At 71.1% G+C, this 57,493-nt stretch carries 47 protein-coding genes and 1 tRNA gene (1 of these 48 cut by a window edge); 32 read left to right on the forward strand and 16 right to left on the reverse strand.

Annotation, left to right across the window (positions count from 1 at the left end; all coding sequences use genetic code 11):
• Positions 1 to 527, reverse strand: a 527-nt coding sequence (locus CQ044_RS12350) for a MarR family winged helix-turn-helix transcriptional regulator (RefSeq protein ID WP_105688747.1), incomplete at its 3' end; no start/stop codon positions are given.
• A 102-nt stretch (positions 528 to 629) separates the two neighbouring features.
• Complete coding sequence (locus CQ044_RS12355; protein WP_105688748.1) at positions 630 to 2,138, reverse strand: aldehyde dehydrogenase family protein; 1,509 nt, start codon at positions 2,136 to 2,138, stop codon at positions 630 to 632.
• A gap of 207 nt (positions 2,139 to 2,345) precedes the next feature.
• Between CQ044_RS12355 and CQ044_RS12360 the strand changes: the two genes are divergently transcribed.
• From CQ044_RS12360 to CQ044_RS12395, 8 genes are all read left to right on the forward strand, one after another.
• Complete coding sequence (locus CQ044_RS12360; protein WP_105688749.1) at positions 2,346 to 3,221, forward strand: transketolase; 876 nt, start codon at positions 2,346 to 2,348, stop codon at positions 3,219 to 3,221.
• Complete coding sequence (locus CQ044_RS12365) at positions 3,221 to 4,183, forward strand: transketolase family protein (RefSeq protein ID WP_105688750.1); 963 nt, start codon at positions 3,221 to 3,223, stop codon at positions 4,181 to 4,183. The genes CQ044_RS12360 and CQ044_RS12365 overlap by 1 nt, the downstream gene beginning before the upstream one ends.
• A gap of 31 nt (positions 4,184 to 4,214) precedes the next feature.
• Entirely contained in the window at positions 4,215 to 5,279 is a 1,065-nt protein-coding gene (locus tag CQ044_RS12370; protein WP_105688751.1) for an alcohol dehydrogenase catalytic domain-containing protein, read from the forward strand.
• On the forward strand, positions 5,276 to 6,778 hold the full coding sequence (locus CQ044_RS12375; RefSeq protein WP_105688752.1) for a sugar ABC transporter ATP-binding protein: 1,503 nt from the start codon (positions 5,276 to 5,278) through the stop codon (positions 6,776 to 6,778). The genes CQ044_RS12370 and CQ044_RS12375 overlap by 4 nt, the downstream gene beginning before the upstream one ends.
• 1 nt (position 6,779) lies before the next feature.
• Entirely contained in the window at positions 6,780 to 7,766 is a 987-nt protein-coding gene (locus CQ044_RS12380; protein WP_052680238.1) for an ABC transporter permease, read from the forward strand.
• Between the two features lie 76 nt (positions 7,767 to 7,842).
• Positions 7,843 to 8,835 carry a sugar ABC transporter substrate-binding protein gene (locus CQ044_RS12385; protein WP_181158307.1) on the forward strand — a complete coding sequence of 331 codons (993 nt, stop codon included), beginning with the start codon at positions 7,843 to 7,845 and terminating at the stop codon, positions 8,833 to 8,835.
• 103 nt (positions 8,836 to 8,938) lie between these two features.
• Positions 8,939 to 9,721: an SDR family NAD(P)-dependent oxidoreductase gene (locus tag CQ044_RS12390; protein ID WP_105688754.1), complete on the forward strand. Its 783-nt coding sequence runs from the start codon at positions 8,939 to 8,941 to the stop codon at positions 9,719 to 9,721.
• A gap of 1 nt (position 9,722) precedes the next feature.
• On the forward strand, positions 9,723 to 10,631 hold the full coding sequence (locus tag CQ044_RS12395) for a sugar phosphate isomerase/epimerase (RefSeq protein WP_105688755.1): 909 nt from the start codon (positions 9,723 to 9,725) through the stop codon (positions 10,629 to 10,631).
• A 21-nt stretch (positions 10,632 to 10,652) separates the two neighbouring features.
• Here CQ044_RS12395 and CQ044_RS12400 read toward each other — a convergent pair whose 3' ends face one another.
• Positions 10,653 to 11,765, reverse strand: coding sequence for a 5-methyltetrahydropteroyltriglutamate--homocysteine S-methyltransferase (locus CQ044_RS12400; RefSeq protein ID WP_105688756.1), 1,113 nt, complete (start codon positions 11,763 to 11,765; stop codon positions 10,653 to 10,655).
• Positions 11,766 to 11,943: 178 nt separating this feature from the next.
• Between CQ044_RS12400 and CQ044_RS12405 the strand changes: the two genes are divergently transcribed.
• The gene (locus CQ044_RS12405) at positions 11,944 to 12,354 is read left to right on the forward strand and encodes a DUF4383 domain-containing protein (RefSeq protein ID WP_045272615.1); all 411 of its coding nucleotides are present in this window, start codon (positions 11,944 to 11,946) and stop codon (positions 12,352 to 12,354) included.
• Positions 12,355 to 12,361: 7 nt separating this feature from the next.
• Entirely contained in the window at positions 12,362 to 12,889 is a 528-nt protein-coding gene (locus tag CQ044_RS12410; RefSeq protein ID WP_105688757.1) for a hypothetical protein, read from the forward strand.
• Between the two features lie 71 nt (positions 12,890 to 12,960).
• Here CQ044_RS12410 and CQ044_RS12415 read toward each other — a convergent pair whose 3' ends face one another.
• Both CQ044_RS12415 and CQ044_RS12420 read right to left on the reverse strand, forming a co-directional pair.
• Positions 12,961 to 13,884, reverse strand: coding sequence for a M23 family metallopeptidase (locus CQ044_RS12415; protein ID WP_258133291.1), 924 nt, complete (start codon positions 13,882 to 13,884; stop codon positions 12,961 to 12,963).
• A gap of 249 nt (positions 13,885 to 14,133) precedes the next feature.
• Positions 14,134 to 16,674, reverse strand: a complete 2,541-nt coding sequence (locus tag CQ044_RS12420; protein WP_105688758.1) for a bifunctional lysylphosphatidylglycerol flippase/synthetase MprF — start codon at positions 16,672 to 16,674, stop codon at positions 14,134 to 14,136.
• Between the two features lie 105 nt (positions 16,675 to 16,779).
• On the opposite strand from CQ044_RS12420, the gene rarD reads away from it, so the two are divergent.
• Both rarD and CQ044_RS12430 read left to right on the forward strand, forming a co-directional pair.
• The gene (rarD, locus tag CQ044_RS12425) at positions 16,780 to 17,697 is read left to right on the forward strand and encodes an EamA family transporter RarD (protein ID WP_219844963.1); all 918 of its coding nucleotides are present in this window, start codon (positions 16,780 to 16,782) and stop codon (positions 17,695 to 17,697) included.
• Positions 17,698 to 17,792: 95 nt separating this feature from the next.
• Entirely contained in the window at positions 17,793 to 18,041 is a 249-nt protein-coding gene (locus tag CQ044_RS12430; RefSeq protein WP_082076758.1) for a hypothetical protein, read from the forward strand.
• 13 nt (positions 18,042 to 18,054) lie between these two features.
• Here CQ044_RS12430 and CQ044_RS12435 read toward each other — a convergent pair whose 3' ends face one another.
• On the reverse strand, positions 18,055 to 18,531 hold the full coding sequence (locus CQ044_RS12435) for an Lrp/AsnC family transcriptional regulator (protein WP_258133292.1): 477 nt from the start codon (positions 18,529 to 18,531) through the stop codon (positions 18,055 to 18,057).
• Positions 18,532 to 18,644: 113 nt separating this feature from the next.
• Between CQ044_RS12435 and CQ044_RS12440 the strand changes: the two genes are divergently transcribed.
• The 9 genes from CQ044_RS12440 to CQ044_RS12480 all read left to right on the forward strand — a co-directional run bounded on the left by CQ044_RS12440 (position 18,645) and on the right by CQ044_RS12480 (position 32,531).
• Positions 18,645 to 19,850: a PLP-dependent aspartate aminotransferase family protein gene (locus CQ044_RS12440; protein WP_105688829.1), complete on the forward strand. Its 1,206-nt coding sequence runs from the start codon at positions 18,645 to 18,647 to the stop codon at positions 19,848 to 19,850.
• An 84-nt stretch (positions 19,851 to 19,934) separates the two neighbouring features.
• Positions 19,935 to 21,200 carry an MFS transporter gene (locus tag CQ044_RS12445; protein ID WP_105688760.1) on the forward strand — a complete coding sequence of 422 codons (1,266 nt, stop codon included), beginning with the start codon at positions 19,935 to 19,937 and terminating at the stop codon, positions 21,198 to 21,200.
• A gap of 151 nt (positions 21,201 to 21,351) precedes the next feature.
• Positions 21,352 to 23,703, forward strand: coding sequence for a hypothetical protein (locus tag CQ044_RS12450; RefSeq protein WP_146116788.1), 2,352 nt, complete (start codon positions 21,352 to 21,354; stop codon positions 23,701 to 23,703).
• On the forward strand, positions 23,700 to 26,360 hold the full coding sequence (locus CQ044_RS12455; RefSeq protein WP_105688762.1) for an FtsX-like permease family protein: 2,661 nt from the start codon (positions 23,700 to 23,702) through the stop codon (positions 26,358 to 26,360). The genes CQ044_RS12450 and CQ044_RS12455 overlap by 4 nt, the downstream gene beginning before the upstream one ends.
• A gap of 87 nt (positions 26,361 to 26,447) precedes the next feature.
• Positions 26,448 to 27,383: an ABC transporter ATP-binding protein gene (locus CQ044_RS12460; protein ID WP_105688830.1), complete on the forward strand. Its 936-nt coding sequence runs from the start codon at positions 26,448 to 26,450 to the stop codon at positions 27,381 to 27,383.
• On the forward strand, positions 27,380 to 28,084 hold the full coding sequence (locus tag CQ044_RS12465) for an ABC transporter ATP-binding protein (RefSeq protein WP_105688763.1): 705 nt from the start codon (positions 27,380 to 27,382) through the stop codon (positions 28,082 to 28,084). Before CQ044_RS12460 ends, CQ044_RS12465 begins: the two co-directional genes overlap by 4 nt.
• 79 nt (positions 28,085 to 28,163) lie before the next feature.
• A complete protein-coding gene (locus tag CQ044_RS12470) occupies positions 28,164 to 28,751 on the forward strand; it encodes a helix-turn-helix domain-containing protein (RefSeq protein ID WP_105688764.1) in 588 nt (195 codons plus the stop codon).
• Entirely contained in the window at positions 28,748 to 30,046 is a 1,299-nt protein-coding gene (locus tag CQ044_RS12475; RefSeq protein ID WP_105688765.1) for an MFS transporter, read from the forward strand. Before CQ044_RS12470 ends, CQ044_RS12475 begins: the two co-directional genes overlap by 4 nt.
• A 58-nt stretch (positions 30,047 to 30,104) precedes the next feature.
• Entirely contained in the window at positions 30,105 to 32,531 is a 2,427-nt protein-coding gene (locus tag CQ044_RS12480; RefSeq protein ID WP_105688766.1) for an HAD-IC family P-type ATPase, read from the forward strand.
• A gap of 102 nt (positions 32,532 to 32,633) precedes the next feature.
• On the opposite strand, the gene CQ044_RS12485 is transcribed toward CQ044_RS12480, so the two are convergent.
• On the reverse strand, positions 32,634 to 33,791 hold the full coding sequence (locus CQ044_RS12485) for an acyltransferase (RefSeq protein ID WP_105688767.1): 1,158 nt from the start codon (positions 33,789 to 33,791) through the stop codon (positions 32,634 to 32,636).
• Between the two features lie 72 nt (positions 33,792 to 33,863).
• Positions 33,864 to 34,355 carry a YbaK/EbsC family protein gene (locus CQ044_RS12490; protein WP_105688768.1) on the reverse strand — a complete coding sequence of 164 codons (492 nt, stop codon included), beginning with the start codon at positions 34,353 to 34,355 and terminating at the stop codon, positions 33,864 to 33,866.
• A gap of 79 nt (positions 34,356 to 34,434) precedes the next feature.
• On the opposite strand from CQ044_RS12490, the gene pepN reads away from it, so the two are divergent.
• Positions 34,435 to 36,930: an aminopeptidase N gene (pepN, locus tag CQ044_RS12495; RefSeq protein WP_105688769.1), complete on the forward strand. Its 2,496-nt coding sequence runs from the start codon at positions 34,435 to 34,437 to the stop codon at positions 36,928 to 36,930.
• Positions 36,931 to 37,105: 175 nt separating this feature from the next.
• Complete coding sequence (locus CQ044_RS12500; RefSeq protein WP_105688770.1) at positions 37,106 to 38,275, forward strand: cation:proton antiporter; 1,170 nt, start codon at positions 37,106 to 37,108, stop codon at positions 38,273 to 38,275.
• Here the strand turns inward: CQ044_RS12500 and CQ044_RS12505 are convergent.
• On the reverse strand, positions 38,244 to 38,771 hold the full coding sequence (locus CQ044_RS12505) for a GNAT family N-acetyltransferase (protein ID WP_308736930.1): 528 nt from the start codon (positions 38,769 to 38,771) through the stop codon (positions 38,244 to 38,246). The two genes, CQ044_RS12500 and CQ044_RS12505, sit on opposite strands and share 32 nt — an antisense overlap.
• Position 38,772: 1 nt before the next feature.
• Complete coding sequence (locus tag CQ044_RS12510; protein ID WP_105688772.1) at positions 38,773 to 39,411, reverse strand: MBL fold metallo-hydrolase; 639 nt, start codon at positions 39,409 to 39,411, stop codon at positions 38,773 to 38,775.
• Between the two features lie 128 nt (positions 39,412 to 39,539).
• Between CQ044_RS12510 and CQ044_RS12515 the strand changes: the two genes are divergently transcribed.
• The 7 genes from CQ044_RS12515 (at position 39,540) to CQ044_RS12545 (ending at position 45,515) form a co-directional block, all read left to right on the forward strand.
• Positions 39,540 to 39,612, forward strand: a tRNA-Glu gene (locus CQ044_RS12515).
• Positions 39,613 to 39,759: 147 nt separating this feature from the next.
• On the forward strand, positions 39,760 to 40,500 hold the full coding sequence (locus CQ044_RS12520; RefSeq protein WP_105688773.1) for a DUF1684 domain-containing protein: 741 nt from the start codon (positions 39,760 to 39,762) through the stop codon (positions 40,498 to 40,500).
• A 46-nt stretch (positions 40,501 to 40,546) separates the two neighbouring features.
• The gene (locus tag CQ044_RS12525) at positions 40,547 to 42,052 is read left to right on the forward strand and encodes an ABC transporter substrate-binding protein (protein WP_105688774.1); all 1,506 of its coding nucleotides are present in this window, start codon (positions 40,547 to 40,549) and stop codon (positions 42,050 to 42,052) included.
• 37 nt (positions 42,053 to 42,089) lie between these two features.
• Positions 42,090 to 43,061, forward strand: a complete 972-nt coding sequence (locus CQ044_RS12530) for an ABC transporter permease (RefSeq protein ID WP_105688775.1) — start codon at positions 42,090 to 42,092, stop codon at positions 43,059 to 43,061.
• Positions 43,058 to 43,885 (forward strand): ABC transporter permease, encoded by an 828-nt coding sequence (locus CQ044_RS12535; RefSeq protein ID WP_105688776.1) that lies wholly within the window; start codon positions 43,058 to 43,060, stop codon positions 43,883 to 43,885. The genes CQ044_RS12530 and CQ044_RS12535 overlap by 4 nt, the downstream gene beginning before the upstream one ends.
• On the forward strand, positions 43,885 to 44,715 hold the full coding sequence (locus tag CQ044_RS12540) for an ABC transporter ATP-binding protein (protein WP_105688777.1): 831 nt from the start codon (positions 43,885 to 43,887) through the stop codon (positions 44,713 to 44,715). Before CQ044_RS12535 ends, CQ044_RS12540 begins: the two co-directional genes overlap by 1 nt.
• Positions 44,712 to 45,515: an ABC transporter ATP-binding protein gene (locus CQ044_RS12545; protein WP_105688778.1), complete on the forward strand. Its 804-nt coding sequence runs from the start codon at positions 44,712 to 44,714 to the stop codon at positions 45,513 to 45,515. The genes CQ044_RS12540 and CQ044_RS12545 overlap by 4 nt, the downstream gene beginning before the upstream one ends.
• Here CQ044_RS12545 and CQ044_RS12550 read toward each other — a convergent pair.
• Positions 45,481 to 46,821 carry an acyltransferase gene (locus tag CQ044_RS12550; RefSeq protein ID WP_181158308.1) on the reverse strand — a complete coding sequence of 447 codons (1,341 nt, stop codon included), beginning with the start codon at positions 46,819 to 46,821 and terminating at the stop codon, positions 45,481 to 45,483. The genes CQ044_RS12545 and CQ044_RS12550 overlap by 35 nt on opposite strands.
• A gap of 229 nt (positions 46,822 to 47,050) precedes the next feature.
• Between CQ044_RS12550 and trpS the strand changes: the two genes are divergently transcribed.
• Entirely contained in the window at positions 47,051 to 48,091 is a 1,041-nt protein-coding gene (trpS, locus tag CQ044_RS12555; RefSeq protein WP_105688780.1) for a tryptophan--tRNA ligase, read from the forward strand.
• Here the strand turns inward: trpS and CQ044_RS12560 are convergent.
• The 5 genes from CQ044_RS12560 to glgX form a co-directional block, all read right to left on the reverse strand.
• On the reverse strand, positions 48,079 to 49,200 hold the full coding sequence (locus tag CQ044_RS12560) for a DUF4349 domain-containing protein (protein ID WP_105688781.1): 1,122 nt from the start codon (positions 49,198 to 49,200) through the stop codon (positions 48,079 to 48,081). The two genes, trpS and CQ044_RS12560, sit on opposite strands and share 13 nt — an antisense overlap.
• Complete coding sequence (locus CQ044_RS12565) at positions 49,197 to 49,757, reverse strand: RNA polymerase sigma factor (RefSeq protein WP_105688782.1); 561 nt, start codon at positions 49,755 to 49,757, stop codon at positions 49,197 to 49,199. The genes CQ044_RS12560 and CQ044_RS12565 overlap by 4 nt, the downstream gene beginning before the upstream one ends.
• Positions 49,758 to 49,812: 55 nt before the next feature.
• Entirely contained in the window at positions 49,813 to 52,011 is a 2,199-nt protein-coding gene (gene glgB / locus CQ044_RS12570) for a 1,4-alpha-glucan branching protein GlgB (protein ID WP_105688783.1), read from the reverse strand.
• Complete coding sequence (locus CQ044_RS12575) at positions 52,008 to 54,026, reverse strand: maltotransferase domain-containing protein (protein WP_105688831.1); 2,019 nt, start codon at positions 54,024 to 54,026, stop codon at positions 52,008 to 52,010. The genes glgB and CQ044_RS12575 overlap by 4 nt, the downstream gene beginning before the upstream one ends.
• Positions 54,027 to 54,135: 109 nt before the next feature.
• The gene (gene glgX / locus CQ044_RS12580; RefSeq protein WP_105688784.1) at positions 54,136 to 56,235 is read right to left on the reverse strand and encodes a glycogen debranching protein GlgX; all 2,100 of its coding nucleotides are present in this window, start codon (positions 56,233 to 56,235) and stop codon (positions 54,136 to 54,138) included.
• A gap of 100 nt (positions 56,236 to 56,335) precedes the next feature.
• Here glgX and CQ044_RS12585 point away from each other — a divergent pair, with 100 nt between their 5' ends.
• Positions 56,336 to 57,493, forward strand: partial view of a cysteine desulfurase family protein gene (locus tag CQ044_RS12585; protein WP_258133293.1) — the 5' portion only. 15 nt of this gene lie beyond the right edge of the window; only the first 1,158 of its 1,173 coding nucleotides appear in the window; its start codon is at positions 56,336 to 56,338; its stop codon lies off the right edge, out of view.

A 57,493-nucleotide genomic window follows, 5' to 3' on the forward strand; every position in this document is an offset into this window, starting at 1 on the left:
CGAAACGACGGACACAGAGAGGTGGGCAGTCGCCATGACGGATACGAGAACGATCGACGCTGCAGCGCGGTGTTGAACTGGGCGATCTCGGCCTCGGTCATCCCGGCCAGGATGACCTCCTGGCCGCGCATCGAGATGGGGCGCATCTCGTGGTGCAGCTGGGCTCCGGACGGGGTCAGGTGCATCGGGCGAGAGCCCCGCGGGCCGTCGAAGAGCGCGATGAGCCGACGTTCCGCGAGGGTGTTGACGCTCTTCGAGACGATGGCCTTGTTGACGCCGAGGAACTCCGACACCTCGCTCGCCGAGGATCCGGGCCGCGTCGCGAGTGCGGACAGCACGCGCCACTCGTTCGTGCCGAGACCGAACTCCCGGCGCAGCTCCTGCGACTCGCGCCACACGAGGGCGTTGGAGAGCAGGGCGAGCAGGCGCGGGGTGAACGACTCCGGGTCGACCACGTCGTACAACGGGTCGCGCACGACCTCCGGCGACGGTGCGACCCCGGGGCGGGCGTCATCCTGTGCGGGCATGCTGTTCCTCCTGCGTGCGGGAGCTCGCAGAGCCCCCTCGTTGATGAGTGTTCCAGACGACCGGGTCCCCGGCGTGAGCGCACGCCAGGGACCCGGCAATCCCTAGTGCGCCATGGCGGCGAGCGCTTCCGCGTCGATCGTGGCGATCGCGCGGGTGTCCTGGAAGGACCTGACGCCCTCGATGCCCTGCTCGCGCCCGATGCCGGACTGCTTCATGCCGCCGAAGGGCGCCCGCAGATCGAGCCGGGTCGCGCCGTGGTCGTTGATCCAGACGTAGCCGCAGACCAGCTGGGATCCGACCCGCGTGCCGGATGAGGGCGATGCGGTCCAGACCGAACCGCAGAGCCCGCCCCAGGTGTCGTTGGCCGCGCGCACGGCCTCGTCCTCGTCGTCGAACGGGATGATCGGGATCACAGGGCCGAACTGCTCCTGGGTGACCACGCGCAGCGCGGGATCGGGGTCGACGACCAGCGCAGGGCGCAGGAAGTTCCCGCCCTCGAGCTCTCCGCCGGGGAGCTGCCCGTACTCGCGGACGTCGGCGCCGGCGTCCTTGGCCTCCTGGATGAGCTCCGCGACGAACGCGCGCTGAGCGGGGGAGTGCAGCGGACCCATCGTGGTGCCCTCGTCGAGCCCGTAGCCGATCACAGCGCGGTCCAGACGAGCGGCCAGCCCATCGACGAGCTCGTCCAGGCGGGAGCGGTGCACGAAGACGCGCTTGGCGTTCATGCAGATCTGTCCCGTGGTGTCGAAGATCGCCGCGTAGAGCCGGTCGAGATGCGCGTCGTCGAGGATCGCGTCCGCGAGGAAGACCGCCGCATCGTTGCCGCCGAGCTCGAGCGTGACCCGGGTGAGGCTCTGCGAGGCCATCTGCATGATCCGCTTCCCTCCGTTCACGCTGCCCGTGAAGCAGACCTTCGCGACGTCAGGGTTCTGGATCAAGCCCGCCATGTTCTCGTCCCGGCCGCTGATCACGTTGAGCACCCCTGGCGGAAGCTTCTCCGCGACGCGCTGCACCAGCCGGGCGATCGCCAGCGGCGTGGTCGGCGGGACCTTCACGATCGCCGTGTTGCCGGCGAGCAGCGCGTGCGGCAGGGAGGCGCCCAGGATCGCGATCGGCCAGTTGAACGGGACGATCACGGTCACCACCCCGAGCGGCTGGTAGGCGATGTCGGTGGACACCGGGATCGCGCCGGGAACGACCGGCAGGGTGTGCGAGGCGTCCACCTCGTCCGCGAGCATGAGCGCGAGGTTCCACCGGATCTCGAACACCAGGGCGTCCACCCAGGCTTCGAACCGGATCTTCCCGTTCTCCTGCGACAGGATCGCGGCGTCCTCGTCGCGATCGTCCGCGATGCCGCTGATCGCCACGGCCATCCGCGCCGCCCGCTCCGGCGCCGACAGCGCGGCCCAACCAGGGAAGGCGGCGTTCGCCGCCGCGACCGCGTCCGCGACGTCGGCGGCCGATGCCGACGCCGCCTCGCCCACGATCGCGTCCGGCTTCCCCGGATCCGCGACCCGGAGCACCTCCTCGGTGAAGCGCTCCTCACCGCCGATGAACAAGCCTGTCCGCACGCCCACTCCTGCAGCGTCGATCGTTCTCGTATCCGTCATGGCGACTGCCCACCTCTCTGTGTCCGTCGTTTCGAGACGTCGGTCCGGGCATCCCGCAGCAGGGTGCCGGCGGGTCTCCACCCGGGCCGTGTCCGAGTTTAGAACCATTCTGGTTTACATGTAAACGAAATGATGCTACGTTCATCGCCACGGCCCGGCTCGTCACCGTCGACGGGCGCCGGATGTCATCGATGAGGAGGACATGTGATGAGCGATCGTGCGCTGCCCCGACGCGGCGAGCACAGCGTCGAGGAGCTGGAGGATCTGGCTTTCGAACTGCGGTCGAAGCTCCTGCAGCTCTGCGGCACCTACGAGGGGGCCGTGCACATCGGCGGCGATCTCTCCGCGGCCGACATCTTCACGGCGCTGTTCGGCTACGGCCTGCGGGTCGACCCTGCGGACATCGCCCACCCCGGCCGGGATCGGTTCGTGCTGAGCAAGGGTCACGCGGCGGTGTGCATGTACATCGCGATGGCGATCCGCGGGTTCTTCTCGTACGAGGGCATCGTCGAGACCTACGGCCAGCTCGACAGCGCCTACGGGATGCACCCGTGCAAGGTGCAGCTGCCCGGTGTGGAGTGCTCGACGGGATCGCTCGGTCACGGCCTGCCTCTCGCGGTCGGGATGGCGCTGGGCGCCCGGCACCGCGGCGAGGACCACCGCGTCGTCTGCCTGCTCGGCGACGGGGAGACCGGCGAGGGCTCGGTGTGGGAGGCCGCGATGGCGGCCAGGAGCAATCGGCTGGGCAACCTCGTCGCGTTCGTGGACCGCAACCGCCAGCTGATGACGAGCTTCGCCGAGGAACGCGTGCTGTTCGAGCCGTATCCGGACAAGTGGCGGGCCTTCGGCTGGAACGTGGTCGAGATCGACGGCCACGACATGGGCGAGCTGGTGCGCGCGATCGACGCGCTGCCGGACGCCGGCAGCGATCGGCCGACGGTCGTGATCTGCGAGACGGTGAAGGGGAAGGGCGTCGACTTCATGGAGCACAATCTCGCCTGGCACGCCGGCTCGCTCGGCGCCGTGGATCTGGAGCGGGCGATGGCCGCGCTCTCGGCCTCTCGCACGGCGGCGGTGGCCTGATGCCCGTCACGTTCACGTTCGGGGAGATGCTCTCCGCGCGCTCGGTCATCGGAACCACCCTCGCCGAGCTCGGCGAGGAGCATGAGAACCTCTGGGTCATCACCCCCGACATCGGGGCCGCCCTGGTGGAGTTCCGCGATCGGTTCCCCGATCGGTTCCTCGATGTGGGCCTCGCCGAGCAGGTGAGCGTCGGCATCGCGGCGGGACTCGCGTACGACGGGAACATCCCGGTGGTGTCCGGCATGCTGCCGTTCCTGAGCATGCGGGCGCTCGAGCAGGTGCGCACCGACGTCTGCTATCCGAACCTGCCCGTCAAGATCATCGGCACGCACGGCGGCCTGGTCGGCAACGGCGGATCCACGCACTACGCGGTGGAGGACCTCGCGCTGATGTGCGCCCTCACCAACATGACCGTCACCTCGATCGGCGACCCGCTCATGGTCGGCGAGATCCTCCGGCAGTCGATGACGATGGACGGCCCGATCTACATCCGTCTCGCGGTGGGCAAGAAGGACATGGTCCTCTACGAGCCCGGCGAGCACGAGGTGCGGATCGGGAAGGGCATCGTCGCCAGGGACGGCGCCGATGCGACGATCTTCACGCACGGCACCACGGTCGCGCAGGCGCTGCAGGCGGCGGACGCGCTCGCCGAGGAGGGCCGCTCGGTCCGGGTCGTGGACATGTTCACGCTCAAGCCGATCGACGAGGAGCTCATCGTCCGCTGCGCGGAGGAGACCGGCGGCCGCTTCGTCGTGCTCGAGGACCACCTCGCCTATGGCGGTCTCGCGAGCCGCATCGCCGACGTCGTCGCCGACCGCGGCCTCGGCCTCGCCGCGTTCGAGCGGCTCGGCATCCCGCAGGTCTACGCCGGGTTCGGCGAGGACGAGCAGCTGCGCGACAAGCACGGCTACGGGCTCGCAGCAACGGTCGACGCCCTGCGCCGCGTCCTCGGCGCTTCCTGAGCCGCGGCACCCGAGACCGACGGAGAGACGAATGAAGACGGTGGCCGTGACGAGGATCGGGAGCCTGCGGGATCCCGATGAGACGACCCGCGGACGGGTCGGGGTGGTGGACTTCCCGGAGCAGCCGCTGGGACCGGAGGACGTGCGGATCCGCGTCGCGTACGCGGCGATCTGCGGCTCGGATCCGCATCTCGCCGAGGGGTTCTTCGGCACCGATGTGCCGATCGGGCTGGGGCACGAGATCTCCGGCGTCGTCGAGGCGCTGGGGGAGCGGGCGCACCGCAGCGGACTGAAGGTCGGCGACAGGGTCGCCGGGAACTTCCTCCGGTTCTGCGGCACGTGCCGCCCGTGCCAGGACGGCCGGCAGCAGTTCTGCGAGAACATCCAGGACTACAACCGGCCGGGCATGGCCGAGACGATCACCTGGCACGCATCCCAGGTGTACCGACTCCCCGACGACGTCACGCTGCGGAAGGGGAGCCTCCTGGAGCCGACGTCGGTCGCCGTGCGCATCGCGGACAAGACCAGGATCAGGGTCGGCGATCGTGTGCTGATCTGCGGTGGAGGCCCGATCGGTCAGCTGGTGCTCCAGGTCATGAAGAGGAACGGGGCGACCTCGCTCACCATGGTCGAGCCGATCGCGGCCCGCCGGGAGATGGCCCTCCGCCATGGGGCGGAGCACGTGATCGATCCCGTCGCGGAGGATCAGGACGCGCGTGCGGCCCTGATCACCGACGGGCGCGGGTACGACGTCGTGATCGACGCGTCCGGGTCCCCGCGCGCGGCGCAGGGACTGCTCGATCTCGCGGCGAAGGGCGGCGTCGTCGTCTACGGGGCCATGTACCCCGAGACCTTCGAGATGCCCCTGGGGCTGTCCTCGTACCTCTACCTCAAGGAGCTCACGCTCACCGGCGTCTTCGTCTCGCCCTATGCGTTCCCGCGGGCGCTGCAGATCCTGCCGCACCTCGACGTCGATGAGCTCACCGCGGCGGTCTTCCCGCTCGACGAGGCCGCCGAGGCGTTCGCCGCGCACGTCGCCGGTGTGCATCCCAAGGTCCTCATCCGCTGCAACGACCTCGAGGACGTGGCGTCATGACGGATCAGCCCGTCGCCGCGCTCGAGGCCGTGGACATCGTGAAGCGCTTCGACGGCGTGCACGCCCTCGAAGGGGCGCGGCTCTCGGTGCGGTCCGGCGAGATCCACGCGCTCCTGGGCGAGAACGGCGCCGGCAAGTCGACGCTCATCAAGGTGCTGACCGGCATCCACGCCCCCGACGCGGGCGAGATCCGCCGGGAAGGAGAAACCGTCGAGTTCGCCAGTGTCCGCGCGGCCGGCCGCGCCGGCGTCGTCGCGCTGTACCAGGAGCTGTCGACGATCCCGACCATCGACGTCGCCGAGAACATCCTGCTCGGGGAGCACACGCCGAGCCGCGGAGGTCTCGTGCGCTGGGCGACCATGCGCCGCCGCGCCAAGGAGCTGCTCGACCGGCTGAACCAGCCGATCCCGGTGGGGAGACTCGGGGCCGACCTCACCCCGGTCCAGCAGACGATGGTCTCGGTGGCCAGGGCGCTGGCTGCCGAGGCGCGGGTGCTGATCCTCGACGAGCCGACCGCGTCCTTGACCGACACCGAGATCCGGGACCTGTTCCGGGTGCTCCGCTCGCTCCGCGAGGAGGGCGTCGCGATCGTCTACGTGTCGCACCGGCTCGAGGAGGTCTTCGAGCTGTGCGACCGGCTCACCGTCATGCGCAATGGGAAGACCGTCATGACGAAGGAGGTCGCCGACTCGTCGATCGACGAGGTGATCTCGACCATGGTCGGGCGGGAGGCCGGAGAGCTCTTCCCGCCGCGCGGCACCGCGACCGCGACCGTCGCGCTGCGGGTCGAAGGGCTGCACGGCCGGCGCGTGAAGGACGTCTCGTTCGCGGTGCACGAGGGAGAGGTGCTCGGCATCGGCGGGCTCGCGGGGTCGGGGCGCAGCGAACTGCTGCGGCTGCTCGCCGGGGCCCAGCCGCACCGCGGGGGCCGCATCGCGATCGGCGAGGCCGGCTCCGCCACTACGCCGCGCGTCGGCCGCATGCTGGAGGCGGGCGTCGCGCTCGTGCCGGAGGAGCGCCGCAGCCAGGGCGTCATCCTCGCCGCCTCGATCCAGGACAACATCGCTCTCGCGAACATCCGCGCCGTGAGCGTCGCGGGGATCGTGCAGGGCGGCCGCATCGCCGAGATCGCGAACCGCGGCATCGCGGACCTGAGGATCAAGGCCCGCGGACCCCGCCAGACCGTCGGGGAGCTGTCGGGCGGCAACCAGCAGAAGGTCGTGCTCGCCAAGATGCTCGCGCGCCGGCCGAGGGTGCTGCTCATGGACGAGCCGACACGGGGGATCGACGTCGGCACGAAGGCCGAGATCTACCGGCTGATCCGCGAGCTGGCGGCCACGGGGACCGCGGTCATCGCGGTGAGCTCCGAGCTTCCGGAGCTCATCGGGATGAGCGACCGGATCCTCATCATGCACGAGGGCTCGCTCGCGGGGGACGTCCCCGCCGAGGGGGCCGACGACGAACTGCTCCTGTCCTATGCCTACGGAAGGGCCGACTGACATGACCTCCTCCCGAGACACGATGACGGCCGCCGTCGTCGTCACCCACTCCCGCACCGTGGGCCGCGTGCTGCTGCAGGGCGGCACCGTCGTGGCCCTCGTCCTGCTGCTCGCGTTCTTCTTCGCGATGCGGCCGGACACCTTCCTCTCGTTCGTGAACGTGCGCAACATCCTGTACCAGGTCTCGATCCTCGCGATCATCGCGGCGGCGCAGACCATCGTGATGGTCGTCGGCGACTTCGACCTCTCCGTGGGGGCGACGTCGAGCCTCGCCGGATCCGTGTCCGCGACCCTGATGCTCGGGAACAGCCCGATCCCGGTGGCGATCGTCGCGGGGCTCGCGGTGGGCCTCCTGGTCGGACTCGTGAACGGCGTCCTCATCGCCTATCTGAACCTGTCGGCCTTCGTGGCCACCCTGGCCACCATGACCTCGGTGATCGGACTCGCGTATCTGGTCACCGCCGGGACGACGCTGTTCGGGATGCCGGCCGCCTTCAACGCGCTCGGCCAGGGGCGATTCCTGAACATCCCGCTGCCGGTGTACTCCGCGATCGTCATCGCGCTGGTGATCTGGTGCGCGCTGCGCTTCACGACGGTCGGCCGCCGCTGGCATGCGATCGGCGGCAACGTCGAGGTCGCGCGCCTCTCCGGGGTGAACGTGCGCTTCGCGCGGCTCCTCGCCTTCACCATGGCAGGGCTCGTCTCGGCGATCGGCGGGATCCTGCTCGCCGCGCGACTGGGAAGCGCGAGCGCCGAGCAGGGCGGGAACAACATGATGTTCTCGGTCGCGGCCGTCTTCCTCGGGATGACCGTGCTCCGCTCCGGTGCGGCGAATCTCGGCGGCACGATGATCGGCGTCGCGATCATCGGCGTGATGAGCAACGGCCTCAACATCCTCGGCGTCAACGCCTATGTGCAGCAGGTCGTCACCGGCCTCATCATCATCGCGGCCGTGACGCTGTCGTCCCTCAAGACGCGGGAGAGGTAGCGGTACCCCTCCCTCGCTGCGGCGGTGCCCATCGCCGCAGCCTCCACCCATGCACCACACACAAAGGAGTAGTCACGTGCGTAGGAAAATCACAGCGGCGGCGGCCCTCGCGGCGGCGGCGATGCTCGTGCTGACCGGATGCAGCGGTCAGAGCAGCGCCGGCAGCACCGGCGGGGCCGACGGGAAGCCGTTCAAGGTCATCGCCTTCACCTCCGGCAACCAGACCCCGGTCGGCGCCTGGTGGGTCAAGGCCGTCACGGCGCGAGCGAAGGAGCTCGGCTGGGACCTCACGATGATCCAGGGCGACTTCGACTTCCAGAAGATGAACCCCGCGGTCGAGAGCGCGATCGGCCAGGGAGCCGATGTCATCCTCGACGGCTACACCGATGTCGAGTCGATCGGATCCATCGTGACGGCGGCCAAGGACGCGGAGATCCCGATCTTCGCGATGGACTCCGCGACCGCGGCGAACGACGCCTTTGCACTGAACATCACGACCGACCAGCAGCAGATCGTCGACAAGACCGTCGGCTCGCTCGACGCCGCAGTGTCCGGCCTCAAGGGCAAGACGGTCATGGTCATCGGGCACGACCCGCACCCCGGCATCCGACTGCGCTCCGGCCTGGCCGAGAAGGCGCTGACGGCTGCAGGCGCGACGATCGCGGGCGGCGCGATCCAGAAGGTGACCAATCCCGCCACCGGGCGCACGGAGGCGCTCAGCCTCGTGGCCGACTACCTGTCCGCGCACCCGAACGGTCTGGACGCGGTCTGGGCCGGCTGGGACGACGCCGCGCTGGGCGCCGCGCAGGCGCTGAAGGAGGCCGGCTCGACCGCGAAGGTCTCCGGCGTGGACGCTCTCAGCGAGACGCTGTCGGTGATCGAGGCGGGCGGCAACATGCAGGCCACGATCGAGCAGCCGTGGCCGACCATCCTCGACTCGCTCGTCACGCAGGTGCAGGCGTACCAGAAGGACCGCACGCTGCCCTCGAAGAACTTCGAGGCGGTCGGCGTGACGCTGGTGACGAAGGAGAACGCGTCGACGGTGACCCCGTCGGACAAGCTGGGCTGATGCCCGGGGCGGGGGCGGCACGATGCCGGCCCCGCCCGCCGTCCGCGGGGACGGCGTCGAAACCGAGCGCGCGCCGCGCGCCGAGCAAGGAAGGCGGGACGCGATGCGTCTGGAAGGCAAGACAGCGCTGATCACGGGCGGTGCGAGCGGGATCGGCCTGGCCACCGTGCGCAAGTTCGTCCGCGAGGGGGCCAAGGTCATGATCGCGGACATCGATCTGCGGCAGGCGGAGGCGGCCGTCTCCGCGATCGCCGGCGAGGGCTTCGATGGCGCGGTCGCCGCGGTCGCGGTCGACGTGTCGGTGTATGCGCAGGTCGAGGCGGCCGTCGCGCGCGCGGTCGAGGTCTTCGGCCGGCTCGACGTGATCTTCAACAATGCGGGGATCGCCGGCGGAAGACCGCTGCTCGAGCACGAGCCCGAGAAGGACTACGAGCCGATCATCCGCATCGACCAGAACGGCGTCTACTACGGCATCCTCGCGGCGGGGAGGCAGTTCCGCCGGCAGGGCACCGGTGGCGTGATCGTGAGCACCTCCTCGATCTACGGCGAGCAGGCCGCGGAGCTCTCGTTCAGCTACAGCGCCGCCAAGGCGGCGGTCATCTCGTTCACCCGCTCCGCCGCCTACGAGCTCGCGGAGTACGGGGTGCGGGCCGTCGCGATCACGCCGGGGCGCGTCGGCACGCCCATCATCAACCAGTTCAGCGAGGAGCTGAAGTCGACCTTCGCCGCGGAGCAGCTGCGCAACCGGCTCACCGCACCAGAGGAGATCGCCGACGTCGTCGCGTTCCTCGCCTCCGACGAGGCGAACGCGATCAACGGCACGGTGGTCAGCGTCGACGACGGGTACTCGGTGTTCAAGCAGCGGCTCGATCTGCCGGTGTTCTGACATGACGCCGGACCTGGACGTCGCGTGCCAGCTCAGCGTCCTCGTCTCGGATCCGCAGTCGCCGCGGCTGCCCGAGTACCTCGACGCGCTCGCCGCGAGCGGCTACCGCCGCGTGGTGCTGCCGCCGTTCGATGCCAGCGCCGTGGACGTGCCCCGTCTGCGGGCGCTGCTCGCGGATCGGGGTCTGGCGCCGATCGCGATGGCGATCCAGCTCCCCGACGCGGATGTCGCGGCGGAGGATCCCAGCACGAGGGCCGCAGGCGCCGCGCTGCTGCGGCAGAGTCTGGCCCTCGCGGTCGCCCTCGGCGCGGACCAGCTGAATGGAGTCCCGTACGGGCTCTTCGGCCCGCCGCGCGGGATCACAGGCACCGCCGCGTTCGCGCGGTCGGCGGCTGCGGTGGGACGGATCGCGGATGAGGCCCAGGAGCAGGGCATCGCGATGGTGTTCGAGGTGCTGAACCGGTACGAGACATCGGCGATCAACACCGCGCGGCGCGCGATGGACTACGTCGACGCGAGCGGATCGGCTCACCTCGGCATCCACCTCGACACGTTCCACATGGCGATCGAGGAGTCGGACATCGCGGACGCGGTCCGGCTGGCGCTGCCGCGGCTGCGCTATCTGGAGCTCGGACAGTCCGGCCGGGGCGCCCTGTCCGGCGGCGCGATCGACATCCCGGGGATCGTCCGGGATGCGCTCGACGCGGGCTACCAGGGCCGCTGGGGCGTCGAGGCGTTCTCCCGTTCGGTCCTCGCCCCGGAGGGCGCGGACGGGCTCTCCATCTGGCGCGACGTCTACGACGACGGCGTCGAGCTCGCGCGCGACGCGATGCGCGTGATCCGTGCGGGCTGGGCGACCAGCACGGTCGGCCGGCGCGCGAGCCGGCTGTCGAGGATCACCTCGACCTGATGCGGCGGGGCGAGGATCCGCTCAGCGCCATACGTCGGCGGCGATGTCCACGACGGAGCGGATCTTCGCCCACTGCTCGTCCTCGGTGAGCACGTTGCCCTCCTCGGTCGAGGCGAAGCCGCACTGCGGGCTGAGCGCGAGCTGCTCGAGCGGCGCGAACGCCGCCGCCTCGTCGATGCGGCGCTTGACGACGGAGGGATCCTCCGGCTCGCCGCTCTTCGAGGTCACCAGCCCCAGCACCACGGTCTTGTCGCCCTTCGGCAGATACCGCAGCGGCTCGAACCCTCCCGCGCGGTCGCTGTCGTACTCCAGGAAGTACCCGTCGTACTCCACCACGTCCAGAAGCTGCTCGGCGACGGGCTCGTAGCCGCCCGAGGAGATCCAGGTCGAGCGGAAATTGCCGCGGCACACGTGGGTGGTGACGACGAGGTCGTCCGGCTTGCCCGCGAGCACGCGGTTGAGGATGTCGGCGTACCGCTCGGCGATGCCGTCGGTCACGATGCCGCGCTCGCGGGCCTTGGCCAGTTCGGTCTCGGAGCACAGGTAGGCCCAGGCGGTGTCGTCGAGCTGGAGGTAGCGGGCACCGGCCTCGTAGAACGCGGCCAGCGCGTCGCGATAGGCCTGCACGAGATCGTCGACGATCGCGTCCCTGCCGTCGTAGGCCTTCGCGGTGATGTGGTCCGGCTCGAGGCGGAAGTCGAGCACGGTCGGTGCCGGGATCGTGAACTTCGGGACGGCCCCCGTCGAGCCCGCGACCGTCTCCTGCAGCGCGGAGTAGTGCGCGAGGAAGGGGTGCGAGGGATCGAAGCGGATCGGGCCTGCGATCTCGACGCCTCGCGGCTTGGTCTGCACCCCGCGGAACTGGATCCCGTGGTCCAGCTCGACGATGTCGACCCCGTCCAGGAAGTCGAAGAAGTCGAAGTGCCACCAGGAACGGCGGAACTCGCCGTCCGTCGCGGGACGCAGACCGGCATCCGCCTGCTTCGTCACGAGGTCCGCGACTGCGGCGTCTTCGGCGGCCTTCAGGCCGGCGGCGTCGAGCCGGCCGTCCGCGTGGCTCTGCCGGGCGGCCTTCAGCGCCGCGGGACGGAGGAAGCTGCCGACGATGTCCGCGCGGAAGGGGCGAGTGCTCATCGCTCGATGATAGGGGCGTGAGGCCGCGTATGACAGGATCCCTGACACATGGCGACATCCGGTGGGATCGATGGGCGGATCCGGTCGTCGAAAGCCGGATCGCGGCGGATCCCATCCGATCGGCGGAGGACTCCGAACAGAGGGTGAGCGGCATCGTGCCGCACTCGAGGAGGAGAAAATGCGTTCGTCACCCAACCGTCTGATCGGCGTCATCTTCGGCGCCGTGTACATCGTCGTCGGCGCGCTCGGCTTCGCGGTCACCGGAGGAGTGTCCTTCCTGGCGACGCAGGGCGGCATGCTGCTCGGCATCTTCATGGTCAATCCGCTGCACAACGTCGCGCACCTGCTCATCGGAGCCGCGCTGCTCGTGGCCGGCCTCGTCTCCACCCGGGCGGCGAAGGGAACCAACACCGTCGTGGGCGCGGCCTATCTGCTGCTCGGCATCGTCGGGTTCTTCCTGGTCGGGACGGCGGCGAACATCCTCGCGCTGAACACGTTCGATCACTTCCTGCACCTCGCGAGCGCGCTGCTGCTGCTCGCGGTCGGGATCGGGGTCGAGCGGACCGCGCCGCGCGGGGCGATGGCCTGAGGCCGGCGTGCTGCGCAGCTGGCCCGCGCTCCTCGCCTGGGGCGCGGGCCTGATCCACCTGGCCGTCGGCGCCTCCGTATCCGGCGCCGACGGACGCACCGTCGCGCTGCTGGCGCCGATGCTGTTGATCGGCGTCGTCGAGCTCGGCTGGGGCGTCGCGGTTCTCCGTGCGGGGCGCATCAGGCGGGGGAGAGCTGTAGCGGTCGGCGCGATCATCGCGGTGCTCCTGGGCGCGGTCGCTCTTCTGGGCGGAGCGCCGGTCATCGCGGTCGCGACCTCGTCGGTGCTCGTCATCGCGGCGGGAGCGATGGCGGCACGAGTGCGGGAAGCGGGGGTCGTCAGGGCCGATGACGGGGAGGGATCGGCCCTGGCGTCTCGCTCAGGAGCGGTGAGCGCGGTGGTGGGGGCTGTGCTCGTCGCCGCCCTCGTGACGCCCGGACTGGCGCAGACCGACGCCGGGGTGAACGGGGGCGGGCACGATCACGGAGGCGGCGCGGATCTGCCACTCGTCGTGGATCCGCACGCGCACCATTGAGGGGCGGTTCGGCCGGAGAAGACGACGAGGCCCCCGCCGGAGCGGGGGCCTCGTCGTGATCCGATGTCGGATCAGAAGACGTTGGACTCGAGCCAGGCGAGCGGGTCGATGGCGCTGTCGTTGATGTGCACCTCGAAGTGCAGGCAGGACCCGACCGTCCAGCCGGTGTCGCCGACCCGGCCGATGAACTGACCGGCCGTGACGCACTCGCCGGCCTGGACCGCGCGGCTGCCGTAGGTCATGTGCCCGTACAGCGTCGACACGGCGTTGCTGCCGCTGAGCGCCGGGTGGGCGATCTCGACCGTGACCCCGTAGCCCTGGTAGCTCTCCGAGGAGAGCGTGACGCAGCCGTCCGCCGCCGCGTAGATCGGGGTGCCGATGCCCGCGGCGAAGTCCTGGCCCATGTGGCTGCGGCCGGTGCGCGCGGCGCCGAACCCGTCGGTCAGCGTGTACGAGCCCGCCGCCATCGGGTAGATGACCTGACCCGGCTTGGCGATCGAGGCGACGCCGGAGCGCTGGGCCGCGGCGGTGGCGGCCTGCATCGCGCTGAGCTCGGACGGCGTGGTCGCGGTGAACGTGCCGTGCACCTGGACGTCGGGGAGCACGCCGTTGGCGGCCGTGAAGGACTGGGCGCGGATGTCCGCCGCCGCGCTGGTCGCGGGCTTGGCGTCGCTCGCACGCACCATCCCGAGAGCGGGAAGCGCCGTCCCGACCACGAGCGCGGAGATCGCGAGGGCCGCGCCGGTGCTGCGGCCGAGGTTCTTGGCTCCCCGCCGGGGGCGCCTGCCTGCCGGGACGACGTGTGCGGACTGCTGCTCCGGAGCTGCGGAGCGGGTCGCCGGCCGGGGGGCCTGCGGCGGCGCGGGGATGTGCGCCTGAGCGGTCGTGGCGGAGAACAGCGGCGGGGTGGCCGGCTCCGCAGGGGTGCGCGAGAAGGCGGCGGGACCCGAGGTCTGCGCGGGGGCGGACGACCGCGCGGCGGCCTGTTCTCTCATCTCGCGTCGCGAACGGGGTGCGGCGGTGCCGACGGTCGCGGACGGGGATTCTGGCGTGCGGGCAGAGGTGTGCGCGGTTTCGGGGGCTCGCGAACTGATGATGTGCTCCTCGGGCAGCGGAGAGGGTGTGACTTCTCCGCCATCGGGGGAACGGAGTGGTGTTACAACTCCGTAATAATACGGACGGTTTCTGAGAGTTCCATACATTGGCCGCGAAACGCGGTCTCGGCGTGGCGCGATCCGCGGTCCTCAGCGGTGGTCGCCCCCGCGGTTGGTGATGGTCTGCACGAGCGCCAGGTACTCCTTCGGCGTCGCCTCGGGGAGGTAGGCGCTGCCGATGGCCATGCCGATCGTCGCGAGCTGAGCGGGATCCGCATAGGCCATGTAGATGGTCTCGTAGCGCGGGTTGAACTTGCTCTTGAAGCGGAACAGGGACGTGAAGCCGTAGGCAGGCTCGAGCATCTCTCCGAGCCAGCCGAGCAGGCGGTCCATGACGCCGGGCTCGGCGGGCGCCTCGCCGGGCTTGGTCGCGAGCGGTGCACCGGAGAGGCTGAGGACCTGGACGCCCTGCTCCTTCATGTGCAGGGCGGCGGAGGCGATGACGAACTCCATGATTCCGGGCATGGATCCGTCGCTGCGGCGCATGAAGTCGATGGTCCAGCCGGTGACCCTGCCGTCGGTCCAGGTGGGCAGCCAGCTGGTCGTGGCCTCGATCCCGCCGTCCTTGTTGATCGCGAGGAAGATGCCGACGTCTGAGTCCTTGAGCTCCTCCATCCCGCCCAGGGTGAAACCCATCTCGGGGAGCTTCTTGTGCGCGACCCATTCCTCGCTGACCGCGGTGATCTCCCTGGAATACCGGGTCGGCAGATCGTGCCACGTCGACCAGAGCGTCGTGATGCCCTCACGTTCGCCGCGGTTCAGGGGCTGACGCACCTTCTGCCACGCCTTGCCCGCGAGCTCGAATCCGGCCAGATCGATCACGGTCTCCTCGCCCACGGACATGTGCTGCCATCCGAAGGACTGGAAGACCGGCAGGAAGCGCTCGTGGAAGCTGTAGAAGCACGCCGACCAGCCCTGCGACTCGCAGTAGGCGATGAACGCCTCGACGGTCTCCTGCTCCCTGCCCTCGGCGCAGACCGGATCCGACATCGTCAGGGCGACCTTGCGGATGACCCGGTACGCGACGGCTCCCTGGCCGTCCGGCGTGAACCAGTAGCTGTTGCCGGGCCACGTGCCCATGAAGCCGAGGGTGCCGCCGCCTCCTTCGCGCAGGAGTGCCCGGAAGCGCGCCTCCTCGATCACGTCGCGGTCGATCTGGGTGGCGCGGAACAGCCGCACGGCCGCGAGGATGAACACGATCCAGAACGGCACGCCGACCCACTGGTAGACGAACAGCGCCGCGCCGTCGACGGGGATCCCCGCGTCCGCGATCGCGGGCAGCAGACCGCTGGAGACGAACGGGCGGATCAGGTCCGCCAGGAGCTCGCCGAGCGAGGGCTGTCCGTCCAGATAGTTGTCCCCGTCGATCAGCCCGATCACGAGGTAGATTCCGGCGAACACCACGAAGGCGCCGAGGACGGTGATCGCGAAGCGTCGCACGGCGGCACGAGGCGCGAGCACCCGGAAGTGACGCCGGGTGAACAGCAGCAGGGCGATCACGCCGATCGGTACGAGCACCGCCAGGATCATCGCGATGCCGTCCTCGATGAGCAGGGCGCCGCGGATCTTGTCGTCCAGGAGGTCGTTGATGCCGACCGATGTGCCGGTCAGCAGCGCGATCACGGCGTTGACCACCAGCGCCATGATCCACGCGGCCCGGCGGCCGGTGCGAAGCCCCCAGGCGGCGACGAGCGTGAGCAGCAGAGGCACGAGGCTCACCAGGAACGGTCCTGGGCCCGAGTTCAGGATCGCGTCGGCCTGGCGCACGCAGTCGGCGGTGAAGTCCTCCACGCAGGACTTGGGCATCGGCTCCGCCTCGAGCGGCGAGAAGCCGGAGACGACGAGGCCGAGCGGTGCGTACCAGGCGCCGGAGATGAGAACGATGAACGGCCCCAGCCCGGTCGCGGCGACGATCGCCGCGACCAGCGTGCGCACCTCGCGATGAGAGCTGCGGTGCCACGTCGCCCGCACCGCGCTCCGCGCCAGCAGGAGGCCGAGCAGCAGGCCGAGCACGCCCGAGATCAGGCGGAACACGCTGTCACTGTCCGCGGCGTACAGCGCGAACATCACCAGCAGGGTGAAGCCGACGACGCGGATCCGGCGCTGCCACAGTGCTGGGGCGAGAGCACTCGCCGCCATGAGCATGCCGACCGTGCCGATCGTGGGATCCGCGACCGCGTCGTAGCTCGCGAGCAGGCCCCATTGCGAACCCCACGAGACCAGCAGTCCCTGGGCGCTCAGGCCGATAACCATCGCGAGGATCCCGGTCAGGAAGAAGGTCCACGCGGCGCGGACGCTGCCGAGCTTGCGCTCCGCGTAGGCGCCGGCCGTGAGGATCAGGGCGATCGCGAGCACTCCGCCGATCACCGAGTCCCCGAACAGCAGTGCGGTGAGCGGGGTCCACCAGTCGCCGTCCTCGATCGTCGTGCTCACCGAGGCGGCGAACTCCTGCGGGAACCGGCCAAGGAACGTCCCGGTGACGAACCCGGCCGCCAGCACGACCACGGCGAGCATCGCACTGAACGGATTGCTGCCGAGATACGTCAGGACCGCGCGGATCCAGCGCGGCACGGGACGCGGCGTCGGCGCAGGAGCGACGGTGCCGGCAGGGGCGTTGTCAGAGGGGGTCATGCGTTGCTCTCTCTGCGATGAGCGCGCGGTTCGTTCCGGATCCGTGCGGTGGCGGGGGCACCACCCCTTCAGAGTGCCGAACGTCCGCGGCGTTGTACAGTCGCCATGCCTTCCGCCTGGCCGATACCCTTCTCGATGATGGAGCAGCGCACACCTGGGTCGCGGAGCGCCCGCGGCGTCGTCAGCTCTCTCGCCGCGAGCGTGCTCTTCGGCGGCATCTTCTACCTCTACGGCGTCGTCGACGCCTCCGCGGAGGCCCAGTTCGGCTGGCGGATGATCGTCACGGCGCTCTGCTACGCCCTCGCCCTCTCGACCAGGCAGGGCCGGGCCGCCTTCGCCCTGTTCTGGCGCGTGCTGTCCTCCCGCTGGTGGATGCCCCTGGTGCTGGTCGCGATGAGCGCGATGGTGGGCTTCCAGATGTGGATGTTCGCCTGGGCACCGGTGCACGGTTTCGGGCTGGACGCATCGCTCGGATACCTGCTGCTGCCGATCGCGCTGGTACTGGTCGGGCGGCTGCTGTTCCGCGAGCAGGTGAGCTGCGGGCAATGGGTCGCCGTGGGCATCGCCGTGGTCGCGATCGGCGCCAAGATCGCCTTCGAGGGGACGCTGTCCTGGGTGGCCCTCGGGATCTGCGTCGTGTACGCCGTGTACTTCACGGTGCGCCGGCACGCGGGCCTCGATCTGCCGGCGACGTTCGGTGCGGAGACGGTGCTGCTGATCCCGGTGGCGGTGGTCTTCGTGATCGTCATGCCCGGAGCGACGACTCCGCTCGGGCAGGCCGCGGTGATCGCCGCCGGCCTCGCCGGGACGCTCGCGATGTCGGCCTACCTCGGTGCGTCCCGGCTGCTCGGGCTTCCGCTCTTCGGCCTGCTCAGCTACGCGGAGCCCGTGCTGCTGTTCGTCGTGGCGATGCTTCTGGGGGCGCACCTGCGGGCCTGGGATCCGCTGGTCTACGGAACCCTCGCGGTCGCGCTCGTCGTGCTCGCGGTCGACGGCTTCCGCCGCGCGAGGCGGATCCCCTGACCCGGAGCGCGAGCGGCACGGAACCTGTGCCTTCCGATGCCTGCGGACGTACCCTGGAAGGGAGAGATGCGCCATCTCCCGATGGGAGGACCAGCATGAGCCAGGAAGAACGCCCGCAGGGGGCGAGCGATCCGCGCGACGGCCTCGAGGGCACCTACACCGAGGTCGACGGGGAGCCGGAGCCCGAGCGCACCGTGCACGGGCAGTACACGCGCACCGAGCGCGGCGGCCCCGACCCCGAGGACGAGGGCGCCTACGCCGATGCCGAGCACGATGGCGGCACGGAACCCTCGCCGCACTCCACGCACGACCGGCACGGCAAGTACAACCGCCGCGACCAGTGAGCCGCGAGGCAGGTCAGCGCGGCGCGGCGATGCCCGCGCCGTCGCGCCGCTCGAACACGAGCTGCGTCTCCGTGGCACGGACCACGTCGTGCACCGTGATGCGCTCGAGGACGATGTCGCGGAGGGCCGCGGCGTCGGCGACCGCGACGTGCACGAGGAAGTCATCGGCGCCCGCGATGTGGAACACCTGCAGCACGCCCTCCGTCGCCTCGAGCGCATCGAACAGCGCCTCGACGCCGGTCTTGCTGTGGGTGCCCAGCCGCACGCGGATCACGGCCTGCACCGGGCGGCCGAGCGCGGCAGGATCGAGCAGCAGCCGCAGCCCCTGGATCACCCCGCGCGAGCGCAGGGAGCGGAGCCGGAACGCGCATGTGGAGGCGGGGATCCCCAGCACGGCGGCGAGCTGCTTGATCGGAGCGTCGGGCTGCGCGGAGAGCGCGGCGAGGATGCGCAGGTCGAGGGCGTCGACGCCGTGCTGTTCCGCGATCAAGATCCGCTCCTCACGACGTCCGAATATTGCGCAGGACTCAAGTTTTGCACTCAGGATGCCTTCCTGCAGCAATGGATCTGGCGGATCCCTGCGCGCAGAAGGATCCTGGGATCATGATCGACGACGATTCCCTGCGTGACACGCCCCTGCGCCCCGAGACCGTGGCGGTGCATGCCGGCCGGGCCGACCTCGCCGCTCTCGGCGTGCACGCCCCGCCGATCGACCTCTCCTCGACCAACCCGCTGCCCGACATCGTGCACGGGGGCGACTCCTACGAGTCGATGGCGACCGGAGGGCACCCGCTGCCCGACGGCGGCAACGTGTACGCCCGGCTGTGGAACCCGACCGTCGCCCGGTTCGAGGAGGGACTCGCCGAGCTCGAGCACGCCGAGGCCGCCGTCGCGTTCTCGAGCGGCATGGCCGCGATGACGGCGGCGATCCTGTCGCACACCACGGCGATGGGCAAGCATCACATCCTGGCCGTGCGTCCGCTCTACGGCGGCACGGACCACCTGCTCGATTCCGGGCTGCTGGGCGCGGAGGCGACGTTCTGCGCGGAGGACGAGGTACGCGCGCACCTGCGCGCCGACACCGGCCTCGTGGTCGTCGAGACTCCCGGCAACCCCACCCTGGACATGGTCGACATCGCCGCGGTCGTCGCGCAGGCGGGGGACGTGCCCGTGCTCGTGGACAACACCTTCGCGACGCCGCTGCTGCAGAACCCGCTCGACCTGGGCGCGCGGATGTCGCTGCACAGCGCGACCAAGTACATCGGCGGGCACGGCGACGTGATCGCCGGCGTCATCGCGTGCTCCGAGGAGACGGCGCAGGCGCTGCGCCGCGTGCGCGCGATCACGGGGGCGCTGCTGCACCCGCTCGGCGCCTACCTGCTGCACCGCGGTCTCGCGACCCTGCCGGTGCGCATGGAGCGGCAGCAGCGCTCCGCGGAGCGCGTCGTCGCGTGGCTCGCCGAGCACCCGGCCGTGGCCGAGGTGTTCTACCCCGGCATCGGCGACGAGCGCGGTCTCATCCCGCGGCAGATGCGCGGCGGCGGCGCGATGATCGCCGTGCGACTGCGCGACGGCTACGCGGCCGCGGAGGCCCTCACCGGATCCGTGCGGCTGTTCACGCACGCGGTGTCGCTCGGCGGTGTCGACTCGCTCGTGCAGCACCCGGCGGCGCTCACCCACCGGCCCGTCGCGGCCGAGGCCCGCCCCGGCGCCGACATCGTGCGGCTCTCGATCGGACTGGAGGATCCGGAGGACCTGATCGGCGATCTCACCCAGGCCCTCGCCAGGATCGGCGTCGCCGTGCGCTGAGCGCGGCGCCCCGAGCCCGACGCGCTGAGAGCCTGGGGGAGAGGGAATGTCCGTGGCCACCGGCAGAATTGTGCGGTGACCGGAATGAGAACCTTCTGGGCCGCGCTCCCCACCCCGGGGCGCTGGCTGCTGTCCACCGTCGCCATCCAGACGCTGGGCCGCGGACTGACCCTGCCCTTCACGATCATCTACCTCCACGAGGTGCGCGGCTTCGACCTGGGCGTCTCCGGCGCGCTGATGAGCGTGATCGCCGTCACCGGGCTCGTCGCGACCGGCCCCGGCGGAACGCTGATCGACCGCTATGGCGCCAGGAGGGTGCTGCTGGCGGGTCTCGTGGCGATGATCGCGGGCTGCACGCTCTTGGCCTTCGCCACGTCGCCCGTGGTCGCGGCGATCGCGCTCGTGCTGATCGGGGTGAACTTCGGCGTCTCCTGGCCGGGCTTCAACGCACTGATCGCCACGATCGTCTCGGGCGAGCTGCGTCAGCAGTACTTCGGCGTGAACTTCGCCCTGGTCAACCTCGGCATCGGCGTGGGCGGCATCATCGGCGGCTTCTTCATCGACGTGCACCGGCCGGAGACGTTCACCGCGATCTTCCTCATCGACGCGGCCAGCTCGCTTATCCCGATGGCGCTGCTGCTCGGGCCGCTGCGGCACGTCCGCACGCACGCCGATCCCTCCGCGGAGCACGAGACCGAGGCGGAGGGATACCGGCAGATCCTGCGGAGGCCGGCCGTGCTGTGGCTCACCCTGCTGACGTTCCTCGCCGTGTTCATCGGCTATGGACAGATGGAGGGCGGCTTCCCGGCGTTCGCGCGGCAGGTGTCGGGCGTCTCGACGCAGGTGATCGGGTTCGCCTTCGCGGTGAACACCGCCGTCATCGTGCTGCTGCAGTTCGCCGTCCTCAAGCTCATCACGGGGCGCCGCCGCACCAGGGTGATGCAGGTGATGACCCTCATCTGGGGGTTCTCCTGGGTACTCCTCGGCCTCACCGGGCTGCTGCCGGAATCGCTCGCCGCGGCCATCGGCGTGCTGCTGTTCATGGGAGTCTTCGCCTTCGGGGAGACCATGCTGCAGCCCACGGTGCCCGCGATCTGCAACGACCTCGCCTCCGACCGCAGCCGCGGGCGGTACAACGCGATCAACGCTGCGGCCTTCCAGGGCGGGGCGATCGCGGGGCCGATCGCGGCAGGGCTGCTGCTGGGAGAGGGGCGCCAGGTGTGGTTCATCGTCGCCATGGTGGCGGGCTCGGTGCTGATCTGCGTGCTCGCGATCGCTCTGGAACGGCGGCTGCCGGCCGCGGCCAACGGCCTGGCGGCCCCGGCCGTGGTCGACACCGGCGCGGCCTGAGCGGGCCTCGCGAAGTCGATTCACAGTGTCCGCAAAGAGACCATTGCGCGCCGGTGGCGGTGCCCCCAGGATGGGGGGACGTGCGTTTCGTACGGATCGGTAACGATCCCATCGCGGGCGTGCGGAGCAGTCGGTGACACGGGCGAGGACGATGACGTTTGCGGTGAGGCGGGCGCGGCAGCAGACCGCGCGACTCCTGCTCGTCCTGCTCGCCGCCGGACTCGTCGTGCTCGGCGTGGGCGGGACCGATGCCCTCTCGGGGCGGCTCGTGGACGACGGCGTGCGTCAGGTGGCGGAGCACGCGGAGTCCGGAACGCGCGTCGCGACCGTCACCGCGCTGAGCACCGGGGATCCCGCGGCGCAGGACCGTGCTGTCCGCGCGGCGATCGCGAAGGCCTTCGCGGGAGCGCCGGTCGCCGTCAGTCGGATGGCGGTGAGTCAGATCTCCCTGGGCAACCCCGACGCCGTGCAGGCGATCGGCGGAGAAGGCGTCACCGATCGCGGTGATCTCATCGATGGCGCCTGGCCGGCCCGGTCCGGCGAGGCGGCCGTGCTGAAGGCCGCGGCGGAGATCCGCGGCTGGCGGATCGGCGACCGGATCCGGCTCGGTGCGGATGCCTCGGGAGGCGTCGTCGAAGTCTTGGTCGTCGGCACCTGGCGGGCGAAGGATCCCACCGCGCCGGCCTGGGCCGGCGATCCCGCGGTGGCGTCCGGCGACTCCGACGGCGCCGCAGGGCCCGTGCTGATCACCGACGAGGATATGACGCGGCTGTGGACCACGCCGACCGCGACCTGGACCATCGCGCCGGTCGCGCTGACGGCCGACAGCCTGAGCGCGTATCGCGCCGGACTGGAACGACTGTCGCAGCTCCCGGCGAAGGTCGATCCCGAAAGTCGCTCCAGCACCGCGGTCGGCGGCTCGCTCGGCGACCTGCTGGACCGGCAGACCCGCGCCGTCAGCGGCGCCCGGGGCATGATGGCGGTGCCCACCGCGATCATCGTCGCGCTGGGGGCGATCGCGATCGCTGTGATCCTCACATCCATGGCGGGTGCACGCCGCGCGGAACTGCGTCTGGTCCGCGCGCGGGGCACCGCGGTGACCGGTATCGCGGCCGGAGCCGCGGGAGAGGCCGCGGCGGCGACGGGTGCGGGCGCCGTCCTCGCCCTGATCGTGATGCTCCCGCTCGCCTCGCCAGGCCTCCCGACGATCGTGGCCGCAGCGCTGACCGTGCTCATCGCGGCGGCGGCGGCCGCCGTCACCGCGGCGCGCGCGTCCGCCCCGACGTCCGGGACCCGCTCGGATGCCGGACGCGGCATCGTGACGGCGCTGCTGGTGCCGACCCTGATCGTCACCGCGCTGGCCGCGTTCGCGCTCTGGCAGCTCTTCGCGCAGGGTGGCGTGATCTCCGAGGGCGGCGCGGCGGATCCCGTCGCCTCCGCGGCCGCTGCGGTGGCGCTCCTCGCTTTCGGACTGCTCGTTCCCGTGCTCGCCGTGCTCGTGGCGGCGGCGGCCGAACGCGCGGCCCGCAGCGGCCGGGGGATCATGCCCGTGCTGCCCCTGCGCCAGATCGCGCGGCGCGCCGGAAGCGTCGCCGTGGCGATCCTGTGCATGGCGCTGGCGGCGGGATCCGCGACCATGGCGCTCGGCGCGGCCCCGCTCGCCGCGGCCGTGGACCGCAGCGAGGTCCGCGCGGCGCTCGGGCTCGACGTGCGGGTGTCGGTCGCAGGGCAGGGCGCCGTGCCGCTCACCGCGACGGAGGCCGCGGCGCTGCCGACGGTCACGCGCGCCGCGGAGGTTCTGAGCAGAGACGCCGATATCGGGTCGGACACGGTGGCTTTCCTCGCCGCCGACCCCTCCGCCGAGGCGATCCCCGCGTCGGATCAGTCAGCCATCACCGTGGGGTCCGGATCCGTTGTCCCGGTGGCGATCACCAGGGCGCTCGCGCAGCGACTCGGCGCCGTGAGGGGCACGACCTTCTCGATCACGCTGCGCCCCGAGGGCACGCGGCTGCCGGCGCAGGTCGCCGCGATCGTCCCGACGATCGCCGGCATCGGATCCGGCCCCGGGATCCTCGCCGACCGCACCGCCGCCGCGCGAGCAGGGGGACTGCGGTCGAACGAGCTGTGGCTCTCGACCTCGGACGCCTCGGCCGTCGCAACGGAGGTCCGCACGAGGGCGAGCAGTCCGATGCGGATCCTGACCGCCGCCGCGGTGAGCACCGCGCCGATCACCGGGACAGCCACGATCCTGCTGACCATCGGATCCGCGGCCGCCGCGCTTCTGGGGCTGCTCGGCTTCCTCGCCGCCGTCGCCGCGGACCGCACCCGCAGGAACGAGGAGCGCACCGCACTGCGCGCTCTCGGACTCAGCGCGGGCCGTCAGCGTTCCGCGCGGCTGGGCGAGGTGACGGGGATCGCGGTCTTCGGCCTCCTCGGCGGTGCGGCCGCGGGATTCGCCGTGGTGGCGCTCGTCCTGCCCGTGATGTGGGGGAGCGGAGCATGACGCGCCATCCCGGGACGCCCGCCGTCGTGCTGCGCACCGCGCTCACGACACCGCTGCTGTCCGCCTTCCTCGTGCTCGCGATCGCCGCCATGACCCTCGCCGGCGCGCTGGTGCCGCCGCTCGTCGACGAGGCGCGCACTGCGACCGTGCAGCATCAGGTCCGCGACATCCCCGAGATCGGCCGCCCGCTGACGGCGATGCAGTCCTGGATCGTGGGCATGCAGCGGGGAGGTCCCGGCAAGACCGACGTGTGGTCGGAGCCGCTCTCGGCGCTGCAGGCGCAGCGGGATCGCCAGCCCGAGCCGCTGCGCAGCGCGCTGGGCGTGCCCCGAGTCGTCGGAGACTTCCGCGCGATCGAACTGCAGGGCGATCGGAAGACGCCGCACAATGCCGTGAGACTGATCATGGATCCGGGGCTCGAGCAGCGCAGTCGCCTCGTGCAGGGCGCGTATCCCCGGGTCACCGATCCCGCGGAGGGCATCGAGATCGTGCTCAGCGACAAGTCGGCCGCCGAGCTGGACTGGAAGGTCGGAGAGGTGCGTGACCGGCAGGGACTCCTTGTCACGCTCACCGGCCTGGTCGCACCGAGCGGTGCGGATGACCTCGACTGGGACATGCTGGTCGGCTCGCGTGCGCCGACCGTCCAGTACACGCCGATGGGCGACATCATCCTGCAGACGGTCGGCTTCATGGCTCCGGACGAGGCGGGCGTCCTCGGCGATCTGCTCACCCAGGCCGCGACACTCGCGTGGATCCCGCTCGATGCGAGCAGGATCTCCGCCGGTGACGCGGCGACGGTGAGCGCCCAGCTGCGGCTGTTCATGGCGAACCCGGTGCATGTCGGCTCCACCGGTGACTTCTTCGACAACGGCCTGCAGTTCTCCTCTCCCATCGCCGACGCCCTGGATCGCGGCGTCATGCGGGGCAGCGCCCTCGTGGCGGTCGTCTCCATCTCCGCCGTGGGTCCGCTCGCGGTGGCGGGCGTGGTGCTGGCGCTGGCCGGGCGGCAGCTGGCTCTGCGCCGTCGGAGGGCCGCGTCGCTCGCCCGCGCCAGAGGCGCGTCGCTCGTGCAGCTGTGCGTCGTGCTCGGAGGCGAAGCGCTGCTGCTCGGGATCCTCGGCGCCGCGATCGGGTTCGCGGCGGGCGCCATGCTGACTCAGGGCGGACCGGATGCGCTGACGATGCTCGTGGCCGGCGTGCTCGTGCTCGTCCCGGTGTGCGCCGTCCCGTTCACGGTCGTGACGGACCTCCGAAGGACGGAACGTCGTGACGGATCCGCGCAGCGGCGGCGCCCGTTGACCCGCCTCCTGGGCGAGGCCGTGGTCGTGGCGCTCGCGGTCGCCGTCGCCGTGCTCCTGCAGAGCCGCGGCGGGTCGCTGCGGGTGGATCCGGTGCTTCTCGCGATGCCGGTGCTGATCGGCGCGGTGGGCACGGCGGCGGTGCTGAGGCTGCTCCCGCTCCTGCTGGACGCGCTGCTGCGCGCCGCGCGCCGCCGCACGGGACTCATCTCGCTGCTGGGACCCGCCCGCGCCTTGCGCGACGCCGCGCTGCGCACGGCACCCGCCCTCGCCGCCGTGATCGGCCTCGCCGTGGCGGTCTTCGCGGTCTCGTTCGCCGCGACCGTCTCGGACGGGATCGGCCGCTCCGCGCGGGACGCCACCGGCGCCGACATCGCGGTGTCGATGCCGTACTTCGAGGAGGCGCAGATCACCGCAGCCCGGAAGATCCCCGGCGTCGCGGCGGTCGCGACTCTGGACGCGGATGAGATCGGCCAGGGCGCGTCCGAGGAGGGCACCGATCGCGTGCGCGTCTACGCGGTCGACCGGGACGCCTTCGCCCGCGTGCAGCAGGGATTCGATGGCGCTCTGCCGATGCCCGCCGCACTCGCGGAGACCTCGGGCGGGAGTGTCCCGGTCGTCGCGTCGGACCAGCTGCTCGCGCGGTTCGGCGACGGACTCACGGTGAACGGCCACCCCGTGCGGGTCGTCGCGCACACCGCGCAGCGCACCCCGTTCGGCAACGCGGAGAAGTGGGTGATCGTCGACCGCGGGAACATCGACCGCATCGGCGTCTCCTCGCCGGTGGTCACGAAGCTGTTCGCGGCGGTGGCCCAGGGGAACGACCCGCCCACGGTCTCGAAGGACCTGGCCGCGCGGCTCGGCGAGACCGCGACGGTGACCACCGCCGATCAGCTCATCGCGCAGTCGGCCTCGGATCCGGCGTCGTCCGCCCTGCGCCTCGCGCTGATGGTGTCGGCCGCGATCGTCGCGGTGCTGCTCGCCGTCGCGGTCCTGCAGACGCTCCTGCTCGGATCCGCGGCGCGCGCCCGCCTGCTCGCCCTGCTGCGGGCGGTCGGCTATCCGCGGCGCAGGGAACTGCCGCTCGTGGCGTGGGAGGTGGGGCCGGCGCTGGTGATCGCGCTGCCGGTGGGCGTCGCCGCGGGCCTCGCGATGTCATGGCTCGTGATCGGGGCGCTGGACCTGCGCGGCTTCACGGGCGGCGAGACGGCACCGGCACTGAGCCTGCCGCCCGGATGGCTCGCTGCGGCGGTGCTGGCCTTCGTCGCGGTCACCGCGGTGGCGGTCCTGCTGGCGACCGGCACCGCGATGCGGCTGCGCAGCGCCGAGGCGATCCGGGTCGCGGATGACGAGGGGTGAGGGATGACGGTCGAGGAGAAGGATGGCCACGACGGCGACGAGGGGCGAGGGGCGAGGGATCATGACCGCAGCAGGAGGGATCGGACGATGACCGATGTCGACATCGCGTGCGAGGGTCTGGTGCGGATCTTCACCGCCAAGGGCGTCGAGGTGCAGGCGCTGCAGGGGCTGGACCTGCGCGCGCAGGCGGGGGAGATGGTCGCGCTCGTCGGCGCCTCCGGATCCGGGAAGTCGACACTGCTCGGGATCCTCGCCGGACTCGACGGACCGACCGCGGGGAGCGCCCGCGTCGCCGGGCACGACCTCGTGACGATGCGCGGGGCCGAACGGCTGCGCTATCGCCGGCGCAGCGTCGGCTTCGTCTGGCAGCAGTCCGGGCGCAACCTGCTGCCGTACCTCACCGCACGCGAGAACATCGCCCTGGCGCACGGTGTCGCCCGCGTGGTGCCGAAGGCGGAACGCGCGGGCCGTGCGCAGGCGCTGCTCGAACTGCTCGACGTCGCCGATGTGGCCGAGCAACGACCCGCTCAGCTGAGCGGCGGCCAGAAGCAGCGGGTGGCGATCGCGGTCGCGCTCGCGAACGAGCCGCGCGTGCTGCTCGCCGACGAGCCGACCGGCGAGCTGGATGAGCGCACGAGCGCGGATGTGCTCGCCGCGATGCAGGCCGTCAACACCGAGCACGGCGTCACGACCCTCATCGTGACGCACGACGCTGCGGTGTCCGAGCACGTCGACCGCACGGTGCGGATCCGCGACGGCCGCACGTCGACCGAGACCCTGCGCAGCACGCACACCGATGGCGACGGGCGGGAGGTCCGGATCGCGCAGGAGTTCGCGGTGCTCGACCGGGCGGGCCGCATGCAGCTGCCCGGCGAGTTCGTGAGCGCGCTCGACCTGCGCGACAGGGTGCGGCTGTCGCTCGAGGCCGATCACGTGCGCGTCGCGCCGAGTGCCTCATCCGCGGCGCCGGCGGCGGAGCCGGGGGCGGACGAAGCGCTGTCACCGGGGGAGGAGCAGTCATGACCGAGGTCCTGCGCGCGGAAGGACTGACCCGCGTGTTCGCCGCGCCCGGCGGAGATGTCACCGCGGTGCGCGAGGTCGACCTGACGGTCTCGGCGGGGGAGCTCGTCGTGATCACCGGGCGCTCGGGTTCCGGCAAGACCACGCTGCTGACGATGCTCGGAGGTCTCGACCGGCCCACGCGCGGGCGGGTGCTGCTGGACGAGCACGACATCAGCGCGGGAGACGCGAGCCACCTGCTGGGGGAGCGGATCGCCTCCATCTTCCAGACCGCAGGGCTGCTGCCGGTGCTCTCCGCGGCCGAGAACGTGGAGGTCCCGCTGCGGATCCGGCGCACCGCGGTGGCGGAACGGGAGCAGCGGGTGACCCGCGCGCTGGAGGCGGTGGGGCTCGCCGACCACGCGCGGCAGCGCCCGGCCGAACTCTCCGGGGGACAGCAGCAGCGCGTCGGAATCGCGCGTGCGCTGGTCATGGATCCGGCGGTGCTGATCGCGGACGAGCCGACCGCGCAGCTGGACAGCGAGACCGGCGCGCAGATCATGGATCTCATCGCGGGCCTCGTGCACGAGCGGGGCACCGCCGCAGTCGTGGCCACGCACGATGCGGCCATGCTCACGCGCGCCGATCGCGTGCTCGACCTGCACGACGGCGTGCTGCACGAGCTCGGTCCTCGTGCGCTCGCGGCGAAGACGGGGCATCGCTGACGTCCTGATTCCGATCCGGTGTGCATGGATTCTGTGCAGAACTCTTGTGCACAGAATCTATGCATGTAAGAGTGCGGGTATGGAAATCCCGGAACGCCCCGTCGGCATGCGCCTCGACGAGCGGGCGGTACGCGTGCTCGCGCATCCGCTGCGCTCGCGTCTGCTCAGCGAGCTGCGCGTGCACGGCCCCGCGACGGCGACGCAACTGGCCGCCGCGCTGAGCACCAACACGGGGGCGACGAGCTATCACCTGCGCGCCCTCGAGGACGTCGGGCTGGTCGCCGACACGGGCGAAGGTGCGGGCAAGCGGCGGATCTGGCGTGCGAGCACCGACTACCACTCCTGGACCAATTCCGCCTTCGCGGACGATGAGGACGCGCAGACCGCACTCGGCTGGTTGCGTCGCGACTACGTGCGGCAGTTCGCCGCGCGGGCAGAGCGCTGGCTCGACGCCGAGGCCTCCTGGCCCGCCGCCTGGGTCGACCGGCTCGGGCTCGATGACGCGCTGCTCACCGTGACACCGGATCAGCTCGCCGCGTTCCACGACGAGATCGATGAGCTGACTGAGAAGTACCGGCGTCTCGGCGAGGGGGATCCGGCCGCGCGACGGGTGCACGTGGCCGTGCAGGTCACCCCGATCGATCTCGACCCGCCGGAGGAATCATGAGCGCGGCCGCGGCGAGCGCGGAGGCCGCGCGCGCGATCTCCGCGGCGCAGCGCCGCCTGCTCCTGCTCACGGCCCTGCGCTGGCTCCCGGTCGGCGTGACCCTGGGAGTGACCGTGCTGTTGCCGCTCGAGCGCGGACTCTCGATCGCGGAGGTGGGCTCGATCCTCGCGATCCAGGGGTTCGTGGCGCTCGCCCTTGAACTGCCGACGGGAGCCCTTTCCGACACGCTCGGACGCCGCCCGGTGCTCGCCGCTTCGGGAGTGCTCGCGGTCGCCGCGAGCGTGCTCTTCCTGCTCGCCGACTCGTACGCGCTGTTCGCGGTGTCCCTGCTGCTGCAGGGGATCTTCCGCGTGCTCGACTCCGGCTCGCTCGAGGCGTGGTTCGTCGACGCCGTGCATGAGCACGATCCGCAGGCCGAGGTCGCGCACTCCCTCGCGAAGGCCGGCACGGTGCTCGGCGTGGCGATCGCGGGCGGGGCGCTGCTCGGCGGCCTGCTCGTCGCGTGGCATCCGCTCTCCGCACTGTCGGCGCTCGTGCTGCCGCTGATCGTGGCGATCGGTCTCTATGCCGGATACACCGTGCTCGTCGTCGTGCTGGTACGGGACACCCCCCGGGAGGGGGCGGCACCGGCCCATGCGCTTCCGACGATGCTGCACGCCGCGAGGCAGACCCCGCGGACGATCGTCGACGGCCTGCGGCGTGCGGCGACCTCCCGGGTGCTCGCGGGTCTCGTGCTCGTCGAGGTGTTCTGGTCGGTCGCGATGATCGGCTTCGAGACGCTGACCCCGGTGCAGCTCGAGGGGATGCTCGGTGGGGAGGCCGCGGCCGCGGCGGTGTTCGGCCCGGCGTCGGCGGCCGCATGGGGACTGTTCGCGGTCGGATCCCTGCTCGCGAGCCGGCTGAGCGGCGTGATCGGGGTGACCTGGACGGCGATCCTGAGCCGGATCCTGAACGGCGCGTTCGTGGTCGTCATGGGGCTGTCCTCGGGAGTCGTCGGCCTGCTCATCGGCTACGGCCTGACCTATCTCGCCCACGGCGCCGCGGGGCCGATGCACTCCGCCCTGCTGCATCGCGAGGCCGACCGATCCACCAGGGCGACCGTGCTCTCGCTCAATTCGATGGTCTCCGGAGGTGCGTACAGCATCGGACTGCTCGTGCTCACGGCGTTCGCGGGGGCGACCTCGGCCGCGACCGCGACCGTCGTCGCCGGGGCGTTCAGCATCCTCGGAGCGGCCTGCTATCTGCCGGCGCTGCGCCAGGAGCGCAGCCGGAGGGCCGCGCTGAACGCGGCGTGAGCGGCACGGCGCGGGGCGGTCGCAGGCCGCGGGGACCTCGCGCTGTTACGGTGATCGCATGACACCCGGAAGCCCCGCCCAGGCGACCCGTGCCCCGTTGACCGCCGCGCAGGTGGCCGAGAGGATCTCTCGCGGCGAGAGCAACGCCATCGAGTCGCGCACGAGTCGCAGTTTCGGCGAGATCTTCCGGGCGAACGCCTTCACGCGCGTGAACGGGATCTACCTCGTGATGTTCCTGCTCATCCTGGGCACCGGCTACTTCATCGACGGGCTGTTCGGGCTGCTCATCATCGTGAACAGCGTCGTCGGAATGGTGCAGGAGGTGCGTGCCAAGCGCACCCTGGACCGGCTCGCACTGCTCAGCAAGGCCCCCGCCCGCGTCGAGCGCGCAGAAGGGGTCGCGGAGATCGACGTGGAAGAGCTCGTGCTCGACGACGTCGTGCTCGTGGCGGCCGGGGATCAGATCCCGGTGGACGGCGAGGTGCTCGACGCGACCGGTCTCGAGGTGGACGAGTCGCTGCTCACGGGCGAGTCGGAACCGGTCCTCGCAGGGCCCGGATACGAGCTCAAGTCCGGGAGCTTCGTCGCCGCGGGATCTGCAAGCTTCCGCGCCACGGCCGTCGGCGAGCATGCATACGCCGCCCGCCTCGCCAAGGAGGCGTCCGAGTTCCGCAAGCCGTCCTCGCAGCTCCGTGCCGGGATCGACCAGATCCTGAAGTACGTGACCTGGGCGCTGATCCCGGTCGGCGTGCTCACGATCGTCAACCAGATCTGGGGCCATGCGGAGGACTGGCGCAATGCGGTGCGCGGGCTCGTCGCCGCGCTCGTGCCGATGGTGCCGGAAGGCCTCGTGCTCATGACGAGCGTCGCGATGGCCGTGGGCGTGATCCGTCTCGGACGCCGGAACTGCCTCGTGCAGGACCTGCCGGCGATCGAGCAGCTCGCCCGCGTCGACGTGGTGTGCACGGACAAGACCGGGACCCTGACCGAGGACGGCATGCGGGTGGGCGCCGTCGAGCGCCTCGGCGTCGACGACGATCGCATCGAGGCCGCCCTCGCCGCGATCGGCCGCGCCGAGGGCAAGCCCAACGCCAGCATGGCGGCGATCCTGGAGCACGTCGGCGATGCGCCGGCGCTCGTGGCGCAGACCTCGATCGCTTTCTCCTCGTCGCGCAAATGGGCCGCGATGCAGACGGCCGATGCCGCCACGGGCGCCGTGGAGAGCTGGGTGCTCGGCGCCCCCGATGTGCTGCTCGCGGTCGGCGATGCGGCCCGCAGCCGCTCCGATGCGCTCGCCTCCGAGGGCCTGCGGGTGCTCGCCCTCGCACGCAGCGACCGTGCGCTGCCGGATCCGGAGGAGCCGGGCGACGGGCTCCCTGGCGGTCTCGTCGCGACCGCGCTCGTGATCCTGGACCAGCGGCTGCGCGCCGAGGCACCAGGCGCCATCGCGTACTTCGCGGAGCAGGACGTCGACATCAAGGTCATCTCCGGCGACAACGCGGCCGCGGTCGGCGCGATCGCCGCCGAGGCCGGCGTCCCGAACGGGCGCAACGCGGTCGACGCCCGCACCCTGGACCCGGATTCGGCGCACTTCGACGCCGAGGTGCGCGACCGCACCGCGTTCGGCCGGGTCACGCCGACCCAGAAGCGCGCGATGGTGCACGCGCTGCAGGGGGACGGACATGTCGTCGCGATGACCGGCGACGGCGTCAACGACGTGCTCGCGCTCAAGGACGCCGATGTCGGCGTGGCGATGGGATCCGGATCGCCGGCAGCGCGCGCCGTGTCGCGCATCGTGCTGCTGGACAACTCCTTCGCCACGCTGCCGCATGTGGTCGCGGAGGGGCGCCGCGTGATCGGCAACATCGAGCGGGTCGCGACCCTGTTCCTCACGAAGACGCTGTACTCGATCCTGCTCGCGCTGCTGGTCGCGGTCACCGCCGTGCCGTTCCCGTTCCTGCCCCGGCATGTCACGCTCATCGCCTGGTTCACGATCGGGATCCCCGCGTTCTTCCTCGCTCTCGCGCCGAACACGGCACGCGCTCAGGACGGCTTCGTACGGCGGGTGCTCGACGCGGCCGTGCCGGGAGGCATCGGCGCCGCGCTCGCCTCCTACGGCGCGTACCTGACCGCGCGTGCGGTCTTCGGCACGGAGCACAGCGAGCGCGTGCAGAACGCGTCGACCGGATTCCTCGCTCTCGTGATCGTGGCGTTCTTCGTGCTGATCACCGTGGCCAGGCCTTTCCAGCCGTGGAAACTCGGGCTCGTGGGCGCCATGATCGGCGGCATGCTGGTCGTGATCCTCAGCCCGCTCGGATCCCAGGTCTTCGACGTCGACCTGCACGATCCTCGCGCCGTGCTGATCGCGTGCGCGTTCGGCGCCGCCGGGATCGCGGTGCGCTTCGGCGCGCGCGCCGTCCTGCGCGCGATCTACGGCGCCGTCTCCCGTCGCCGCCGGCGTCGCGACGCGCTCCCTCACCCCTGACCCGCTCTCTCCGCCCCTTCCGACTTCCCCCACCTCCGAGTCGTCCCCGTCAGCGGACGCCATGGGCACCGCTGACGGGGACGACTCGGAGGTGGGAGGGGGTCAGTCGGCTCGGGCGAGGGCGATGCGGCGGGCCGCGCTGATGCGGCGGACGTGCACCCGCTCCGCGAGAGCGGCGCCGATCGTGCCGGCCTGCCGGGCGAGATCCTGCGCCTGCCGCTCGACGAGCGCGTGGAACCGCGCGGCGACGGCGAGGCTGAGCGGGATCCCGATCAGGCATGCCAGCCACCACTGCTCGGCCCCGAGCAGGTAGCAGAGCGAGGCCAGGATCGGGGCGTGCACGAGGTAGAGGCTGAACGACACGCGTCCCAGCCACTGCATCGGCCGGACATCGAGCACCCGGCGGGCTCCCGGCCACACCAGGGCGAGGACCACGAGCAGCGCCGCGCCGGCGCCAGCGAGCGCCCAGAGCACGTCGGCCGCCGCCGTGCCCGCGGTGATCGGACGCGCCAGCCAGCTCGCGATGAGCAGGACGCAGGCGATGACGGAGAGCCAGGGGAGCGCCCGGCGCACGCGGGGACGCTCGGCCCAGGCCTGAAGATCCGCGAACCGCACCGCGATCAGGGTGCCGAGCAGGAACACCGGCAGATAGGCGAGCGCGGACTCCCCGGTCGCGCGACCCACGAACATGAGGATCACGGCGAGTCCGGCGGCGGGCACCGCGAAGCGGCGGATCCGCAGCGCGGCCCAGAGGTACAGCGGCAGCAGCAGCGAGAAGAACAGCTCCCAGCGCAGCGACCACAGCACGTTGTCGATCGGATAGTTCGACCGCAGGAGCGTCATCTGCGACAGCACGTCGCCGGCGGAGACGCTCGTCGCCTGCGCATCCTGCATCCACGAGTTGTCGGGCATCGTGGACGCGTCGCGCGGGATCAGCTGGACGAGGAGCGCGGCCGCTCCGAGCGCGGCGATCACCGGGACGTACAGCCGGACCAGGCGCGCGGGGTAGTACCGCGCCCAGGAGAAGCCCGGCCGCAGCGCAGGCAGCACGACCACCATCCCGGACAGCACGAAGAACACCATGACCGCCTCGGATCCGGCCAGGAGCAGCTTGAGCGGCGACTGCGTGAGCAGCGCCCAGCCGGCCGGGTCGATCCACGGTTCCGCGATCAGGGAGGCGTGGTGGACAAGGACGATCCCCGCGGCGAGACCGCGGAGTCCGTCGAGGGAACTGATCCTGCCGTTACCGTTCTGTGACATCCCTTTCCACGGTAGGCACCGAGTCTGGGTGCCTCCTGGACTGCGCCCCGGAGAGCGCGAAGGACGTCCGGTTCAGTCCGCGGCGACGACGATGACCGCGCCGCCCGTGAGGGACACGAGCTCGTCGAACGTCATCGGCATGACCGTGTGCGGGGTGCCGCCGGCGGTCCAGACCACGTCGTAGTCGCGGAGCGCCGCGTCGATGAACGTCCGCACCGGGGCGGGGTGGCCGACCGGTGCCACGCCGCCGATCGCCTGCCCCGTCACCTCGCGCACCGTCGCTGCGGGCGCCATCGCGACCGTCTCCGCGCCCACGGCTGCGGTGAGCAGGGCGATGTCGACCCTGTGCCGACCGCTGGTCATCACGAGCAGCGGCTCGCCGTCCGCGAGGAAGAGCAGGCTGGATCCGATCGCGCCGACCTCGCAGTCCAGCGCCGCGGCGGCCTCGACGGCGGTGCGTGCGGAATCGGGCAGCTCGCGCACCTGTGAGGAGAGTCCCGCGGCGCGCACGTGCTCCTGCACGATCCTGCTGCGCTCGGGGAGGGAGGCGGTCTGCTCTGTCATGCGACCATGCTGGCACAGCGCCCGCGTCACCGGGCGCCCGTCAGCCCGGCGCATGTGCAGAACATGGAACGATGGATCCATGACCACCGCCAACCTCACCCGCACCGAGACCGCCGCTCGATCCGCGAGCGTGGACCTGCACCGGCTTCGTGTCGAGCTCGATGTGACCGGCGCCACCGACCCGGCGAACACCGGGTTCTCGGTGACCACGACGCTGCAGTTCGACGCGCGTACGACCCAGACGTGGGCCGACTTCCTCGGCGAGGCCGTGCACGACGTCGAGGTGAACGGGCAGCGGCGTGAGGTCGAGTGGGACGGCGCGCGGATCCGCCTCGTCGGCCTCGCCGAGCACAACACCGTGGTCATCCGCGCCACCGGTGCCTACAGCCGCTCCGGGGAGGGGCTGCATCGCTTCGCCGACCCGGTGGACGGGGGCGTGTACCTGTACACGCACGACGAGCCGGCCGACGCGCGTCGCTTCATGGCCTGCTTCGAGCAGCCGGACATGAAGGCGGCGATCACGGTCGTGGTGACCGCTCCCGAGGGCTGGGAGGTGCTGTCGAACCAGTCGCCCGCGACGACGAGCGTCAGCGACGGCGCGCAGACCGTCGATTTCGCGCCGACGCTGCCGCTGTCGAGCTATCTGACCTGCATCGCGGCGGGCCCCTATGCGCGCGTGTCGTCCGAGTGGCGGCGCGGCGATCTCGTCGTGCCGCTCTCCGTGCTCAGCCGCGCTTCGATGGCGGAGCACCTCGCCGCCGACGAGATCCTCGAGATCACCCGGCAGGGCCTGGACTTCTTCGCGGAGGCGTTCGCGTTCCCGTATCCGTGGGGGAAGTACGACCAGATCTTCGTGCCGGAGTACAACATCGGCGCGATGGAGAACCCCGGTCTGGTGACCTTCACCGAGTCGTACCTCTACCGGGGGGCCGCGACCCGCGCGCAGCGGCAGGCGCGGGCGAACACGATCCTGCACGAGATGGCGCATATGTGGTTCGGCGACCTGGTCACCATGACCTGGTGGGACGACCTGTGGCTCAAGGAGTCGTTCGCGGACTACATGGGATCGCACGCCTCCGTCGCCGCGACCGAGTTCACCGATGCCTGGGTCGCGTTCGCCAACCGGCGCAAGGCGTGGGCGTACACGCAGGACCAGTTGCCCAGCACCCATCCGATCGTCGCCGACATCGCCGACCTCGAGGCGGCGAAGCTCAACTTCGACGGCATCACCTACGCCAAGGGCGCGGCCGTGCTCAAGCAGCTCGTGGCGTTCGCGGGGGAGGACGCGTTCTTCGAGGGCGCCCGCCGCTACTTCGCCCGGCATGCCTACGGCAACACCACGCTCGAGGACCTGCTGGTCGAGCTCGAGCAGGCCTCGGGCCGCGACATGCGCACCTGGGCCCAGGCGTGGCTGCAGACCACCGGCATGAGCACGCTGAGCATCGAACGCGGGGAGGACGGCAAGGCCGTCGTCGTCCAGACGGATCCGCGTCCGCATCGACTGCAGATCGGCCTGTACGACCTACAGGACGATGCGCTGGTGCTGCGCGAGCGGATCCCCGTCGACATCGCCGAGGAGCGCACCCCTGTCGCGCTGCCGGATGCCGACCTCGTCCTGCTCAACGACGGCGACCTCACGTACGCCAGGGCACGGCTCGACCCGCGTTCGCTGGCGGCCGTCGAACGGGGACTGTCCTCGCTCTCCGATCCGCTCGCGCGAGCGCTGCTCTGGTCGGCGCTGTGGAACGCGACGCGGGACGGCGAGCTCGCCGTCGAGCGCTACCTCGGGATCGTCGTGGCGCATGCGCCCGCCGAGACCGACAGCGCGCTGCTCGGCGGCGTCGTGCTGAACGCGCCGTTCGCGATCGGGCACTACCTGCCCGAGGCCGCCGTGGCCGAGGCGCGGGCCGCGTGGCTGGACGCGACGTGGGCGGCGCTCGGTGGGGCGGAGCACGGCGGCGACGCGCAGCTCGTCTGGGCGCGCGCGTTCGCCGCTGCCGCGGCCTTCGACGACCGCCGGCGTCTCGACGTCTCCACCCTGCTGATCGGATCGGGGCCCGAGGGCCTCCCGATGGATGCCGACCTTCGCTGGGAGCTGCTCACCGCGCTCGTCGCCACCGGTCACGCCGGGGCGGAGGAGATCACCGAGGAGCAGCTGCGCGACCACACGGCGAGCGGTCGCACCGCGGCGCTCGCGGCCGCGGCGTCGACGCCGAGCGCCGCGGTGCGTGCGGCCGACTGGCGCGCCGCCTGGGTCGATCTGACGCTCACGAACGACCACCTCGACGCCACGATCCGCGGCTTCGGGGCTGGCGGGCGGCGCGATCTCGTCGCCGCCTTCGACGCTGAGTACTTCTCGCGGATCGAGGCGGCCTGGGCGGATCGGTCGATCGAGATCGCCCGGCGCCTGGTGATCGGGCTGTATCCGGACGCGCAGACCACCGATCTCGTCGACGCCTGGCTCGATGCGCATCCCGACGCCCCCGCCGCGCTCCGCCGGCTCGTGCTCGAGCAGCGCGACCACCAGCAGCGCGCGATCCGGGTGCGCCGGGCACAGGGAGGCCTCGCCGGCTGAGCCCCGGCGTCCGGCCCGCAACTTCGAAGGCCGGATGCGACTCCGCAGGAGGATCCGACCGCGATCATCCTGCAGGGTTGCATTCCTCCTGCCGACTGATGCGGCGCGCACGACGGCACGGACCCGAGAGCCCGGGATCCGGGAGGACGCGGACCGGCGGATCTAGAGTGTGCGCATGACGTTCGCGACCCTGGCGCTGCTGGTGCTGGTGGGACTCGCCGGCCCCGTGCTCTCCGCCCGGCGAGCCTGGCGGATCCCCGTGATCGCCGGCGAGCTCGGGGCGGGGCTCGTGATCGGGTCGACGGGGTTCGGCTGGGTGGACGCGGCGGAGCCGACGTTCACGCTGCTCGCACAGCTCGGGTTCGGCCTCATCATGCTCGTGATCGGCTCGCACATCCCGATCCGGGACACCGCGGTGCGCGCCGCGGTGGGGCGCGGCGCGGCGGGCGCCGCGATCGTGGCCGCGGTCGCCGTGGCGCTCGGCGTGGGCACCGCTCTGCTGTTCGGCACCTCGCACGGGGCGGTCTACTCCGTGCTCATCGCCTCGTCCTCGGCCGCGCTCGTGCTGCCCATGCTGCGGTCCCTCGATGTCTCGGCCGATTCCGCCGCGCAGCTCATCGCGCAGATCGCGATCGCCGACGTGGCCTGCATCGTCGCGCTCCCGCTCGTGCTGCAGCCGGAGCGCGTGCCGCTCGTCGCGCTCGGCGGGGTCGGCATCGCCGTGGTGGGGGTGGTGCTCGTGCTGGTCCTCCGACGCGTCGGCACCCATCGGCTGCGGGTGCTGCACGAAGTCTCGGAGGACCGGCAGTTCGCGCTCGAGCTGCGGTTCAGCCTGCTGGCGCTGTTCGGGCTGGCGGGGATCGCGCAGTTCACGCACGTCTCGGTGATGATGGCGGGCTTCACGCTCGGACTGGTGCTCTCGGCGGTGGGCCAGCCGCGGCGTCTCGCCCGTCAGCTGTTCGGCATGACCGAGGGCTTCTTCGGGCCGCTGTTCTTCGTGTGGCTGGGCGCCTCGATCAATCTGCGTGATCTGGGATCGCACCCCGAGATGATCCTGCTCGGACTCGCGCTGGGCGCCGCGGCGGTCGTCGCGCACCTCGCGGGGCGCGTCACCGGCTTGCTCTGGGCTCAGGCGGTGGCGTCGGCGGGGCAGCTCGGCGTGCCCGTCGCGGCGGTGGCCCTGGGCGTCGAGACCAAGGCGCTGCTGCCCGGAGAGGGGGCCGCGATCCTGCTCGGGGCTCTCGTGGCCGTGGTCGCGTGCTCCGCCGCGGTCGCCGTCGTCTCGCGACGGAATGCCGCATCGTCGCCGCCGGCTAGCCCCGAGGAGCGACCTGCATCCCCATGACCGTGCGCACGATCCACGGATGAGCGTGGTCGTCGGCGATGTGCGTCATGCCGAGCTTGGCCGCCACCCGCAGCGACGCGGCGTTCTGCGGATGGATGATGGCGGTCAGCGCGGTCGGGGCGAACACGCTGCGGACGAGCTCGACGCAGGCCTGTGCCGCCTCGGTCGCGAAGCCCTCGCCCTGCCGGTCCGCGCGCACGTGGTAGCCGACCTCGCGGACGGCGATGCCGTTGTACGTCTGCCAGGTGATCCCGCAGTCGCCCAGGAACTCGCCCTCCGCGGTTTCGATGATCCAGAGGCCGTGGCCGTCCTGCTCATAGCGCCGGCGCTGGTTCGCGATCCACTCGGCGCTCTCGTCCCTCGTCTTCGGGGCCGGATAGAACGCCATGACCTCGGGATCCCCGAGGAGCGCGGCCATCGGATCGAGGTCGCCGTCGTCCATCTCCCGGGAGCGGATCCGTGGGGTGGGCGAGGGGAGGAGGCGCGCGGCGGCCACCTCAGACCTCGAGGTCGTCGCCGGGATCCAGCTCGAAGAACTCCCCGCTGTTCTGCTCGGTCGCCCATTTCAGGCGTCCGCGGTGCATGTTCGAGCCGATCACGGAGAGCGTCATGTCGTGCGTGCCGAACGCTCGGCGGGGCTTCACGGCCAGCACGAAGTCGATCGCTTCGCCGATCTTCAGCCACGGGGCGCCCAGCGGCGCCGCGAGCGTGCCGACCTCGACGTCCTCCGGCACAGCGTAGGAGTCGCCCGGGTAGTACAGCTCGTCGTCCACCAGCACCCCGACGTTGTCGATGAGCGGGATCGAGGAGTGGATCTCCGCGTGCACGCCCCCGAAGAAGCGCAGCGTGAAGTCGCCCGCCGTGACGGTGTCGCCGGGAGCGACCTCGGTGATCTCGTACCCCTCGGCGGCGCGCACCACGCCGGCCGGGGCGAAGATCGGGGTTCCGGCGGCGGCGCGCAGGATCCTGTCCAGGTGCTCCGGCGTCCAGTGGTCCGCATGCTCGTGAGTGATCACGACGCCCACCAGGCGGTGCAGTTCGTCGAGCGGGAGCGTGAAGCTCCCCGGATCGATGAGCAGGGTCTGGCCGTGGTCCTCGACGCGGAGCGCCGCGTGCTCATGCTTGGTGATGCGCATTCCCCGAGCGTAATCCTGCGGGGCGCGACACACCCGGGGTTCGCATCGAGGCGGGCTCGATTTGGCGGCCGCTGGGGGTCATGTCATACTTGAACGGTTGTCGCGAGACGGAAACGGATCGCCAAGAAGGCCCCATCGTATAGCGGCCTAGTACGCCGCCCTCTCACGGCGGTAACGCGGGTTCGAATCCCGCTGGGGTCACAGACAACACACGAAAGCCCTCGGTTCGCCGAGGGCTTTCGTCGTTCCCGGGAGGCATCGCCGCGAAGCCGACACGCGCCGCCGGGAATACGACGAACGATGACGAGCGTTGAGGAGCGGGGGAAACCCTCGACCTAGGCTGGAGAGATGCCTGTGAACGCTACGACCGACGCCGATTCCACGGCGGCGCGCGCCGCCCACGACGAGTGGAAGGCGGACCGGCTCGCCGCAGTGACGGCACCGCAGGGAAACCTCGCCCTCATCGAGACGCGATGGCTGGATCCCGAGGACGGGACGACGCCCGAGGAGGCGTCCGAAGGCCTGCCCGACACGGTCGTCGTGACCGAGCTGACCCGCCGCCACCTCACGACGGGGGAGCCCGAGCGCGGTCTGCGGTTCTGGGACGCGGCATCCGCGCGCAATCGTGAGTTCGAAGGCATCGCGACGTTCGACTACGACCCCGCCTGGCGACTGACCGGCACGTTCACCCCGGTCGACGGCGGCCGCGCCGTGCCCTACGAGCACCTCCGTGACAACGGCCTCAGCCGCGAACTGCCCGTGCCAGGCGACCTCGCGGTCACGATCGACGGCACCGACTACTCGCTCGATGCGTTCGACGACGGCGGCACGCTGCTGCTCGTGTTCGCGGACCCGACGAACCGCACCGAGGATCCTGAGTCCCGCACCTACGGTCCTGGACGGTTCCTGTTCGTGCAGGACGACTCCGGTCTCGACGGGACCCGCGACGTCGTGCTCGACTTCAACCGCGCGTTCGTGCCGCCCTGTGGCTTCTCCGACCAGTACAACTGCCCGCTGCCGCCGCTCTCCAACCGGCTGGCGACGCCGGTGCGCGCCGGCGAGCGCCTCCCTCTTCCCGACCAGCACTGACGCAGCCCGAACAGCACTGAAGTCTCCCGACCAGCAAGGACGATCCATGAAGTTCTCCCGCATCGCGGCACTCGCCGCCTCCCTGACCGTGGTGGCCGTGCTCGCCACCGCGTGCTCCGGCGGGGCCGGCACGGCCGGCGGCACTCCCGACGCGAACGCGACCATCCGGATCGGCTCGCTCTCGGCGCCGCTGAACCTGTCGAACGTCGACGCGGGCGGACAGGGCGTCACCGAGGCGCTGAACGGGAACGTGTACGAGGGGCTGTTCCAGCTCAGCGACGACGGCAAGGTCGTCAACCGCCTCGCCACCGACTACACGGTCAGCCCCGATGGCCTCGCCTACACGGTGAAGCTGCGCAGCGGCGTGAAGTTCCACTCCGGCAAGGCGCTGACCAGCGCTGACGTGAAGTCCTCGCTCGAGCGGGTGCTCTCCGACAGCTCGCAGTCCGCGCGCAAATCGCAGCTCGCGGTCGTGGACGGCGTCGAGACGCCCGACCCGGAGACCGTCGTCTTCCACCTGAAGTCGCGCTCGATCTCGTTCCCGTACAACCTCACGTACGTGTGGATCGTGAACACCGACGCGAAGGATCTGAAGACCGCCGAGGACGGCACGGGGCCGTACACGGTCGACCAGTTCAAGCGCGGCTCCTCGCTCACGCTGAAGCGCTTCTCCGACTACTGGGGCACCGCGGCGAAGAGCAAGGAGGTCGACTTCACCTACTTCACCGACGCGTCCGCGCTCTCCAACGCGCTGCTGACCAACGCGGTCGACATCGTCACCCAGGTGCAGAGCCCCGACGCGCTCACGCAGTTCACGGGCAACAAGGACTTCACGGTCTCCGAGAACACCTCCACGACCAAGGAGCTGCTGGCCTTCAACGACAAGGTCGCGCCCTTCGACGACAAGCGGGTGCGCAAGGCGATCACGCAGGCGATCGACAACAAGAAGCTGCTGGATTCGATCTGGGACGGCCGTGGCACGCTGATCGGATCCATGGTCCCGCCGACGGACCCCTGGTACGAGGACCTCACCGCGGTGAACCCGTACGACCCCGCGGCGGCGAAGTCGCTGCTGGCCGAGGCCGGGCAGTCCTCCCTCTCGTTCACGCTCGACACCCCGTCCTACGACCCGCACCCCGCGGTCGCGGAGTTCATCAAGTCCGAGCTGGCCAAGGTCGGCGTCACGGTGAAGATCAACACGATCTCCGAGGACCAGTGGTACACGAATGTCTTCCAGAAGAAGGACTTCGCGGCGACGCTGCAGGAGCACGTCAACGACCGCGACCTGGTCTGGTACGGAAACCCCGACTTCTACTGGGGTTACGACAACCCGCAGGTCGTGCAGTGGGTCGCCGACGCCGAGCAGGCGAGCAGCACCGACGAGCAGACCGCGATCCTGAAGAAGGTCAACACGCAGATCGCGGAGGACGCCGCGAGCGACTGGCTGTTCCTCGCCCCGCAGATCGTCGTCGCGTCGAGCTCGGTCAAGGGCTACCCCGTGCACGGCCTGAACTCGCAGTTCTTCGTGGCGGACATCGAGAAGACGCAGTGATCGCAGCCGTCGAGCGGGAACGGCGGACAGGAGCGCGGTGACCCGGTACCTCGTTCGCCGCCTGCTCTTCCTGGTGCTCTCGTTCCTGGTGGGGATGCTCGTCGTCTTCCTCCTGCTGCGGGTGCTGCCAGGCGACCCGGCGAACGCGCTCATCTCGGTGAACGCGACGCCGGAGCAGATCGCGGCGGCGAGGGCGCAGGTCGGATCCGACCAGCCGGTGATCGTGCAGCTGGGATCGTGGCTCTCCGGACTGCTCCGCGGCGATCTGGGCACGTCGTTCACCTCGGGCGCTCCCGTCGCGGGCGACATCGCCGCACGGCTCGCGGTGACGCTGCCGCTCGCTCTCATCTCCTTCGTGATCGCGACCCTGCTGGGCTCCGTGATCGGAGTGGTCGCGGCGGCGCGGGCCAGGACCTGGTACGGCGCGCTGCTGGGCGCCATCACTCAGCTGGGCATCGCCGTGCCGGTGTTCTGGGTCGGGCTCCTCGTGGTCTGGCTGTTCGCGCTGACGCTGAGACTGCTGCCCTCGGGCGGCTTCCCGCGGGACGATTGGGCCGATCCGGGTGCGGCGCTCAGCGCCCTCGCGCTGCCGGTCATCACGATCGTCATCGTGATGAGCGCCTCGCTCGCGCGCTACGTGCGCTCCGCGACGCTCGACGTCCTCGACTCCGACTACCTGCGCACGGCCCGCGCGCTGGGGGAGAGCCGCGCCGGAGCGTTCTTCGCGCACGGGGTGCGCAACGCGGCCGTCCCAGTGATCTCGATCCTCGGCATCGAACTGGCGTCCACGCTGCTCGGCGCGGTGGTGGTCGAGTCGGTCTTCACGCTCCCCGGCCTCGGCGCGCTGCTGGTCAAGGCCGTCGGCGAGCACGACTACCCGAGCATCCAGGGCGTGCTCGTGGTCACCACCGCCCTCGTGCTGCTCATCGGCTTCCTGGCCGACGTCGCCCAGCGCCTCGTCGACCCGCGCCTGCGGGGCAGCATCTCGGCGAGAGGGGGCCAGGCATGACCCGATCCTTCCGGCGCCGGGACATCACACTCACGATCGGGATCGCGATCCTCGCGGTGCTCGCCGTCGCGGCGCTCGTCTCGGTGTTCTGGACGCCGTTCCCGCTCGACGACACATCGGGTGGACGGCTCGTGCCGCCGGGCGGCGCGCACCTGTTCGGCACCGACAAACTCGGGCGCGATCTGTTCAGCCAGATGCTCGCCGGCACGCGGATCGCGATGCTGGTCGGGCTCGGCGCCGTCGCCCTCGCCGGCGTCATCGGCTTCGTGGTCGGCACGGCCGCGGCGCTGCTGCCGGGGTGGGTGGACGACGCGGTCTCCTCGCTCCTCGATGTGCTGATCGCCTTCCCGACGCTCCTGCTCGCGATGCTGATCGTCGCTGCCAGGGGCCCCGGCCTGGACACCGCGATCGTCGCCATCGGGATCGCCGGATCCGCGATCGTGTCGCGCTTCACGCGGATCCTCGTCAAGAGCGTGCTGTCGCGGAGCTTCGTCACGGCCGCGCGCACGTCGGGTGCGCCGACCCTGGGCGTGCTCGTGCGGCACGTGCTGCCGAACATCTGGCCCGCGCTGGTGGTGAACCTCGCGGTCCTCTTCGGCGCCGCGATCATGGCGGAGGCCTCACTGTCCTATCTGGGCCTCGGCGTGCCGCCGCCCAACTCGTCGCTCGGACGGCTGCTGCAGGAGGCGCAGGGCACCGTGCTGACGTCGCCCTGGGGCGCCGTCATCCCCGGCGCCGTGATCGCTCTGCTCGTGCTGGGCGCGAACGCGGTTGCGGACGGTCTTCGGGAGCGGTTCGATCCGACCAGACGGGGGAGGAGCTGATGAGCGCGACGCTGCAGGTGCGGGGACTCCGCATCGTCACGAGCGCGGGAGCGGAGCTGGTCCGAGACCTCGACCTCGATCTCGCTCCGGGCGAGCGGCTGGGCCTCGTCGGCGAGTCCGGATCCGGCAAGACGCTCACCGGACTCGCGCTGCTGGGCCTCCTGCCGTCGGGGCTCACGGCGAGCGGATCGATCCGGCTCGACGACACCGAGCTGATCGGCGCCGGCGAGCGGGTGCTGCAGCGCGTCCGCGGATCGCGGATCGCCGCGGTGTTCCAGGATCCGTCGTCCGCGCTCGACCCCCTCATGCGGGTGGGCGACCAGATCGCCCGGCCGCTGCGCCGGCACCGCGGTCTGCAGGGCGCGGCGCTGCGCGCAGCCGTGCGTTCGGCCGCGGAGGAAGTGCGCCTGCCGGATCCTGAGCGACTGCTGCAGCGCTACCCCTTCGAGCTCTCCGGCGGACAGCGTCAGCGGGTCGCGATCGCGATGGCTCTCGTCTGCCGTCCCGACGTCCTCCTCGCGGACGAGCCGACCACCGCGCTCGACGTCACCGTCCAGGCCACCGTGCTGGAGCTGCTCGACGACGCGGTGCGGCGGCACGGCACCTCGCTCGTGTTCGTCTCGCACGATCTCGCCGTCGTCGCCGGGATCGCCGAGCGCGCGATCGTGCTGCGCCGCGGCGAGGCCGTCGAGGAGGGCCCCGCTCGACGCATCGTGACCGCACCCGAGCATGAGTACACCCGTCGCCTGGTGGGGGCGGCCCGTGAGCTGGAGTCGGCGCTCGACCGCTTGAGCGGCACCGGTACCGCCGGAGAGGGAGGCCGCGCATGAGCGCCCTGTTCACGCTCGATGGGGTCTCGCATCACTACCGTCGATCCGCCCCCGCGGCCCTGCAGGATGTGACCTTCGCGGTCGAGGAGGGGCACAGTCTCGGGCTGGTCGGCGAGTCCGGATCCGGCAAGACCACCGCGCTCTCGCTCATGCTCGGCCTGCGGCGTCCAACCGCGGGAAGGGTGCTGTTCGAGGGGGCGGCTCCGGCCTCGGGGTCTCGCGCCGCCGTGCGGGCCTTCCGGCGTGCGGTGCAGCCCGTCTACCAGGACCCCTTCGCTTCGCTGGATCCGCGTCAGCGCGTCGACTCCGTCCTCGCCGAGCCGCTGCGGTGGCTCGGTGACCGCGACCACGACCGTGACGCCGAGCGCGGGGACCGGGACGCGCGCGCCTCCCGCCGGGATCGGCTGGTCGAGGCGCTGCGGGATGTGGAGCTCGAGGACGACGCCCTGCTGCGCTACCCGCACGAGTTCTCCGGAGGGCAGCGGCAGCGCATCGCGATCGCGCGCGCCTTGATCACGCGCCCTCGGGTGCTGCTCGCGGACGAGCCCGTGAGCGCGCTCGACCTGTCCACCCGACTCGACATCGTGCGGCTGCTCGCGCGCCTCCAGGCCGAGCACGGCATGACCCTCGTGATGGTCTCGCACGACCTCTCGATCGTCGCCGAGCTGTGCGCGGACGTCGTGGTGCTGCAGGGCGGACGCGTGGTCGATGCCGGGCGGACCGCCGATGTGCTCGCGAACCCGCGGAGCGCCTACACGCGTGCTCTCATCGACGCGGTGCCGAGGCTCCCGCAGGCGTGAGCGGCGCGCGGTATGCGCCGACGAGCCACAGCGCGAGCGCGGAGGCGATCAGCGCGCAGACGGCGAGCGGGAGATCCAGGCCGTAGGCCGTGATCGCGAGGATCGGCAGCAGGAAGACGACGACGGCCGCGGCCGTCACGCCGCGGGACGGCTTCTCGCCCATGGCCGGTGCCTTCTCGAAGCGCACGAGCCAGAGCGACAGGAGCCATACCGCCGCGAGCACGACGATCAGGAACGGCACCCGCGTCCACCACCAGAGCGCGCTGCCCGGCGCGGGCATCGGCACAGGGAGCAGCAGCTGCACCCCGATCAGGACCATGATCATCGGCAGGTGCCAGAGGTACACCGTCATGAGGCGCGAGCCGATGAGCAGCACCGCGCCCTGCGCGGCGCGGGTGCGCATGAGGGCCGTGAGCGGGCGGTGCAGCGCAGTGAGCGCTGCCGCCTGGACGACGGCGAGGATCGCGAGGGGCATCGTGGGCGGCCACTGATTGCTGAGCATGTTCCAGGAGTAGCCACCGAGGGACACGAGGCCCCAGATCGCGAGGTACCCGACGGCGATGAGCCCGAGCAGCTGCCAGAACCTGCGACGGGAGAACCAGCCGTCGAACAGGAAGAAGCCGACCTGCTGGGCGAACAGCCAGACGAAGACCACGTTGGGGATGCCGAAGAGCTCGGCGCCGATGCCGTAGCCGGTCGAGGGGACGTGGCCGAGTCCGAAGAGCCCGCCGGCGACGAGGAAGCGGAGCGCGTCGGTCGCCGCGGCGCCGGCCAGCAGCACGAGCGGCAAGAACATGCCGAAACGGGCATGCAGCCCGATCATCCAGGGAGCCAGGGCCTGCACGAGCAGGTACGCGGCGAGGAACCACAGCGGGGAGCCGACGCCGATCGCGATCGTGTCGACGAGCGCGGGATCCACGCCGAGCATGCGGGTCGCCGCCAGGGCGACGGAGAAGAAGACGAACACGGGGATCGCCGGACGGGCCAGCCGCGCCAGGCGCAGGCGGATGAAGCCGACGGCGTCGTCGCCGCGACGCTGTGCGGATCGCCAGCCCGCGCGGGCCGCATAGCCGCCGACGACGAAGAACAACGGCATGATGTTCAGGATCCAGCTGACCGCGTCGAACCAGACCTGGCCTTCGACGGTGCGCTCGATGAGCAGGGAGCCGTCAGGGCGCCGGCCGACGCCGGTGAACAGGATGTGCACGAACACCACCAGCACGACGCACGCGACGCGGGTGAGGTCCAGCGTCAGATCCCGCCCTTCGCGGACGACGCTGGCTGCGGAGACGGCGGCGTTGCCCATGGCGACGACCCTAGCGGCGCCCGCATGCCGCGCGTGGCATCGAACGAGGTCGGCGAGCCGCGGTCGGGGACCGGCGTACGATGGTCCCATGCGCGTGACGAACTCCTGGTGGTGGCTGCTCTAGCAGCCGCACGCGCAACGAACGACCTCTCATTCACGCGGGCTGCATGGCGGCCCGCGTTCCTCATGTGCGCAGTGCATCCGTGCGGCTCCCGACCCTGGAGCAGACATGGACACCTTCACCGCGACGACCGCCCGCATGACGCGGCTGCGATCCGAGATCGCCGCGCGCCCGGAACAGCATCGGATCCTGACGGGGGAGCGCCCCACCGGGCGCCTGCATCTCGGCCACCTGTTCGGCACGATCCTCGAGCGCGTGCGCCTGCAGACCGCGGGCGTCGAGACCTTCGTCGTGCTCGCCGACTATCAGGTGATCACGGACCGGGAGAGCCCGGGAGAGGTCCGCGAGAACATCGTCGAGGCGGTGCGCGACAACCTCGCGGCGGGGCTCGATCCCGAGCGCACGGTGTTCTTCACGCACTCGTCGATCCCGGAGCTGAATCAGCTGCTGCTGCCGTTCCTCAGCCTCGTGACCGAGGCCGAACTCCACCGCAACCCCACGGTGAAGGCCGAGGCGCAGGACTCGGGGCGGGCGCTCGGCGGACTGCTGCTGACCTACCCCGTGCATCAGGCGGCCGACATCCTGTTCTGTAAGGGGACGCTCGTGCCGGTCGGCAAGGACAACCTCCCGCACGTCGAGATGACCCGCACCGTGGCACGACGCTTCAACGAGCGGTACGGGGCGGTCTTCCCGGTGCCGGAAGGGCTCGTGACGGACTCGCCAGAGCTGCCGGGGCTGGACGGCAGGAAGATGTCGAAGAGCCACGGGAACGGGATCGCCCTCGGCATGAGCGAGGAGGAGACGGCGCTCGCGATCCGTCGCGCGCGCACGGACTCGGAGCGGCTCATCGCGTACGACCCCGAGCGCCGTCCCGGCGTCGCAGGCCTCCTCACGACGGCCGCCACCTGTCTGGGCGTCGCCCCGGAGGAGGTCGCGGCCCGGATCGGCACGGGAGGGGCGGCCGAACTGAAGCGCGTCACCACGACCGCCGTCAACGACTTCCTGCGCGCGCACAGGGAGCGCCGAGCGCGGATCTCGCCGGAGGACGCCGCCGCGGCGATCCGCGCGGGCAATGCGCGTGCCCGCGGGATCGCCGTCGACACCCTCGACGAGGTCCGCGCCGCGATGGGGATGCGCTACGGCTTCTGAGCCTCGGGCTCGGGCTCGGTCTCCGCGGCCTGCGTGCTCCTGTCGGTGGTGCGGCGGGTGCGCCGAGCACGGCGCGTCCGCACGATCGCCCAGACGATGAGCACCACGACGAGCGCGAGAGCCAGCCAGGGAAGCAGGAATCCGAGGGCGATCACGAGGGCGTTGAGGGACACGATGAGTCCCTTCCAGCCTGCGGCGAGACCGTCGCCGAAGCCTCCCGGATCCGCCGCGGCCGGTGCTTCGCGCACAAGCGTCACCTGCACGGAGGACATCGCGACCTGGGACTCGAGGTCCTTCAGCTGCTGCTGCGCCGACTGCAGCTGGGACTGGCGGTCGGTGAGCGCGGTCTCGGCCGTGAGCAGATCCGACACCGAGGTCGCCTGGGACATCAGCTGGGTCAGGCGCGTGACGGACGCGGTCAGCGAGTCGATCTGCGCGCGCAGGTCGGTCGTCGCCGTGGTCACGTCGTTCGTGCCGATCGAGGTCGCCAGCACCGTGCCCTGTCCCCGCAGCGCGTCCATCACGGCGTCGAGGTCCGCGACAGGCACCCGCAGGGTCACCCAGCCGTCTCCGGACGGCGGAGGGACGATCCCGCCATCGGTCGCCACGGGTCCCTGGGCGGAGCCGATCTGCTGACTCTCCACGAAACCGCCGTGCTTCTCGGCGAGAGCGGCCAGGGCATCGGCGGCCTTGCGCACGTCGTCGACCTGCACGGTGGCGGATCCGGTGCGGATCACGTCCCGAGCCTCGTTCGTCGACGGCGCGGAGCCGCCCGCGGAGGACGAGGCGAGATCCTTCGCCGACTCCGGACCCGGCACCGTGCCGGAGGCGGCGTGGTACGGCTCGGGAGAAGCGGCCGATCCGGACGACGCCGTGGAGAAGGACCCGGTGGCGTTCAGGATCGCCGGCGTGACCAGCACTCCCACCGCGAACGCCGCCGCGACGCCGCCTGCGGTCAGCCAGCCGCGGCGGCGAGCGCGATGACGCGCGGTGGTGGCGCGGACCTTCTCGGCGTCGCGCTCCTCGGCGATCTGCGCGAAGACCGCCTCCTCGATGCGGTCGACCGTGTCGTCGCTCAGCGGGGGAAGGCCCGTGGGGGTCGTGGTCATGATGCGGGCTCCGTTTCGGTCACAGCGCCGCGCAGGCGGGTGCGCACGCGGGAGAGACGGTTACGGACGACGCCGTGCCCGACGCCGAGCTCGGCGGCCGCGGCCCGGTAGTCCCAGCCCTCGGTCGCGCACAACCGGAAGATCTCCCGGTCGAGCACGGTCATCCCGTCGAGCTCCGCGGCGATCCTGTCGGCGAGCTCGGCGGCGATCACCTGCTGCTCGACATCGATCAGTGCGGGGAGCAGCTCGTCCACGCCCTCGGCGGTGTGCGCCGCATCGCGCTGGCGGCGGCGCAGCCGGTTGGCCGCCTGGAACCGGCAGATCGTCGCCAGCCAGGGCAACAGCGAATCGCCCGCGAGCTCCAGGCCGGGCAGCTTCCGCCAGGCGACCACGAAGGCCTCCTGGGTCACATCCTCGGCGTCGCCGGCATCCCCGAGGATGCCGTACGCGATCCAGTAGACCGGGCGGGCGTAGGCGCGGTACAGCGTGCGGAAGGCGCTCTCGCTCCCCGCCGCCGCGCGCGCGACGAGCGTCCTGTCGTGTGCGTCGTGTGCCATTCCGGCTCCGTTCGGTGTCTCTCACTCTATGAGTGTCGGCACCGGCGGAATCGTCTCAGCCCTTGCTGACGATCGGCACGTGCGGATCCTTCTGGTGGCGCAGCCAGATCGTGGACAGCGCCGGGATCGTCAGGGTCGCCTGCGGGGAGCCGTTCTCGACATCGGTCGCGTACACGAGTCCGAGGTTGCCCTCGCCGTGCCCGCCGAACTCGGCCGCATCGGTGTTCAGCACCTCGGTCCAGCCGCCGGCGAGCGGCAGGTCGAGCCGGACGCCGTGCCGGGTCGTTCCGGCGAAGTTGCTGATCACCGCGAGATGTCCGCCGTGCGCGTCGCGGCGCACGAAAGCGACGATGGTCGGATCCCAGTCGGGGGCGCCGATCCGCGTGAACGAGCTGCTGTCGTGATCCCGTTCCCACAACGGCGCGTTCTGCCGGTACGTGCCGTTCAGCGCGCCGACGAAGTCCTGCAGCTGGCGGTGCGACGGCTGATCGAGCAGCCACCAGTCCAGACCCCGGTCGACGGACCACTCGGAGAGCTGGCCGAACTCCTGCCCCATGAACAGCAGGTTCTTGCCCGGGTGCCCCCACATGTAGCCGAGGTACGCCCGCACGTTCGCGAGCTTCGCGGCGTGGTCGCCCGGCATCTTCGAGAGGAGGCTGCCCTTGCCGTGCACGACCTCGTCATGGCTGATCGGCAGGATGTAGTTCTCGCCGAACGCGTAGACGAAGGAGAACGTCATCTCGCCCTGGTGGTGCGAGCGGTACAGCGGGTCGCGCTCGATGTAGACGAGGGAGTCGTTCATCCAGCCCATGTTCCACTTGAACCCGAAGCCGAGCCCGTTGTGATCGGTCGGCGCCGTCACGCCGGGGAAGCTCGTCGACTCCTCGGCGACCATGACGATGCCGGGGTGCTTGCGGTACGCGGTCGCGTTGACCTCCTGGAGGAACCGGATCGCCTCCAGGTTCTCCCGTCCGCCGTGCACGTTGGGCTCCCACTCGCCGTCGTTGCGCGAGTAGTCCAGGTAGAGCATGGAGGCGACGGCGTCGACGCGCAGGCCGTCGGCATGGAACTCGTCCAGCCAGAACAGCGCGTTCGCGACGAGGAAGTTGCGCACCTCGTTGCGGCCGTAGTCGAAGATGAGCGTGCCCCAGTCGCGGTGCTCGCCGCGGCGCGGATCCGGGTGCTCGTAGACGGCCTCGCCGTCGAAGCGGGCGAGGGCGAAGGCGTCCTTCGGGAAGTGTCCCGGCACCCAGTCGATGATGACGCCGATGCCGGCCTGGTGCAGCCGGTCGATGAGGTGCTTCAGGTCGTCGGGCTCGCCGTAGCGGTGCGTCGCGGCGTAGTAGCCGGTCACCTGGTAGCCCCAGGATCCGTTGAAGGGGTGCTCGGCCACGGGCATGAACTCGACGTGCGTGAACCCGGTGGCTGTGACGTGCTCGATGAGCTCGTCGGCGATGTCGCGGTAGCCGAGGCCGGGTCGCCACGAGCCGAGGTGCAGCTCGTAGACGCTCATCGGCTGGGCGACCGCGTGCGTCGCCGCACGACGGGTCATCCAGGCGCCGTCTCCCCAGGAGTACTCCGACCGTGTGACGATCGAGGCCGTCGCGGGCGGGACCTCGGCGAGCTGCGCCATCGGATCCGCCTTGAGGATCCAGGATCCGTGCGGGGTGAGGATCTCGTACTTGTAGTGCGCGCCGGCGTCGACGCCGGGCACGAACAGCTCCCACACGCCGCTCGAGCCCATCGAGCGCATCGCGTCCAGGCGGCCATCCCATCCGTTGTGGTCGCCGACCACGCGCACGGCCTTCGCATGCGGCGCCCACACGGCGAACGCCGTGCCCTGGTCGCCGTCGATGAAGCGCGGGTGCGCGCCGAGCGCGTCCCAGAGGCGCTCGTGGCGGCCCTCGCGGATGAGGTGCAGGTCGAGCTCGCCGATCGTGGGGGCGTGCCGGTACGGATCGGAGGAGATCCAGTCCGGCGCGTCGCCGTACGTCGCCTTGATCCGGTAGGCGCCGGCGGGGCCGGTGACCTCTCCCTCCCAGACTCCTGCCGCGAGATGGGTCAGGGGCACCTCGACACCGCCGTCGAGCAGCACCGACACGCCCTTCGCGAGCGGTCGCAGCGCGCGCACGATCGTCACGCGTCTGCCGCCCGACTCGGGCTGCGGATGCGCTCCGAGCACGGAGTGCGGGTCGTGGTGCGAGCCCGAGGCCACGGCCTCGAGCACAGCCGGGTCGATCGCAGTGGTGATCATGGCTGCCCCTTCACATGGAGGATGTGCACCGGCTCCGTGAAGGCGTCCAGGCGCACGAAATTGTGATCCGTCCAGGTCCAGACGGATCCGGTGACGAGGTCCTCGACCTCGTACGCCGTTCCGGGCTCGACGCCCCACGCGAGGGTGTCGAGATGCACGGTGGTCTGCCGCACCGAGTGCGGGTCGACGTTGGCGACGACGATGATCGTGTCGCCGGAGTCCGTGCCGGTGAAGGGCGCGTCCAGGTGCTTGGAGAACACCAGGACCGCGTCGTCGTCGCTCCAGTGCAGCTGCAGGTTGCGCAGCTGCCGCAGTGCAGGGTGCGCGCGGCGGATCTCGTTGAGGCGGGTGAGGTAGGGAGCGAGCGAGCGCCCCTCCGCCTCGGCCTTCGCCCAGTCGCGCAGCTTGTACTCGTACTTCTCGTTGTCGATGTTCTCCTCGGAACCGGGACGGGCCACGTTCTCGAACAGCTCGTAGCCGGCGTAGACGCCGTAGAGCGGCGCACCCGTCGCGGCGATGGCGGCCCGGATCCGGTACGCCGCGCGCCCGCCGAACTGCAGGTACTCGGTGAGGATGTCCGGGGTGTTCACGAACAGGTTCGGGCGCATGTAGTCGGCCGTCTCCTGCGAGACGGAGAGCAGGAACTCCTCGAGCTCCGCCTTGGTGTTGCGCCAGGTGAAGTAGCTGTAGCTCTGCTGGAACCCGACCGCGGCGAGCCCCCGCATCGGCGCGGGGCGGGTGAACGCCTCGGCCAGGAAGACCACGTCGGGATGCTTGGTGTTGACGGTGCGGATCAGCCACTCCCAGAACCGCAGCGGCTTGGTGTGCGGGTTGTCGACGCGGAAGATCGACACGCCCTGCGCGATCCAGTGCTCGACGATCCGCAGCACCTCGGTGTAGAGGCCCACCGGATCCCGGTCGAAGTTCAGCGGGTAGATGTCCTGGTACTTCTTCGGCGGGTTCTCCGCGTAGGCGATCGTGCCGTCCGGGAGCTCCGTGAACCACTCCGGGTGCGTGGTGACCCAGGGGTGGTCCGGGGCCGCCTGCAGCGCGAGATCGAGGGCCACCTCGAGGCCGAGCGCGTTCGCCTTCTTCACGAAGGCGCGAAAGTCGGCGAGGGTCCCGAGGTCGGGATGCACGGCGTCGTGCCCGCCCTCCGCGGCGCCGACCGCCCACGGCGATCCGGGATCGGCGGGGCCGGCGGTGAGCGTGTTGTTCGGTCCCTTGCGGTTGAGCCGCCCGATCGGGTGGATCGGCGGGAGGTACAGCACGTCGAAGCCCATCGCCGCGACGGCGGGGAGACGCTCGGCGGCGGTCTCGAAGGTGCCGCTCGCGATCGTGCCGTCCGTCTCGCGCGCCGCGCCCTCCGAGCGCGGGAAGAACTCGTACCAGGCCGCGGCGCCGGCGATCGTGCGCTCGACCAGGACCGTCTGCCACGCCGTGGCGGAGTCGAGTGCGGTGAGCGGGCGGTCCGCGAAGAGGGCCGCGAGCTCCTGGTCGGTCGCGACGGCGAGCGCGTCCTCCGCGGTCCCGTCGGGGGAGCGCAGTCCCTCCGCCACCGCCGCGAGCCTCTTGCGCTCCGGCTTGGGACGGGACTTGTCCTTCGCGGCCCGTCCGAGCAGGCCCGCACCGAGGGCGCGCATCACCTCGACGTCCACACCGGCCGCGATCTTCAGCTCTGCGGCGTGGGCCCAGGTCGCGAACTCGTCCGCGAACGCCTCGAAGCGGAACGTCCACGCGTTGGTCTCGTCGAGCGCGACGTCGACCTGCCAGCGATCGGTGCCGTCGCCGAGCGGGGTCAGCCGGTGCAGGCTCTCCTGATGGTTCGGGGTGCGCAGCCGCAGGTGCACGCCGATGAGGTCGTGCCCCTCGCGGAAGGCGACGACCCGGAACGGGATCACCTCGCCGGAGAAGGCCTTCGGGTGGAACCCCTCGGGGGCAGCGGGGGAAGGATCCGCGAGCGGGATGCGGGTGGTCTGCGCGTCCGCCGCATCGGCGTCGGGCAGTGCGCGCACCGGGATCCGGGCGGTGCTGCGGAGAGCATCGGACGAGGGCTGTGCGGCGGTTCGTTCGGACACACCCTGAACCTACCGCTCTCCGAGGTCCGAAGAGGTAACGGGCGGGTCACTCCGCGCGGAACAGTCGCATCGAGGTGCCGGGAAGGGCGAGCACGTCGCCCGGCCGATGCACCGCCTCGACCGGCGAGGGGCGCTCCTCCGCGCTCGACCACAGCGCGACGTAGCGCGACACGCCGTCGATCTCCGGCAGTCGGACGTCGATCGGCGACTCGGTGCCGTGCACGACGAGCAGGATCCGGTTGAAGGCCTCTTTGTCCGGCGTCGACGATGCGACGTACTGCAGGGTGCGGTTGCGGGGGTCGTTCCACTGCTCGACCTCCATCGTCTCGCCGTCCTGGTCGTACCAGTCCATGACCGAGGCGTTCGGGATGTGCTCGCCGAGCCGGGCGTAGCGGAGCGGGCGCAGGGCAGGGTTCTCCTCGCGCAGCCGGGTCAGCAGCGAGGCGTGCGCGAACAGGTCCTGCTGCCACGGCTCGTGATCCCAGTTGAGCCAGCTGATCGCGGAGTCCTGGCAGTACGCGTTGTTGTTGCCGCGCTGGGTGCGCCCGAACTCGTCGCCGGCGGTGAGCATCGGCACTCCGGCGGAGAACAGGAGCGTGCCGAGCAGGTTGCGCATGGCCTTGCGCCGTGCCGCGAGGATGACCGGATCGTCCGTCGGCCCCTCCGCGCCGTGGTTGAACGAGCGGTTCATGTCGGCGCCGTCGTGGTTTCCCTCGCCGTTGGCCTCGTTGTGCTTGACGTCGTAGGAGACCAGGTCGCTCAGGGTGAAGCCGTCGTGCGCGGTGACGAAGTTGATGCTCGCGAGCGGGCCCCGCTCGTCGGTGAAGGTGTTCGCCGATCCGGCGAGCCGATTCGCGAACCCGCCGATGCCGGTCGGCGCCGAGGCACGGCGGGCGTAGTCGATGTCACTGAGCCAGAAGTTGCGGACGCGGTCGCGGTAGCGATCGTTCCACTCGCTCCAGCCGGTCGGGAAGTTCCCCGTCTGCCAGCCGCCGAAGCCGACGTCCCACGGCTCTGCGATGATCTTCGCGTCGGCGAGGACCGGATCCGTCCTGATCGCGTGCAGCAGCGGATGCTGCGGGTCGTACGAGTTCGCGGCGTCCCGGCCGAGCGCGGTGGCGAGATCGAAGCGGAACCCGTCGATCTGCATCTCCGTGGTCCAGTAGCGCAGCGAATCCAGCACGAGGCGAGCGGCTGCGGGCGTCGCGGTGTCCAGGGTGTTCCCGCAGCCCGTCGTGTCGATGTAGCTGCCGTCCTCCTGCTGGCGGTAGTAGAGGGCGTTGTCGATGCCGCGCAGGCTGGTGCGAGGGCCGCCGATGCCCTCCTCGTTCGTGTGGTTGTACACGACGTCGAGGATCACCTCGAGGCCGGCCTCGTGCAGCAGCTTCACCATCCCCTTGAACTCGCGCAGGACCGCCTCCGGGCCCTCCTTGCGCGAATCCTCGGTGGCGTAGGCCGCATGCGGCGTGAAGAAGTTCAGGGTGTTGTAGCCCCAGTAGTTCGAAAGGCCCCTGTCCAGCAGCCGCGGCTCGGAGGCGAACGCCTGCACGGGCAGCAGCTCGACGGCGGTGATGCCGAGCTCGCGGTAGTACTCGATCATCGCGGGGTGCGCGACGCCGGCGTAGGTGCCGTGCAGCGCCGGCGGCACTCCGGGGTGACGCTTGGTGAGCCCCTTGACGTGACCCTCGTAGATCACGGAGCGATCGAGAGGCGTCTGCGGCTTGGCGACGCCGCCCCAGTCGAAGCCGTCCTCGATGACGACCGAGCGCCACTCCTCGTAGCCGTCGCCCTGCGCGAGGCCCCTGGCATAGGGATCCAGCAGCAGGGTCTCCGGGTTGAACGTGTTGCCGGGGCTGTGCGCGCCGTCGACGCGCAGCGCGTAGCGGGTCCCGGGCTTGAGCAGGTCCGTAGTGATCTCCCACACGCCACCGGGGCGGCGCTCGAGCGCGAGCTGGGCGGTCTCCCAGTCCAGGTCGGTCTCATCGAAGATCACGAGCTCGATCGAGGACGCGTTCTGCGACCAGACGCGCAGCGTGGCGACCCCGTCGTGAAGGCGGACGCCGAGGTCGTCCAGGGACGCGCTGCACAGGGCGCAGCCCTCGCCGTCGGATACCGGCGTCTCGACCTCTATCGCGTGCGGACACATGAGGGAAAGAATATCGCGGTGCCGGCCGGTCGGGCTGCCACGGCGTACCGCGATCCGTGCCACCGAGTCCCATCCCAGGACGAAGTGCGAGAGTGGTGGGGTGCATTACCTGGATCATGCCGCCACGACGGACCTGCGGCCGGAGGCCGCCGACGAGTGGCTGCGCGTCGCCAGGGCGACGGGCAACGCTTCCTCGACGCACGGCGCGGGGCAGCAGGCGCGCCGCATCCTGGAGGAGTCCAGGGAACGGCTCGCGGCGATGCTGGGGTGCGACCCGATCGAGGTGGTCCTCACCTCGGGCGGCACGGAGTCGGTGAACCTCGCCGTGCAGGGTCTGTGGCGGTCCCGCGCGGAGGGGAGTGATGCGATCCTGCTTCCCGACGGGGAGCACCACGCGACACTCGACACGGTCGCCGCGCTCGCCGCGGACGGCGCCAGGGTGATCGCCGTCGGGCTGGACGCCGTCGGGCGGATCCCGGTCGACGCCTTCGCGGCGAAGATCGCGTCGGACGGCGTGGGCGTGGCCACCGCGCTGATGGCGAACAACGAGGTCGGCACCGTCAACGACGCCGCCGCGCTCGCCGCGTCGGCGGCCGCCGCGCGCGTTCCCCTGCACCTGGATGCCGTCGCCGCCTTCGGCCACCTTCCGCTCTCGTTCGCGGTGCTCCGCGGCGATGCGCCGGCCGGGGCGGGTCTCGTCGCGCTGAGCGTCGCCGGGCACAAGATCGGCGCCCCCACGGGCACGGGGGCGCTCGTCGTGGCCCGCACCGCGCGTCTCGCGCCCCTGCTGCACGGCGGCGGTCAGCAGCGCGGCCTCCGCTCCGGCACGCAGGACGTCGCCGGCGCCGCCGCGTTCGCCGTCGCCGCAGAGCTCGCCATCGCCGAGCGGGCCGAGGAAGCGGTGCGGCTGAGCGCGCTGCGCGATCGCCTCGTCACCGGGATCCTGGACCGGGTGCCCTCCGCCGAACTCCTCGGGGATCCCGACGCCGCCGGCCGCCTGCCGGGCAATGCGCATCTGCTGTTCCCCGGGGCGCCGAGCGAGAGCCTGCTGTTCCTGCTCGATGTGGCCGGGGTCTCGGCATCGGCCGGATCCGCCTGCCAGGCCGGCATCGCGGAGCCCTCGCACGTGGTGCAGGCGCTCGGCCGCAGCGAGACCGAGGCGCGCAGCGTGATCCGGTTCACGCTCGGGCGCACGTCGACCGATGACGACGTGGATGCCGTGCTCGCGGTGATCGCCGACGCGTACGCACGGGCCTCC

Source organism: Microbacterium sp. MYb64 (assembly GCF_002979495.1).
GTDB classification, from domain to species: domain Bacteria; phylum Actinomycetota; class Actinomycetes; order Actinomycetales; family Microbacteriaceae; genus Microbacterium; species Microbacterium azadirachtae_A.

Excerpts from the sequence above, each read along its gene's own strand:
- CQ044_RS12355 (WP_105688748.1), bottom strand. The coding sequence starts at position 2,138 with ATGACGGATACGAGAACGATCGACGCTGCAGGAGTGGGCGTGCGGACA.
- CQ044_RS12360 (WP_105688749.1), top strand. The coding sequence starts at position 2,346 with ATGAGCGATCGTGCGCTGCCCCGACGCGGCGAGCACAGCGTCGAGGAG.
- CQ044_RS12365 (WP_105688750.1), top strand. The coding sequence starts at position 3,221 with ATGCCCGTCACGTTCACGTTCGGGGAGATGCTCTCCGCGCGCTCGGTC.
- CQ044_RS12370 (WP_105688751.1), top strand. The coding sequence starts at position 4,215 with ATGAAGACGGTGGCCGTGACGAGGATCGGGAGCCTGCGGGATCCCGAT.
- CQ044_RS12375 (WP_105688752.1), top strand. The coding sequence starts at position 5,276 with ATGACGGATCAGCCCGTCGCCGCGCTCGAGGCCGTGGACATCGTGAAG.
- CQ044_RS12380 (WP_052680238.1), top strand. The coding sequence starts at position 6,780 with ATGACCTCCTCCCGAGACACGATGACGGCCGCCGTCGTCGTCACCCAC.
- CQ044_RS12390 (WP_105688754.1), top strand. The coding sequence starts at position 8,939 with ATGCGTCTGGAAGGCAAGACAGCGCTGATCACGGGCGGTGCGAGCGGG.
- CQ044_RS12395 (WP_105688755.1), top strand. The coding sequence starts at position 9,723 with ATGACGCCGGACCTGGACGTCGCGTGCCAGCTCAGCGTCCTCGTCTCG.
- CQ044_RS12400 (WP_105688756.1), bottom strand. The coding sequence starts at position 11,765 with ATGAGCACTCGCCCCTTCCGCGCGGACATCGTCGGCAGCTTCCTCCGT.
- CQ044_RS12405 (WP_045272615.1), top strand. The coding sequence starts at position 11,944 with ATGCGTTCGTCACCCAACCGTCTGATCGGCGTCATCTTCGGCGCCGTG.
- CQ044_RS12415 (WP_258133291.1), bottom strand. The coding sequence starts at position 13,884 with ATGAGAGAACAGGCCGCCGCGCGGTCGTCCGCCCCCGCGCAGACCTCG.
- CQ044_RS12420 (WP_105688758.1), bottom strand. The coding sequence starts at position 16,674 with ATGACCCCCTCTGACAACGCCCCTGCCGGCACCGTCGCTCCTGCGCCG.
- rarD (WP_219844963.1), top strand. The coding sequence starts at position 16,780 with ATGCCTTCCGCCTGGCCGATACCCTTCTCGATGATGGAGCAGCGCACA.
- CQ044_RS12430 (WP_082076758.1), top strand. The coding sequence starts at position 17,793 with ATGAGCCAGGAAGAACGCCCGCAGGGGGCGAGCGATCCGCGCGACGGC.
- CQ044_RS12440 (WP_105688829.1), top strand. The coding sequence starts at position 18,645 with ATGATCGACGACGATTCCCTGCGTGACACGCCCCTGCGCCCCGAGACC.
- CQ044_RS12445 (WP_105688760.1), top strand. The coding sequence starts at position 19,935 with ATGAGAACCTTCTGGGCCGCGCTCCCCACCCCGGGGCGCTGGCTGCTG.
- CQ044_RS12450 (WP_146116788.1), top strand. The coding sequence starts at position 21,352 with ATGACGTTTGCGGTGAGGCGGGCGCGGCAGCAGACCGCGCGACTCCTG.
- CQ044_RS12455 (WP_105688762.1), top strand. The coding sequence starts at position 23,700 with ATGACGCGCCATCCCGGGACGCCCGCCGTCGTGCTGCGCACCGCGCTC.
- CQ044_RS12460 (WP_105688830.1), top strand. The coding sequence starts at position 26,448 with ATGACCGATGTCGACATCGCGTGCGAGGGTCTGGTGCGGATCTTCACC.
- CQ044_RS12465 (WP_105688763.1), top strand. The coding sequence starts at position 27,380 with ATGACCGAGGTCCTGCGCGCGGAAGGACTGACCCGCGTGTTCGCCGCG.
- CQ044_RS12470 (WP_105688764.1), top strand. The coding sequence starts at position 28,164 with ATGGAAATCCCGGAACGCCCCGTCGGCATGCGCCTCGACGAGCGGGCG.
- CQ044_RS12475 (WP_105688765.1), top strand. The coding sequence starts at position 28,748 with ATGAGCGCGGCCGCGGCGAGCGCGGAGGCCGCGCGCGCGATCTCCGCG.
- CQ044_RS12480 (WP_105688766.1), top strand. The coding sequence starts at position 30,105 with ATGACACCCGGAAGCCCCGCCCAGGCGACCCGTGCCCCGTTGACCGCC.
- CQ044_RS12485 (WP_105688767.1), bottom strand. The coding sequence starts at position 33,791 with ATGTCACAGAACGGTAACGGCAGGATCAGTTCCCTCGACGGACTCCGC.
- CQ044_RS12490 (WP_105688768.1), bottom strand. The coding sequence starts at position 34,355 with ATGACAGAGCAGACCGCCTCCCTCCCCGAGCGCAGCAGGATCGTGCAG.
- pepN (WP_105688769.1), top strand. The coding sequence starts at position 34,435 with ATGACCACCGCCAACCTCACCCGCACCGAGACCGCCGCTCGATCCGCG.
- CQ044_RS12500 (WP_105688770.1), top strand. The coding sequence starts at position 37,106 with ATGACGTTCGCGACCCTGGCGCTGCTGGTGCTGGTGGGACTCGCCGGC.
- CQ044_RS12510 (WP_105688772.1), bottom strand. The coding sequence starts at position 39,411 with ATGCGCATCACCAAGCATGAGCACGCGGCGCTCCGCGTCGAGGACCAC.
- CQ044_RS12520 (WP_105688773.1), top strand. The coding sequence starts at position 39,760 with ATGCCTGTGAACGCTACGACCGACGCCGATTCCACGGCGGCGCGCGCC.
- CQ044_RS12525 (WP_105688774.1), top strand. The coding sequence starts at position 40,547 with ATGAAGTTCTCCCGCATCGCGGCACTCGCCGCCTCCCTGACCGTGGTG.
- CQ044_RS12535 (WP_105688776.1), top strand. The coding sequence starts at position 43,058 with ATGACCCGATCCTTCCGGCGCCGGGACATCACACTCACGATCGGGATC.
- CQ044_RS12540 (WP_105688777.1), top strand. The coding sequence starts at position 43,885 with ATGAGCGCGACGCTGCAGGTGCGGGGACTCCGCATCGTCACGAGCGCG.
- CQ044_RS12545 (WP_105688778.1), top strand. The coding sequence starts at position 44,712 with ATGAGCGCCCTGTTCACGCTCGATGGGGTCTCGCATCACTACCGTCGA.
- CQ044_RS12550 (WP_181158308.1), bottom strand. The coding sequence starts at position 46,821 with ATGGGCAACGCCGCCGTCTCCGCAGCCAGCGTCGTCCGCGAAGGGCGG.
- trpS (WP_105688780.1), top strand. The coding sequence starts at position 47,051 with ATGGACACCTTCACCGCGACGACCGCCCGCATGACGCGGCTGCGATCC.
- CQ044_RS12560 (WP_105688781.1), bottom strand. The coding sequence starts at position 49,200 with ATGACCACGACCCCCACGGGCCTTCCCCCGCTGAGCGACGACACGGTC.
- CQ044_RS12565 (WP_105688782.1), bottom strand. The coding sequence starts at position 49,757 with ATGGCACACGACGCACACGACAGGACGCTCGTCGCGCGCGCGGCGGCG.
- glgB (WP_105688783.1), bottom strand. The coding sequence starts at position 52,011 with ATGATCACCACTGCGATCGACCCGGCTGTGCTCGAGGCCGTGGCCTCG.
- glgX (WP_105688784.1), bottom strand. The coding sequence starts at position 56,235 with ATGTGTCCGCACGCGATAGAGGTCGAGACGCCGGTATCCGACGGCGAG.